General features: G+C 47.3%; 41 protein-coding genes, 3 tRNA genes, 2 pseudogenes and 1 riboswitch. Of the genes and pseudogenes, 19 read left to right on the top strand and 27 right to left on the bottom strand.

Annotation, left to right across the window (positions count from 1 at the left end):
- Positions 1 to 228 precede the first annotated feature (228 nt).
- The 4 genes and pseudogenes from D791_RS17490 to D791_RS17475 all read right to left on the bottom strand — a co-directional run bounded on the left by D791_RS17490 (position 229) and on the right by D791_RS17475 (position 5,682).
- Entirely contained in the window at positions 229 to 657 is a 429-nt protein-coding gene (locus tag D791_RS17490) for a universal stress protein (protein WP_036514414.1), read from the bottom strand.
- Between the two features lie 15 nt (positions 658 to 672).
- Positions 673 to 3,266: pseudogene (locus D791_RS17485) on the bottom strand (TRAP transporter permease).
- Positions 3,267 to 3,546: 280 nt separating this feature from the next.
- A complete protein-coding gene (locus tag D791_RS17480; RefSeq protein ID WP_036514411.1) occupies positions 3,547 to 4,530 on the bottom strand; it encodes a TAXI family TRAP transporter solute-binding subunit in 984 nt (327 codons plus the stop codon).
- A gap of 180 nt (positions 4,531 to 4,710) precedes the next feature.
- A complete protein-coding gene (locus D791_RS17475; RefSeq protein WP_051514660.1) occupies positions 4,711 to 5,682 on the bottom strand; it encodes a TAXI family TRAP transporter solute-binding subunit in 972 nt (323 codons plus the stop codon).
- Between the two features lie 112 nt (positions 5,683 to 5,794).
- Between D791_RS17475 and pfkA the strand changes: the two genes are divergently transcribed.
- The gene (pfkA, locus tag D791_RS17470) at positions 5,795 to 6,799 is read left to right on the top strand and encodes a 6-phosphofructokinase (protein ID WP_051514659.1); all 1,005 of its coding nucleotides are present in this window, start codon (positions 5,795 to 5,797) and stop codon (positions 6,797 to 6,799) included.
- Between the two features lie 4 nt (positions 6,800 to 6,803).
- Here pfkA and D791_RS17465 read toward each other — a convergent pair whose 3' ends face one another.
- Complete coding sequence (locus tag D791_RS17465; protein ID WP_036514408.1) at positions 6,804 to 7,445, bottom strand: MBL fold metallo-hydrolase; 642 nt, start codon at positions 7,443 to 7,445, stop codon at positions 6,804 to 6,806.
- Between the two features lie 5 nt (positions 7,446 to 7,450).
- Complete coding sequence (locus tag D791_RS17460) at positions 7,451 to 7,636, bottom strand: CPXCG motif-containing cysteine-rich protein (protein ID WP_036514403.1); 186 nt, start codon at positions 7,634 to 7,636, stop codon at positions 7,451 to 7,453.
- Positions 7,637 to 7,759: 123 nt separating this feature from the next.
- A riboswitch (TPP riboswitch) is annotated at positions 7,760 to 7,853 on the top strand.
- A 59-nt stretch (positions 7,854 to 7,912) separates the two neighbouring features.
- Here D791_RS17460 and thiD point away from each other — a divergent pair.
- Together thiD and thiC are read left to right on the top strand one after the other, a co-directional pair.
- A complete protein-coding gene (thiD, locus tag D791_RS17455) occupies positions 7,913 to 8,728 on the top strand; it encodes a bifunctional hydroxymethylpyrimidine kinase/phosphomethylpyrimidine kinase (RefSeq protein ID WP_036514400.1) in 816 nt (271 codons plus the stop codon).
- A gap of 57 nt (positions 8,729 to 8,785) precedes the next feature.
- Positions 8,786 to 10,666: a phosphomethylpyrimidine synthase ThiC gene (gene thiC / locus D791_RS17450; protein ID WP_036514398.1), complete on the top strand. Its 1,881-nt coding sequence runs from the start codon at positions 8,786 to 8,788 to the stop codon at positions 10,664 to 10,666.
- A gap of 33 nt (positions 10,667 to 10,699) precedes the next feature.
- Here thiC and D791_RS17445 read toward each other — a convergent pair whose 3' ends face one another.
- The 7 genes from D791_RS17445 to hisB form a co-directional block, all read right to left on the bottom strand.
- A complete protein-coding gene (locus D791_RS17445) occupies positions 10,700 to 11,125 on the bottom strand; it encodes a GGDEF domain-containing protein (protein ID WP_036514396.1) in 426 nt (141 codons plus the stop codon).
- Between the two features lie 8 nt (positions 11,126 to 11,133).
- On the bottom strand, positions 11,134 to 12,105 hold the full coding sequence (locus tag D791_RS17440) for a GGDEF domain-containing protein (RefSeq protein ID WP_157682422.1): 972 nt from the start codon (positions 12,103 to 12,105) through the stop codon (positions 11,134 to 11,136).
- 64 nt (positions 12,106 to 12,169) lie between these two features.
- On the bottom strand, positions 12,170 to 12,928 hold the full coding sequence (locus D791_RS17435) for a substrate-binding periplasmic protein (RefSeq protein ID WP_081763944.1): 759 nt from the start codon (positions 12,926 to 12,928) through the stop codon (positions 12,170 to 12,172).
- A 44-nt stretch (positions 12,929 to 12,972) separates the two neighbouring features.
- The gene (gene hisF / locus D791_RS17430) at positions 12,973 to 13,746 is read right to left on the bottom strand and encodes an imidazole glycerol phosphate synthase subunit HisF (RefSeq protein WP_036514393.1); all 774 of its coding nucleotides are present in this window, start codon (positions 13,744 to 13,746) and stop codon (positions 12,973 to 12,975) included.
- A 9-nt stretch (positions 13,747 to 13,755) separates the two neighbouring features.
- Positions 13,756 to 14,496, bottom strand: a complete 741-nt coding sequence (hisA, locus tag D791_RS17425; protein ID WP_036514392.1) for a 1-(5-phosphoribosyl)-5-[(5-phosphoribosylamino)methylideneamino]imidazole-4-carboxamide isomerase — start codon at positions 14,494 to 14,496, stop codon at positions 13,756 to 13,758.
- A 49-nt stretch (positions 14,497 to 14,545) separates the two neighbouring features.
- Complete coding sequence (hisH, locus tag D791_RS17420; protein WP_036514391.1) at positions 14,546 to 15,193, bottom strand: imidazole glycerol phosphate synthase subunit HisH; 648 nt, start codon at positions 15,191 to 15,193, stop codon at positions 14,546 to 14,548.
- 2 nt (positions 15,194 to 15,195) lie between these two features.
- Complete coding sequence (gene hisB, locus D791_RS17415) at positions 15,196 to 15,789, bottom strand: imidazoleglycerol-phosphate dehydratase HisB (protein WP_036514390.1); 594 nt, start codon at positions 15,787 to 15,789, stop codon at positions 15,196 to 15,198.
- Positions 15,790 to 15,928: 139 nt separating this feature from the next.
- Between hisB and D791_RS17410 the strand changes: the two genes are divergently transcribed.
- The 3 genes from D791_RS17410 to D791_RS17400 all read left to right on the top strand — a co-directional run bounded on the left by D791_RS17410 (position 15,929) and on the right by D791_RS17400 (position 19,499).
- On the top strand, positions 15,929 to 18,055 hold the full coding sequence (locus D791_RS17410) for an AsmA family protein (RefSeq protein ID WP_036514389.1): 2,127 nt from the start codon (positions 15,929 to 15,931) through the stop codon (positions 18,053 to 18,055).
- Positions 18,056 to 19,063, top strand: coding sequence for an A/G-specific adenine glycosylase (gene mutY / locus D791_RS17405; protein WP_036514386.1), 1,008 nt, complete (start codon positions 18,056 to 18,058; stop codon positions 19,061 to 19,063). It abuts the gene before it with no gap.
- Positions 19,064 to 19,208: 145 nt separating this feature from the next.
- Positions 19,209 to 19,499 carry an oxidative damage protection protein gene (locus D791_RS17400; RefSeq protein ID WP_036514383.1) on the top strand — a complete coding sequence of 97 codons (291 nt, stop codon included), beginning with the start codon at positions 19,209 to 19,211 and terminating at the stop codon, positions 19,497 to 19,499.
- A 70-nt stretch (positions 19,500 to 19,569) separates the two neighbouring features.
- On the opposite strand, the gene D791_RS17395 is transcribed toward D791_RS17400, so the two are convergent.
- From D791_RS17395 to D791_RS17370, 6 genes and pseudogenes are all read right to left on the bottom strand, one after another.
- Positions 19,570 to 20,397: an ABC transporter permease subunit gene (locus D791_RS17395; RefSeq protein WP_036514379.1), complete on the bottom strand. Its 828-nt coding sequence runs from the start codon at positions 20,395 to 20,397 to the stop codon at positions 19,570 to 19,572.
- On the bottom strand, positions 20,390 to 21,304 hold the full coding sequence (locus D791_RS17390; RefSeq protein ID WP_036514377.1) for an ABC transporter permease subunit: 915 nt from the start codon (positions 21,302 to 21,304) through the stop codon (positions 20,390 to 20,392). Before D791_RS17390 ends, D791_RS17395 begins: the two co-directional genes overlap by 8 nt.
- A gap of 18 nt (positions 21,305 to 21,322) precedes the next feature.
- Entirely contained in the window at positions 21,323 to 22,465 is a 1,143-nt protein-coding gene (potA, locus tag D791_RS17385; protein ID WP_081763943.1) for a polyamine ABC transporter ATP-binding protein, read from the bottom strand.
- A gap of 73 nt (positions 22,466 to 22,538) precedes the next feature.
- Complete coding sequence (locus D791_RS17380) at positions 22,539 to 23,642, bottom strand: polyamine ABC transporter substrate-binding protein (protein WP_036514374.1); 1,104 nt, start codon at positions 23,640 to 23,642, stop codon at positions 22,539 to 22,541.
- A gap of 115 nt (positions 23,643 to 23,757) precedes the next feature.
- Positions 23,758 to 24,881: pseudogene (locus D791_RS17375) on the bottom strand (glutamine synthetase family protein).
- A gap of 250 nt (positions 24,882 to 25,131) precedes the next feature.
- Positions 25,132 to 25,932, bottom strand: coding sequence for a gamma-glutamyl-gamma-aminobutyrate hydrolase family protein (locus D791_RS17370; protein ID WP_036514371.1), 801 nt, complete (start codon positions 25,930 to 25,932; stop codon positions 25,132 to 25,134).
- A gap of 283 nt (positions 25,933 to 26,215) precedes the next feature.
- Between D791_RS17370 and D791_RS17365 the strand changes: the two genes are divergently transcribed.
- Both D791_RS17365 and D791_RS17360 read left to right on the top strand, forming a co-directional pair.
- On the top strand, positions 26,216 to 27,580 hold the full coding sequence (locus tag D791_RS17365) for a glutamine synthetase family protein (RefSeq protein ID WP_036514368.1): 1,365 nt from the start codon (positions 26,216 to 26,218) through the stop codon (positions 27,578 to 27,580).
- 63 nt (positions 27,581 to 27,643) lie between these two features.
- Positions 27,644 to 28,939 carry an NAD(P)/FAD-dependent oxidoreductase gene (locus D791_RS17360; protein WP_036514365.1) on the top strand — a complete coding sequence of 432 codons (1,296 nt, stop codon included), beginning with the start codon at positions 27,644 to 27,646 and terminating at the stop codon, positions 28,937 to 28,939.
- Positions 28,940 to 28,987: 48 nt separating this feature from the next.
- Here the strand turns inward: D791_RS17360 and D791_RS17355 are convergent, their stop codons facing one another.
- On the bottom strand, positions 28,988 to 30,487 hold the full coding sequence (locus tag D791_RS17355; protein WP_036514362.1) for an aldehyde dehydrogenase: 1,500 nt from the start codon (positions 30,485 to 30,487) through the stop codon (positions 28,988 to 28,990).
- Positions 30,488 to 30,612: 125 nt separating this feature from the next.
- Here D791_RS17355 and D791_RS17350 point away from each other — a divergent pair, with 125 nt between their 5' ends.
- From D791_RS17350 to D791_RS17335, 4 genes are all read left to right on the top strand, one after another.
- Entirely contained in the window at positions 30,613 to 31,896 is a 1,284-nt protein-coding gene (locus D791_RS17350) for an NAD(P)/FAD-dependent oxidoreductase (protein ID WP_036514359.1), read from the top strand.
- A 15-nt stretch (positions 31,897 to 31,911) separates the two neighbouring features.
- A complete protein-coding gene (gene aguB, locus D791_RS17345; protein ID WP_036514356.1) occupies positions 31,912 to 32,784 on the top strand; it encodes an N-carbamoylputrescine amidase in 873 nt (290 codons plus the stop codon).
- Complete coding sequence (gene aguA, locus D791_RS17340) at positions 32,784 to 33,890, top strand: agmatine deiminase (RefSeq protein ID WP_036514353.1); 1,107 nt, start codon at positions 32,784 to 32,786, stop codon at positions 33,888 to 33,890. Before aguB ends, aguA begins: the two co-directional genes overlap by 1 nt.
- Before the next feature lie 102 nt (positions 33,891 to 33,992).
- Positions 33,993 to 34,068 (top strand) — tRNA-Phe (locus D791_RS17335).
- Between the two features lie 201 nt (positions 34,069 to 34,269).
- On the opposite strand, the gene D791_RS17330 is transcribed toward D791_RS17335, so the two are convergent.
- A complete protein-coding gene (locus D791_RS17330) occupies positions 34,270 to 35,322 on the bottom strand; it encodes a GGDEF domain-containing protein (protein WP_051514657.1) in 1,053 nt (350 codons plus the stop codon).
- Between the two features lie 186 nt (positions 35,323 to 35,508).
- Here D791_RS17330 and D791_RS17325 point away from each other — a divergent pair, with 186 nt between their 5' ends.
- The 4 genes from D791_RS17325 to D791_RS17310 all read left to right on the top strand — a co-directional run bounded on the left by D791_RS17325 (position 35,509) and on the right by D791_RS17310 (position 39,368).
- On the top strand, positions 35,509 to 36,168 hold the full coding sequence (locus D791_RS17325; RefSeq protein WP_036514350.1) for an alpha/beta hydrolase: 660 nt from the start codon (positions 35,509 to 35,511) through the stop codon (positions 36,166 to 36,168).
- Positions 36,169 to 36,393: 225 nt separating this feature from the next.
- Positions 36,394 to 37,416, top strand: a complete 1,023-nt coding sequence (locus tag D791_RS17320; protein WP_051514656.1) for a sugar ABC transporter substrate-binding protein — start codon at positions 36,394 to 36,396, stop codon at positions 37,414 to 37,416.
- A gap of 66 nt (positions 37,417 to 37,482) precedes the next feature.
- Positions 37,483 to 38,562: an ABC transporter permease gene (locus tag D791_RS17315; protein WP_036514347.1), complete on the top strand. Its 1,080-nt coding sequence runs from the start codon at positions 37,483 to 37,485 to the stop codon at positions 38,560 to 38,562.
- A 2-nt stretch (positions 38,563 to 38,564) separates the two neighbouring features.
- On the top strand, positions 38,565 to 39,368 hold the full coding sequence (locus D791_RS17310) for an ATP-binding cassette domain-containing protein (RefSeq protein WP_036514344.1): 804 nt from the start codon (positions 38,565 to 38,567) through the stop codon (positions 39,366 to 39,368).
- A gap of 47 nt (positions 39,369 to 39,415) precedes the next feature.
- On the opposite strand, the gene D791_RS17305 is transcribed toward D791_RS17310, so the two are convergent.
- The 3 genes from D791_RS17305 to D791_RS17295 are packed head-to-tail and all read right to left on the bottom strand — an operon-like array spanning position 39,416 to position 43,753.
- The gene (locus D791_RS17305) at positions 39,416 to 40,372 is read right to left on the bottom strand and encodes a substrate-binding domain-containing protein (protein WP_036514341.1); all 957 of its coding nucleotides are present in this window, start codon (positions 40,370 to 40,372) and stop codon (positions 39,416 to 39,418) included.
- On the bottom strand, positions 40,353 to 43,022 hold the full coding sequence (locus D791_RS17300; protein WP_051514654.1) for a PAS-domain containing protein: 2,670 nt from the start codon (positions 43,020 to 43,022) through the stop codon (positions 40,353 to 40,355). The genes D791_RS17305 and D791_RS17300 overlap by 20 nt, the downstream gene beginning before the upstream one ends.
- Positions 43,016 to 43,753: a response regulator gene (locus D791_RS17295; protein WP_036514338.1), complete on the bottom strand. Its 738-nt coding sequence runs from the start codon at positions 43,751 to 43,753 to the stop codon at positions 43,016 to 43,018. The genes D791_RS17300 and D791_RS17295 overlap by 7 nt, the downstream gene beginning before the upstream one ends.
- 207 nt (positions 43,754 to 43,960) lie before the next feature.
- On the opposite strand from D791_RS17295, the gene D791_RS17290 reads away from it, so the two are divergent.
- The 3 genes from D791_RS17290 to trmL all read left to right on the top strand — a co-directional run bounded on the left by D791_RS17290 (position 43,961) and on the right by trmL (position 48,404).
- Positions 43,961 to 44,935: a carbohydrate kinase family protein gene (locus tag D791_RS17290; protein WP_036514335.1), complete on the top strand. Its 975-nt coding sequence runs from the start codon at positions 43,961 to 43,963 to the stop codon at positions 44,933 to 44,935.
- 262 nt (positions 44,936 to 45,197) lie between these two features.
- Entirely contained in the window at positions 45,198 to 47,936 is a 2,739-nt protein-coding gene (locus D791_RS19325) for an EAL domain-containing protein (RefSeq protein ID WP_051514653.1), read from the top strand.
- Positions 47,937 to 47,939: 3 nt separating this feature from the next.
- Positions 47,940 to 48,404 carry a tRNA (uridine(34)/cytosine(34)/5-carboxymethylaminomethyluridine(34)-2'-O)-methyltransferase TrmL gene (gene trmL, locus D791_RS17280; RefSeq protein WP_036514332.1) on the top strand — a complete coding sequence of 155 codons (465 nt, stop codon included), beginning with the start codon at positions 47,940 to 47,942 and terminating at the stop codon, positions 48,402 to 48,404.
- A 41-nt stretch (positions 48,405 to 48,445) separates the two neighbouring features.
- On the opposite strand, the gene D791_RS17275 is transcribed toward trmL, so the two are convergent.
- The 3 genes from D791_RS17275 to D791_RS17265 all read right to left on the bottom strand — a co-directional run.
- Positions 48,446 to 48,532 (bottom strand) — tRNA-Leu (locus tag D791_RS17275).
- Positions 48,533 to 48,573: 41 nt separating this feature from the next.
- Positions 48,574 to 48,660: transfer RNA gene (locus D791_RS17270), tRNA-Leu, on the bottom strand.
- An 80-nt stretch (positions 48,661 to 48,740) separates the two neighbouring features.
- Positions 48,741 to 49,311, bottom strand: a 571-nt coding sequence (locus D791_RS17265; RefSeq protein WP_036514329.1) for a metal ABC transporter solute-binding protein, Zn/Mn family, incomplete at its 5' end; no start/stop codon positions are given.

Below are 49,311 nucleotides of genomic sequence, written 5' to 3'. Positions count from 1 at the left end.
TTCCCCCGGAAGGGCTTGTCTCTCAAGCGAGGCGCGAATATTAAAGAGGTTTTTGGGAGAGGTCAACTACTTTTTTAAATAATTTAAAAAATGACCTTCAATACCCACATAGAGAGTCACTGGACGACAACTCTGTTGTTGCGTCAATCCCCAAGCGCATACGACACTCAGGAAAATCTGACTGCATTCAACATTGCCGCCCACCTTAATCATGATAGCGGCGACAGCTCACCTAACAACCATGACTGACTTATGACTATGCCTCACCACATGTGATGAGTTAGGGCCTAGCACGTAATCCACCAAATTTCGTTTATTATGGGCCGCCATTACAATTAAATCAGCATCAACGTCTTTACTGATCCGAATAATTGTCTCCCATGGTGAGCCATCTGCTACGATTCTTTGGACGTGAATACCTTCTGGAATATGCTCAGCAACAAATTTTTTTAACTGCTCTTTTAATGCTTGATGTGCTTTAGTACTGAAATCTTTCGGAAAGAAAGACCCAACCATAGGCATACTAACCTCAGGCAGAACCGTTAAAATATGCAAAGAGGCTCCATAGGTACGACACAAGTCAATCGCAACAGGTAATGCTTTTCGCCATGAGCACTCTTCATTCAATACCACTGGCAATAATATTTTTGTGTACATCGTGAATACCTCTTTTTATGCCTTAGCGAATTGATCATCAGATGCGCGTCGACGATATTGAAGAAGATATATCATTAAAAACAGCGCGAAACCCGGTATCCATATCCACTCTTTAGCCCAGCGATCAACAGGCGCACTGATTTCGAGAATTTCTTGGTCAAAATCGAAGCAATATCAGCCGCCAGGCTACCAAAATCAACCAAATCAACAATCGCTCTTTCTCCTTCAATCATCAGCTGGAGCCCTAGATTACTCATTCGCTCTTCAGCCGTTGCTCCAGAAGGCACAGGCACTAAATAATAGGTAATGAGGGGATCACCAAAATCATTTTCACCTTCAACCCGAACCCTCAAACTACTTCCTGACTCAACGCTCATCAACGCTTGTTCAAACTGAGCGGGGGGGACTTGCTGATAGGGATCATGTATTTTGTCCATCCAGTAACCGGGCCTGAATAAAGTGAAGGCAACCAGTAATAGCAGAACCGTCTCATACCAACGATTACGCGTTAACATATAGCCTTGGGTTGCTGCCGCAAAAATCAGCATTGCGATCGTTGAAACGATAAAGATAAAAATCCCTTGCATAAACGTCACATCAATCAACAACAGATCGGTGTTAAATATAAACAAGAAGGGTAAGGCGGCTGTTCGCATGCTGTAGTAAAAGGCTTGAAAACCCGTTCTTAACGGATCGCCTCCGGAAACAGCGGCTGCGGCAAAGGAAGCAAGCCCAACAGGGGGCGTAACATCCGCCATTATCCCAAAGTAAAACACAAAGAGATGCACAGCAATTAAAGGGACGATTAGACCATTTTGCTGACCAAGCAATACAACAACAGGGGCCATTAATGCAGATACAACGATATAGTTCGCGGTTGTAGGCAATCCCATACCTAAGATTAAGCTTAGCAATGCTGTCAACACTAGGATCAACATCAGATTACCCATCGCCAGCAGCTCAACAACATCAGCCAAAACCAAGCCTACACCGGTTTGTGATACGGCGCCCACTATGATTCCAGCGGCGGCTGTCGCAATCCCGATACCAATCATGTTTCTGGCACCTGCAACAAGACCAATCCAGAGATCGTTCACACCTTCTTTTAAGTCGGCCGAAAGCTGACTGCGCTGTCTGAAGATTGCAATTAAAGGACGCTGGGTGAGCATGATAAAAATCATAAACACTGTCGCCCAAAAGGCTGACAAACCTGGGGAGAGGCGCTCAACCATCAAGCACCAGACAAGAACAATCACGGGAAGTATATAATGCAATCCTACCATCACCGTCGGACGTGTTTGCGGCAGCTTAACCACATCAGAATTGGGATCATCCAACTCTAGTTCAGGATATCCTGCACCGATTTTCAGCAATAAAACATAAACAACCGCCAGAACGACCGAAACAACCCAAGGCGTTGTATCACCTAATATCGGTTTGAGCCAACCAAGCCCGTAGTAAACACCAAAAGAGAGTATCATTAACAAGATCAATCCTGTCATGAACCCTAATACTTTATTTAACAAGGGACGGACAGGGTTACTTGAAGGTAAACCCTTCATATTGGCTTTCAAAGCCTCTAAATGCACAATGTAAATTAAGGCGATGTAGGAGATAACGGCAGGTAAGAAGGCATGTTTGATCACTTCAACATACGAAATACCAACATACTCCACCATTAAAAATGCTGCAGCACCCATCACAGGCGGCATAATTTGTCCATTGACAGACGATGAGACTTCAACAGCACCCGCTTTTTCGGAACTGAAACCTACCCGTTTCATCATGGGTATTGTGAAGGTTCCTGTCGTCACCGTGTTGGCGATCGACGATCCAGAGATCAATCCAGTCATTCCAGAGGCTACAACTGCAGCTTTTGCAGGCCCTCCGCGATAGTGGCCTAACAGCGAGAAGGCAACTTTAATGAAGTAATTGCCCGCACCCGCTTTATCAAGCAGCGCTCCAAAAAGCACAAAAAGAAACACAAAGCTTGTCGATACGCCTAAAGCAATACCAAACACACCTTGCGCAGTTAACCATTGATGATTGATTAATCCATTTAGACTGACGCCTCGATGAGCGAGGATGCCCGGCATATGGGGTCCGAAGAGGCTGTATAGGATAAAACATAATGCCACAATCACAAGCGGTGGCCCTAACGCTCGACGCGTCGCCTCTAGCAGCAGACACAACCCCATAACACCTATCACGACATCTTGTAAAATAGGCGCACCTGGACGTCCAGACAGCTCATTATAAAATAAGAATATATAGCCAGCACCAAAAGCGGCTATACCACCTACGATCCAATCCAACGCTGGAATACGATTACGAGGTGAATTTTTAAACGCAGGATAAGCCATAAAAGCAAGCAATAATGCAAAGGCCAAATGTATGGAGCGAGCCTCCGTTGCATTAAAAACACCAAACCCAACCATAAAAGGTAAGGGTGATGCAATCCAAAGCTGAAATAGTGACCATGCCGCCGCTAAACTAACTAATAGTTTTCCTGGAAGACCATCAGGTGATCTTGAACCTGTGTCAGTTGAGGCAACGAGCTCATCTAGATCAACTGTTTCAGCCGATGAATGTTTTTTATCATGTGTCATAGACGTATCCTGATGTCATTATGCTGAACACTGAATGTGCCGTATAAGTACTCTGTAAACTTACGAACCATGCACCCTTGAAACCCTGCCGACAGGACAGCTGCTCTTCTTTAGACTAGCGGCTTACGCCGTAAATACAAATTCACCGCCACATCTACCTGTCACGTCACACGAAAGCTTACAGCTGATTCGTGGGGCACGATTTCTTAGGTTCTCGCTAAACAAAAAATGCGCGACATCAGCGCGCATTTTTATTAACGTCAAGTTTAACTAGGCTTGATTACTCTTGAATCCAGCCACGCTCCACGTAATAACGCTTAGCACCATCATGCAAGGGTGCTGTCAAACCGTCGGAGACCATGCTTTCTTCATTCAAATTAGCAAATGCCGGATGTAAACGCTTGAAACGGTCAAAGTTTTCAAACACGGCTTTAACGGTTTGATAAACAACCTCATCATCTACACCCGCATGGCTCACAAAGGTTGCAGCCACACCGAACGTTTCTACATCGTTATCATTACCGCGATACAAACCACCTGGAATCACAGAGCGCGTATAGTAAGGGAACTCTTCAATCAGACCGTCAATTTCCGCTCCAGTGACTGGAATCAAACGAGCGTCAACAGTGGTCGTTGCTTCTTGTATTGATCCATTTGGATGTCCAACAACATAGATCATTGCATCGATGTTGTTATCTGATAATGCAGAAGCCTGTTCGGCTGCATCCAATTGTGATGCCAATGCGAAGTCACTCACTGTCCATCCCATACGGCCCATCACTAAGTCCATAGTGTTACGTTGTCCTGAACCTGGGTTACCAATGTTCACTCGCTTGCCTTTGAGGTCTGCAAACTCGCTAATACCGGAATCAGCACGTGCAATCACCGTCAATGGCTCACCATGCATGGTGAACACAGAACGCATTTCACCCCATGCACCACCTTCTTCAAAGTTTGCTTCACCGTTATAGGCTCTGTAGTGAACATCAGACTGAACAACGCCCATATCAAGCTCACCACTTTTCATGCCATTTACGTTAGCAACGGAACCACCAGTAGAAGGTGCATTACAACGCACACCATGCTCATCACTATTGCGGTTAACCATTCGACATACGGACTGACCAACGACGTAATAAACGCCTGTTTGTCCGCCGGTACCAATGGTAATGAACTTCTGATCCGCAACCACTTGTGTTGAGAAAGTCGTTGCAGCCAGAACGGCCCCTGTCAACGCAGCGGCTGAAAATGTAAGACGCTTCATACATACACCCCTTAAGGATTATAGTTTTTATTACTAACCTAAGACATTTAGTTGTTAATAAACAACTCTATACATTTTAAAACAGAGCAACAAAAACAACCAAACATACTTAATCTTTACACTAAAGTTTAACCTTAACCGATTCAGCGCTAGATGAGAAGCTTGATGATAAGTCAGAACTTATTCTATCAGCCCCACTTCTTTATAGTAGCGTTCCGCTCCCGAGTGGAAGGGGGCGCTTAAAGCTTCATTTACCATAGCCTCTTTTGTCAAAATCGCAAATGCCGGATGCAAGCGCCGAAATGCAGTAAGACTCTCAAAAACGGATTTAACCATTGCATAAATCACGTCATCACTGACGTTGGTTGTGGTCACTAGCGTGGCAGCCACACCAAAACTGACTACATCCAGACCATTTCCTCGATAGAGTCCACCGGGAATGTATGCCTGCCTGTAATACGAATGACGACTTACTAAATCATCAACATCGGCATCTTTAACATCAACCAATTTTGCATCACAAATGATTGTCGCCTCTTGTACAGAACCACTTGGGTGTCCCACTACATAAATCATTGCATCAATTTTTCCATCACACAGTGCACTTGCTTGTTCAGCAGCACCCAACTCAAACACCTCCGCAAAACTAGTCGTATCCCAGCCCTTAAGTAACATCAGCCGTTCCATCGTTGCTCGTTGACCCGACCCTTTGTTGCCAATGTTGACACGTTTACCCACTAGATCATTTAAAGAGCTGATTTGAGCATCGTCACGAACGAGAAGCGTAAAGAGTTCAGGATGCAAAGAGAAAACAGACCTCAGCTCATGATGCGGACCTGCCGCAGAAAACACATCGCTTCCCTCGAACGCATGATATTGCCAATCAGACTGCACAATCGCTAAATCAAACTCGCCGGTTCTAAGCCCCGACAGGTTATAAACCGATCCACCCGTTGTTCGCACGGCACAACGAATGCCATGATCCACTCGATCGCGATTCACCAAACGACAAATTGCACCTCCTGCAGGATAGTACACCCCCGTTACTCCACCCGTCGCAATGGTGACAAACGACTCTGCCAATACGGTTAGTGAAAGCCCCCAGCACAGTGCTAGCACACCTATGCATCTACACAGAACACGATACACCATTCACTTCACCTCAATCATTTTAAAATCAAAGCCTTCACCTGCGGATTCTCTCAGCATCTGCTAGACTTCAGGTTAGTTATAGTCATAACTCGATGATAAATACAGGTGCTTTATGTATGATTTACCCACGCTTGAACCCATTCGCCGTTATAAATCCATTGCAGTTCTAACAAGTGGTGGTGACGCTCCCGGTATGAACCCAGCGATTCGAGGTGTTGTAAGAACAGCCTTACATCACGGTATCAAGGTATACGGTGTGCAGCGTGGCTATAGCGGCCTGATTAACGGAGACATTCACGTCCTTTCTAGCAAGGGCGTCTCCAATATTGTTCAAAAAGGCGGCACCTTTTTGAAAAGTGCGCGTTGTTCTGAATTTCATCAAGCCACGATCCGCGCCAACGCAGCGAGCCAACTTCGTAAACTGGGTATCGAAGCACTGATTGTTATTGGCGGCGATGGTTCGCTGACAGGAGCACACTTGTTTGAAGAGGAGACAGGGTTACCCGTCATTGGAATACCTGGGACGATTGATAACGATATTTTTGGAACAGATGATACCATCGGCTTTGACACGGCTGTTAATACTGCACTCAATGCGATTGACAAAATACGCGACACAGCTGACTCCCATGAGCGTTATTTCTTAGTCGAAGTTATGGGACGAAGCTCAGGGTTTCTTGCCGTACATGTTGGCATCGCAGCAGGTGCGGAGATGATTGCTGTCCCTGAGTTTGCCGTCGATGTAGAGGCAATTTCATTGCAATTGGCAACCTCTAAACGGAAAGGCTTAGGATCCAGTGGCATCATTGTGGTTGCTGAAGGCAACGCCCCAGGACTAACCAATCGTATTGCTGAACAAATGGCCCATCACGGGCATACACCTTACGTTTCGATACTGGGCCATATACAAAGAGGAGGACACCCAAGTGGCCATGACCGAGTACTGGCCTCATGCTTAGGCGCCAAAGCCGTAGAATATCTACTGGCCGGTTATAGCGATATGATGGTCGGTGTTAATCAAGGTCAAGTCGTTGATGTTCCTCTCGATAACTTGACTCGATATCGTAAAGGCCTAGATCCTGAACTTTTGAAAATAGCTTTACAGTTACACAAGTAACTCCTTAACCTCGATGATCGGCCACAAAGGGATTATGTTTCCTTTCTGCACCCAGCGTTGACATGGGGCCATGGCCTGGAATAAACCTGATATCATCTCCAAGCACGAACAGTTTTTCCTTAATGGAGCGAATTAGATCTTGATGGTTTCCTCGCGGGAAGTCTGTTCGTCCAATCGAACCTTGAAAAATAACATCACCCACTTGCGCCAATTTCTCGTCCGCATTGTAAAAAATTACGTGACCTGGTGTGTGCCCCGGGCAGTGCAACACTTCCAGTACAACTTCGCCAAAACGTATCTGATCTCCATCATTTAACCATCGATTAGGCACGAAATTGCTTACTTTGGGAAAACCAAACATGGCAGACTGCTGATCCAATCCTTCAATCCAAAACTGATCGTCTTTGTGAGGCCCTTCAATGGGTACATTTTTTAGGATGGCCAATTCAGCCGTACCACCGGCATGGTCAATATGTGCATGAGTTAAAAGTATTTTTTCAAGAATCAGCTTCTCAGTCTCGAGTAGATTCACAATTTTATGCACATCTCCACCAGGGTCTACCACAACTGCTTTAAGCGTTTTTTCACACCACATAACCGTACAGTTTTGCTGAAAGGGAGTAACTGGAACAATTTTATATTTCATCACCGCTAACCATTCTCGCGCTCTGCTCTAAAGGTCAGATTATTGCCGATCGAGACATTGATTAAAACAGGGCTACAGCAAACAGGACAATCTTCTGTGTATTCTTGCTCGTTTTCGGAGCAATCCACAGTAAAACTAATCGACTCACTGCAATAGGGACATAAAAGATCAATCGTTTCTAACGGATTCATAGGGGACCTCGCTAATCATCGCAATCCTATTAATAGACTAGCGTATTTTTATATTTTTGCTCCATTTGCAACACACGTTTAGCGCTTGCATTCAGACTGAGAATAAGCGTAGACTAAAAATGATCATCTTGGTCGGGGTGCCCTTTGTGGGCTGAGATTACACCCGTTGAACCTGATCCGGCTTATACCGGCGTAGGAATATCGAGACATGCTTATTACAGCACCTATTGTATTCACGGCACCCCTGTCAGGCTTTTATCCTACAGGAGCGCTAGATTGACAATTCAAACATTTCCCATTGCACTCACCATTGCGGGATCAGACAGTGGCGGGGGAGCAGGCATCCAAGCAGACCTTAAAACCTTTTCAGCTTTAGGGGTCTATGGTTCATCCGTCATTACAGCCATTACTGCACAGAACACCTGTGAGGTGCGCTCTATCCATTCAGTGCCCATCGACATCATTGAAGATCAAATTCGGTGTGTGCTTGAAGACTTATCCATCGCTGCCATTAAAATAGGCATGATGGGTAATGAAGCCACCATAACGGCTATCGCACAGTGCTTGTCGAACACCACACATATTCCGATCGTTCTTGATCCTGTCATGGTCTCGAAGACTGGGAAAATGCTACTGGCATCAGACGCAACTCAAGCACTCATGCATCAACTCATACCCCAAACAACGTTAATCACTCCCAATCTACCCGAGGCCGCTGTCCTCTGCCAAAAAAGTGAAGCTCAATCACTTGATGATATGTATACGACACTGGATCAGTTAATGGGCTTAGGCTCTCAAGCCGTGTTACTGAAAGGTGGTCACCTCGCATCTTCTGATCGCTGTTTCGACCTTCTAGGCACACCATCCGGTATACATCGCTTTGAGTCTACTCGCATTAAAACGCAAAACACTCACGGAACGGGCTGTTCAATGGCATCCGCCATCACAGCCAACCTTGCAAAGGGCTTCCCTCTTGAGCAGGCCGTAGAGAGTGCTAAAAACTGGTTAACCCAGGCAATCGAGCAGGCTAACCGATTAAATGTTGGACGAGGTTTTGGGCCCGTTCATCATTTTCATAATCTCTGGTTGTAATGAGTTGCTCCAACCCAGCCATTCACGCATATACTAACAAGGATAAGGACTTTTTCTATGCTTAACCCAAATGCTCGCCTTAATCAAACAGCGCAAGTTGATACGCAGTCTGTTCAACCCTTTCCGAACTCACGTAAGGTCTATATCAAAGGGGAGCGTCCCGATATTTTGGTGCCCATGCGTGAAATTACGTTAGCGGATACACCAACAGAGCAGGGGGTCGAAAAAAATCCGCCCTTGTACGTCTATGACACCTCTGGACCTTATACCGATCCTGAAGTCACCATCGATGTGCGCAAGGGGTTAGCGCCACTGCGCGATGCTTGGATTCAAGAACGAGAGGATACAGAGCAGCTTTCTCAACTCAGCTCTGAATATGGCCGCACACGTGAAGCCGACTTGCGTTTGGACGAGCTCAGATTCGAACTAAAAAGAAAACCTAGGCGCGCCAAAGCTGGCAAGAATGTTACCCAGTTGCACTATGCTCGCAAAGGCATCATCACTCCTGAAATGGAGTTCATTGCCATACGTGAAAATATGCGGGTTGCTAAAGCACATGCCGAAGAGCCCTTGTTATCGTTACAACACCCTGGCCATAGTTTTGGCGCTAAACTCCCAGAAAACATTACACCCGAATTTGTACGGCAAGAAGTAGCAGCAGGGCGGGCTATTATCCCCTGTAACATCAACCACCCTGAGTTAGAACCCATGATCATTGGTCGCAACTTTTTGGTGAAGATCAATGGCAATATAGGCAACTCCGCCCTTAGCTCTTCTATTGAAGAGGAAGTTGAGAAAATGACGTGGGGAACACGTTGGGGGGCCGATACAATTATGGACTTATCCACAGGTAAAAACATACACGAGACGCGTGAGTGGATCATTCGTAACTCACCTGTTCCAATCGGCACAGTCCCGATTTATCAAGCTCTGGAAAAAGTAAACGGTATTGCGGAAGATTTAAACTGGGACGTATTTAAAGACACGCTGATTGAACAAGCAGAACAAGGTGTCGACTACTTTACCATTCATGCAGGTGTATTATTACGGTACGTTCCTCTCACCGCTAAGCGCATGACAGGTATCGTGTCTAGAGGCGGCTCCATCATGGCAAAATGGTGTCTTGCTCATCACGAAGAAAACTTCTTATACACGCATTTCGAAGAAATATGTGAAATCTGTAAAGCCTATGATGTTGCCTTTTCCTTAGGTGATGGCCTTCGCCCTGGCTCTGTGTATGATGCCAATGATGCGGCACAATTTGCAGAATTGGAAACCTTAGGAGAACTCACCAAAATTGCGTGGAAGCACGATGTTCAGGTCATGATCGAAGGCCCAGGTCATGTTCCTATGCACATGATTAAAGAAAATATGGATAAACAGTTGGAAAGCTGCCACGAAGCCCCTTTTTATACACTAGGGCCTTTAACAACCGATATTGCTCCTGGATATGATCATATTACCTCAGGCATAGGGGCCGCTATGATTGGTTGGTACGGCTGTGCAATGCTCTGCTACGTCACACCGAAGGAGCACTTAGGCCTTCCGAATAAAGACGACGTCAAAACCGGTATTATTACCTATAAGATTGCCGCTCATGCAGCGGACTTAGCGAAAGGTCATCCCTGTGCCCAAATCAGAGACAACGCCATGTCAAAGGCGCGCTTTGAGTTCCGCTGGGAAGATCAATTTAATATCGGATTGGATCCCGACACAGCCCGAGCCTTCCATGATGAAACCTTACCCAAGGAATCTGCGAAAGTGGCTCATTTTTGTTCGATGTGTGGACCCAAGTTTTGCTCTATGAAAATCTCGCAAGAGATTCGAGCCTTAGACGATCAGCAAGTCGCCATGATGCAAGACTCGGTCAAACAGGGTATGCAAGAAAAGTCAGAGGAATTCAAAGAAACAGGCTCACAGCTGTACCATAAGGCCTAATTAAGACGAAGGTTAGGGTGCTCGCCTGAGCCTCTAGCCTTCGCAAACACAATTGCGTCCAGCCGCTTTGGCTTGATACAGTGCTTGATCCGCTGTCTTCAACAAAATGTCGGCAGCATCGTTAGCATCAACAATTTGATACACAAAACCGATGCTGACCGTCATTTGAATTGAAACACTCGCATCATTTTCCAAGTAAATAACCCTTTGGCTGCATTCTTCTCGTATCGCCTCAGCAATTCTCCACACATCAGAGTGAGTAATCTCCGGTAGGATCAAGGTAAACTCCTCACCACCGAACCTCGCAGCTAACTCACCTGTGCGCTGGCTATAGCCCTTTATCACCTGAGCAATGACTTTCAAACAATGATCACCAACTTGATGTCCATATTGATCATTTAAACGTTTGAAATGATCAATATCGATCATCAACAACGCAATTGCGTGCTGGTGTCGCATAGCTCTATTCATTTCCTCTTGCAAGCTTCATCTAAATACCGACGATTCGCCAAACCTGTCAGCCCATCTATACGCGATAAATTTTCCAACTCTTGGTTGGTCTTTTGCATACGGAAGACCAAGCCCGAGTAATCCTCAATCGATTCTCGAATCGTATCCAACTCTTTAAAAAAAAGCGGCTTTAATATAATGGTTTGATTGCCTTGCTGCTCAATTGCTTTCAAGCCAGCAACCAAGGACTGTATCGGTCTAAGCAACGTATTCTTGAAAATAAAAAATAAAAATAAGAATAAAAGAACAACAATACTCATGAAAACAATCGAATATTGCGTAATACGCTCTATGTCTTTGCCAATATCTGTCGCCAAGGTTTGCGCTTTCAACGCGGCATCTGAGTTTAAATAGGTAGACACACGCTCCAATCTGGCTTTTGTATCAATCAACATCCAGTCCAACTGTCGATTTAGATCCGAAATAAATAAAATACGTTGTTCAATCTCTTCGAAGGATGAAAGAGATGTTAACTCGTCAAAGGCACTGGGCATTTGACCTTCACGAATCTCTCGCTGAGGCAGAGCTGATAGTAGCCCACGAACCTTAATAACCGTTGGCTCATGATATGCGCTTAAGACTTGTATCGCTTCATTCTGCAACGTGCGTTGTAATTGACGAATACTCGCGATTTCACGAATATCATGGAGGATATTACTGGCTTCTGACGCCAAAAATGGATCGTTCTCAAATAAAAAACTATGAATCAATACTTGAGACTCTAAACGATAGTTACGTTCTAGGTTTCCATTTTGTACCCAATAAATTAAATCGATGTAAGAGCGGATTTGTTCAATTTTTAGTAAATTATTATGAGTATGCACTAGCTCAGGTAAAAGCTCTTGGCTGGTTTCTTGAGTCTTAGCCGTGATACCTCGTAACAATCCCAAGGAAAAACCGACACTCACCAAGAATATTACGACAAACACCAACGAAGCAACCAAAACGGTTACAGATAATTTGGGTCGAATAGCTGGCCGCTTAAGAGGCATATCAGTAAATACTGAAGGGTATGTACTTGCGATTTATTTGATCGTATTGACCAGTGAATCGAATTTTTTTCAGCCCCTCATTAACTGCTAAAAGCAGTTCTGGATGATTTTTGCGTACAGCTATATGCGCATAATCCACGAGTAGCTCATTGACTAGGGGTTCTGAAATAAAGTCAAAATTCTCACCATCGGCCGACTGTAAGAAGTGAAGCTGACTAATACTGTTCGACAATACGAGATCAACCTCTCCCTTGATTAGGGCATCAATGGCCTCGTCATGACTATTCAAAAGGTGAATATTTTCATGAGGGTAGTTAGCGACTAAGTACTGCGATTGCAGAGTGTCTTTCCCTGTGGCAATTCGCAGATGCTTTAAGTCATCATAATGCTTCTTCGAATGCAGTTTTGGATCACCGACAAAAACCGAATGGGCTCTATAATAGTAGTCTGAAAAATCAGCGGACTTCTCGCGTTCGGGTGTCTTGCCCATACTGGCTATGATTAATTCATAATCACCTGCAACCAAGCCTGTGAGTATTTCAGACCACTCGACCAACACCATTTCACACTCAACCCCCATGGCCGCACACAGCGCATGCGTGATGTCTATGTCGAAGCCAACCACTTGGCCTGAGTCATCCACGTAACTGAACGGTGGGTAGTTTCCTTCAATCGCCACTCTTAGGGGGGCTGCAACAAGTGACACAGATATAAATAACAACATCCACATGAATAGGATTTTTCTTTTTATTCTTCTCATGTATGCCGCACCTCTATGCGCTCTATTGTCTCAATCCAAGAGTATCATAAACGCATTTCAATGCCACGCGCTTGCATGTACCGCTTCGCTTCAGGAATTGTGTATTCATTAAAGTGAAATATAGAGGCCGCCAATACAGCATCCGCTTTCCCAATCAAGACACCATCGACTAAATGGTCTAAGTTGCCGACCCCACCCGAGGCAATCACCGGCACATGAACAGCCTCACTGATCGCACGCGTGACGCCTAGATCAAACCCAGACTTCATGCCGTCTTGATCCATGGAGGTGAGTAATATTTCACCCGCACCCAAGTTGACCATGTTTTGCGCCCAAGCTACCGCATCTAACCCTGTTGGCTTGCGTCCACCATGGGTGAAAATCTCCCAACGATCCTCTTCGCCCGGCAACGAGACTTTTTTGGCATCAATCGCGACCACTATACACTGTGAACCAAACCGTGATGCGGCCTCGGCAACAAACTCAGGGTTGAAAACGGCGGCCGTATTAATCGATACTTTATCGGCACCCGCATTGAGCATACGACGGATATCTTCACAGGTCCGAATGCCGCCACCAACCGTTAAGGGGATAAACACTTCCGATGCCATACGCTCAACGGTGTGCACGGTTGTTTCACGTCCCTCGTGGCTCGCGGTGATATCAAGAAAGGTGATTTCATCAGCGCCTTGCTGTTCGTAACGCCTCGCGATTTCCACTGGATCGCCCGCATCACGGATGTCTAGAAACTTAACGCCCTTAACAACACGCCCATTTTCAACATCTAAACACGGGATGATTCGCTTTGCCAGACCCATATCTGCTCCTTAAGCACCACAGAGTTGATCACTAAGCGCTTGTGCCTGCGCCACATCCAACGTACCTTCGTAGATGGCGCGCCCCGTAATCGCACCCAGAATCCCTTGATCTGCTACGGCCGCTAAACGACGTATGTCTTCAATATCTGTGACACCACCTGATGCAATCACAGGAATGCCAGCATACTGCGCCAGAGCAACCGTTGCCTCGACGTTCACGCCTTGCATCATGCCATCACGACTGATATCGGTATACACAATCGAAGATACGCCGTCATCTTTAAACTGTTTAGCTAAATCCGTGGCCTTAACCGACGATATTTCGGCCCAACCATCGGTTGCGACAAAGCCGTCTTGAGCATCGAGTCCAACAATGATGTGGCCAGGGAAGGCTTTACACATGTCTGTGACAAAGCTCGGCTCCTTCACTGCCTTGGTTCCAATAATGACATAGCTGACACCTGCCTTCAGGTAGGACTCGATAATCTCCGCATTGCGAATCCCCCCGCCAATCTGAATCGGTAAATCAGGAAAAGCTCGAGCGATTTCATTCACGATCTCGCCATTGATAGGCTCCCCTGCAAATGCGCCATTCAGATCAACCAAATGAAGACGGCGACATCCGGCTTCAACCCACTTTGCAGCCATTTCTACCGGGTTATCCGAAAACACTGTCGAGTCATCCATACGCCCTTGACGCAAGCGCACACATTTTCCGTCTTTTAGATCAATCGCAGGTATTATTAACATGTCGTTATCCAATAAAAGCTAAGAGTAAGGGTCAAAGAGCCTAGAGGCTTTAGGGTTGCCCTTGCCAATTTAAAAAGTTCTTCAGTAACTGCAAACCCGCATGTTGACTTTTTTCGGGATGGAACTGCACCGCAAAGACATTTTTATGCGCCAGCGCGACATCAAACGGAACACCGTATTCGCAGGTTGCCGCCACACGCTCAGCTTGTGCCAACTTCACATAATAACTGTGCACAAAGTAAAAGCGGCTATGATCATCAATTCCCTGCCACAGTGGATGGTCAATTGTTTGAGTAACTTGGTTCCAGCCCATATGAGGCACTTTGAGCGGTGTGTTATCTTGATCTAACAGCGTATCACCAAAGAAATTCACACGTCCTGGAAACTCACCCAAGCAGTCCACTCCGCCATTTTCTTCAGAAAAGTCCATCAATGCTTGGAAACCAACACAAATCCCTAAAAAGGGTTTGCCCGATTTGATTGCTTCCGCCACTTCGGCATCAACACCTAAGCGACGAATTTCAGCCATGCAGTCACGAATCGCGCCGACACCAGGAAGCAGTACTCGGTCGGCGTCTCTGACTTGCTGAGGATCAGCGGTTACTCGGACTTCAACACCCGGCTGTACATGCTCTAGGGCTTTGGCAACCGAGTGCAAATTGCCCATGCCATAATCTATGACCGCGATACTGCTCATCTTTACAAACACCCTTTGGTTGATGGCATCATACCAATCGCCCTTGGATCTTCTTCCAGTGCCATTCGCAGTGCACGACCAAAGGCTTTGAAAATCGTTTCTGCCTGATGGTGGCTATTTTTACCTTTGAGGTTATCAATATGCAGCGTGACTTGAGCATGATTGACAAACCCATGGAAAAACTCACTGAACAGATCGACATCCAAGCTACCAATACGTCCGCGTGTGAATTCAACGTTCATGTCCAATCCAGGGCGTCCAGAAAAGTCGATGACGACACGTGATAAGGCTTCATCAAGAGGAACATACGCATGACCATAACGACGAATGCCAGTTTTATCACCGACGGCCTGCTTGAATGCTTGCCCCAGTGTAATGCCGATATCTTCGACGGTATGGTGATCGTCAATATGTAAATCGCCAACCGCATGTATATTGAGGTCGATCAATCCATGACGCGCGATTTGATCCATCATATGATCGAGAAAGGGAACGCCTGTATCCGACTCGAATTTACCGGTACCGTCCAGGTTGATACTGACCGTAATCTGGGTTTCCAGTGTATTACGTGTGACACTGGCTGTACGCTGCGCCATGAGTTTCTCCGCAAACTATTTAACATTTCCTGCTATTATACAGGCATCTGAGTAACAACGGCAGATCATCTGGTCGATAGTCGTTGAGTAATCGCCTACAGAAGGTCACGAAACCTTAACAAACGGTCAGGGAATTTCAATGAGACGTATTTCTAAAATTGTGCTTGGTGTATTAGCGCTCCTCATCACACTGATGGCACTTGCGCTTTTTTACGTGACATCCGTATTTAATCCAAACGATTTTAAATCAGACATCCAACAATGGGTGTTTGATAAAGCCGGGATTGAGCTCAGGATCGAGCAGGACATTGAATGGTCCTTATACCCTTGGTTAGGCATAAAACTGAGCGCACTCACCGTTAAGTATCCCGATAAGCCAACTCTGGCCTCTATCGATAACGCACAGGCCTCCCTCGACTTAATCGCATTATTATCTAAACGGATTGAAGTGGATGCTATTTTACTAGATGGCCTGCGCATATCCTTACACACGGACACAGATGGTATCTCCAACTGGCATGCCGCCAGCCCTGATGCCGACACACCTCGAACGGTGGACGCACACGCATCAAATCCATCAGATAGTGAACTGAACCCGTTTACAATTCAAACTTTTACACTGAAGAATGCGGATATACGCTACGAAAATGCTCTCGACAACACCCTAATTGAGCTTTCACATATTCAACTCAAAACCGGTGTGATTGCACATAACACTCCGACCAACATCGATTTCGAAACGGGCATTCAATACTTTAAAGAGCGCCAACGTCTTTTTAAAGGTCAAAGCCAATTGAGTGGGCAGGTTCGCCTTTCACCCACCTTCAATGAAATTACCATTCTTCCTTTTTCCATGTTTCTTGAGGCGCACGACCAACCGAACCGATCCACCCCTCTTCGTCTAGACCTAACAGGAGAGTTCAAGCTGAATCGTGAGGTGGAGCAATTACAGCTTAAGAATCTAATCGCAAATATCGAAAACCTATCCCTCCGTGCCGAGCTGGATATTACCAATTTCAGCGAGTTTGACGTCGTTGGAAATGTCGCGTCTGACCCTTTTGACCTAAAACACTTTCTAAATACCATCGGTATTGATGCCCCTCAAACGGCCAATCCTCAAGCGTTACGCACTGTGCAATTTGATGCTCAATTAAAAGGCACACCGGCGCACTGGCATCTATCGCCCCTGAATATTGGTATCGATACTCATACATGGACTGGCTTGGCGTCCTTTGAAACAGCAACGGCGCAGCCTCACCTGGAGCTATCAACGCCGAGGCTAAATCTGAATGACTACTTGCCGGCACCAACTGATCAGAGCACTCAGCCGAGCACAGCAAGCACCGAAACTCACGAACCCTCTGAGATCTTTAACCCAGATGATCTACGCGCGCTGAATCTGAGTGCCAATATTGGGATAACGGAGCTGAAATACGATCAATATTTACTGCACAACCTGCGTTTCAATATGCAAGCGCAAAACGGCAATATTGACGTTAAACAGCTCGATGTTGATGTTTTTGGTGGGCGTATTCGCAATCAGGTGAGCCTTAATGTTAACCAAACGCCTGCAACCATCGCACTCAAAAATAGCGTTTCGGAGCTTAACTTAGAAACAGTGCTCCTAACACTGGCCGATACCAACACGTTAACCGGAGCCTTAAGTGCTTCTGCAAACCTCACAGCACGCGGTCATACGACACAACAGTGGCTGAACACCTTATCGGGCAAAGCGGATGTTCGCTTAGTGGATGGTGTCATTCAAGGCATCGATATGGCGCAAACCCTGTGCCAAGGTATTCAATCAGCCCTTGCCCTTGGTATAAATCCCGTTCAGGTGGATCGATCGACGCCATTTGCGAACATGGGCGGAACATTTGATCTAAACCAAGGCGTTGTTTCGAATAATGACCTACGCGCGTCTATGGATGCGATGCAACTCACAGGGTCGGGCACTGTTAACTTACCTCAGCAAGCGCTGGACTATCGATTGGGTTTTAAAGTAACCGAAAATTTGTTTAAGCAAACCTGCTCAGTTAACAATCGTTTGGAGGGTCTTGAGTTGCCTATTCTGTGTTCAGGTCGTTTCGACACCCCACCAGCCGATATGTGCAAGCCCGACACGCGCGTTTTCACGCAACTCTTGCGACAGGAGTTGCAACGTAAAGTTGAAGAAAAGCTGGGAGGCCAAGTCGAAGAGAAGCTGATTGAACGCTTGGGTGGGGATGAAGGAACACGTAATTTAATACGAGGATTAATCCGTTAAATGTTATCGTCTGAAGCCTTTAGCCAAGCCGTGCTCAACTGGTTTGATGAACACGGCCGCCATGATTTGCCCTGGCAAACGAACAAGTCACCCTATTATACTTGGGTGTCTGAAATCATGTTGCAGCAAACGCAAGTGAGCACAGTCATTCCTTACTTTCTTCGCTTTACCGACACTTTTCCGGACGTACATGCATTGGCCAAGGCGCCTCTGGATCAGGTTTTACATCTGTGGACAGGGTTAGGCTATTACGCTCGAGCCCGAAATCTGCACAAAACAGCACAGATCCTGAGCCAAGAGCGCGACGGCGTTTTTCCTAGCACGCTGGATGAAATGGAAGCACTGCCCGGCATTGGACGCTCGACAGCTGGCGCGATTCTTTCAATATCCATGGGTGTACGTGCCCCAATTTTAGATGGGAATGTCAAACGTGTGCTAGCACGCTTCTATGCGATTGATGAATGGCCAGGCACCCCAAACGTTCAGGCCGCGCTTTGGAAATATGCCGACCATAACACGCCTGAACATCGTGTTGGTGACTACACCCAAGCGATGATGGATCTGGGTGCAACCCTATGCCGACGGTCAAAACCAGCCTGTCTTCTGTGTCCCATCCAATCCCATTGCCAAGCCTATGCCTTAGGTCGTACACATGAATTGCCTAAAGCTCGGCCCAAAAAGCATAAACCGCTTAAAACCACCATTATGCTTATACACATGAATGAACCGGGCGAAGTATGGTTGGAGCAACGTCCCGCCAAAGGTATTTGGGGTGGACTCTGGAGTTTGCCTGAGTCAGAGGAGTTACCCAATACGCTACTTAAATGTTTACCCGTCATTAAACATAGTTTTAGTCATTATGATTTGGAAATTACGCCAGCGCTTGTCAAAACACCAGAATGCTTTCGTGTTGAAGAAGCTAAGGGCCTTTGGTACAACTTAGATCAGCCTCAGCAGTCACTTGGTTTGGCCGCTCCCGTGAAAAAGCTACTGGCTAGCCTTAGATAGCGAGCCCAGCACTTTTGCCTAGAGAGTACTTTAACCTGAATCATGCTTGAACCTAGAGAGCAGGTTAAACTGGCGAGTATTTAAAACCTGTATACTCGCTGTTTGCTTCTGTACTATACGCCCATCATTCGAGTTGGAGAGCACTATGAGTCGCCAGATTTTTTGTTGTAAGTATCAAAAGGAAATGGAAGGACTGGATCGCGCACCTTTTCCAGGTCCCGTAGGTCAGCGCATTTTTGACAGTGTATCCAAGCAGGCATGGCAAGAGTGGACCGCGCATCAAACCATGTTGATTAATGAAAAGCACTTAAACATGATGGATGCGCAAAACCGTAAGTACCTGCAGGAACAGATGGATAAGTTCTTAACCGGAGATGATTACGAGAAAGCAGAAGGCTACGTCCCGCCTAGTGAAGCATCGTCTGACAAAGACTAGCGTGACATGTAATCGCTAGAGTTAGATTCGCGCTGTCATGCGTTACCTTAACAGCGCGAATCAAAACCGATTATTCCTGAACCGGTTGGCGACGTTTTTCTTCCGCCCGACGCATCCAGAACCACGCCAAGAACGCCACGATTGAAACAGCTAAAATAATCAAGGTTGCCAAGGCATTGATCTTGGGCGATACACCTAAGCGAACCGATGAAAACACCACCATGGGCAATGTGGTCGCACCTGGCCCTGACACAAAGCTCGCAATCACCAAATCATCCAGTGACAAGGTGAACGCCAACAGCCAACCAGAGATGAGGGCAGGGGCAATCATCGGTAAGGTGATCAGGAAAAAGGTTTTGAAGGGAGTTGCGCCCAAGTCCATGGCCGCCTCTTCAATTGACAAATCCAACTCCCGTAAGCGGGATGATACGACAACGGCAACGTAGGCACTGCAGAAGGTCGTATGTGCAATCCAAATCGTCGCCATACCTCGATCTGCAGGCCATCCAACCACCTGCGCCATATGCACAAAGAGCAACAAGAGCGATAGCCCTGTGATCACTTCAGGCATAACCAAAGGTGCCGTTATCATACTCGACAGCATTGTACGCCCACGAAAGCGGCTGAAGCGCGTCATCACAAAGGCAGCAAGCGTCCCTAAGCATACGGCCATAGACGCGGAGTAAAATGCGATACGCAAACTCATCCACACTGCTGAAAGGAGTTGTTGGTCGCGAAACAGCTCAGCATACCAATGGGTCGAAAATCCAGCCCAAACCGTTACCAGCCGTGATGAGTTAAATGAATAAATCACCAAAATGATCATCGGCACGTATAAAAATAACAAGCCAAGAATCAGCATGAGCGTCGAAAACCGAATTTTTAGGAGCTTAGCCATTCTTTTCCAACTCCTTTGACTGATAGCGGTGGAACAGCGTAATGGGGATGATCAATAGAAGTAACATCACAATCGCTAAAGCCGATGCCACTGGCCAGTCACGGTTATTGAAAAACTCCTCCCACAGGACTTTACCAATCATAAGTGTATCTGGACCGCCCAACAGCTCGGGGATCACAAATTCGCCGACGGCTGGGATAAACACCAACATAGAGCCTGCAATAATGCCGCCCTTCGACAGGGGGAGGGTAATTTTCCAGAAGGTGTTTACTGTTCGCGAGCCTAAATCTGAAGCCGCCTCAAGCAAACTGGTATCGAGCTTTACCAAATTTGCATACAAAGGCAAAATCATGAAGGGCAGGTAGGCATAGACAATGCCGAGGACAACTGCAAAATTGGTATTCATCATCCGCAAGGGTTCTTTAATGACGCCGAGCCAAAGTAAAAAGTTGTTCAGTAAACCCTGATTGCCCAAAATACCCATCCAAGCATACACACGAATGAGAAAAGAGGTCCAAGACGGCAGCATAATCAGCAACAGCAATACCAGCTGCAACTGCAGAGGTGCTCTGGCAATGGCATAGGCCATCGGATAGCCAATCAATAGACACACTAGAGTTGATATAAACGCAATTTTCACTGAGCCCCAATACGCCGCGACATATAAGCTATCGGATGCTAAAAACAGGTAGTTCCCAAAATTTAAAACAATATTTAAGGTTTCATTGATATAACTAAAAACAGGTTGATAAGGCGGTACTGCAATGAGCGCAGACGAAAAACTGATCTTAAGCACCAGTGCAAAAGGCAATAAGAAAAAAAGTAACAGCCAAATAAATGGGATACCAAAGACCACCGTTCTTCCGCTGGGAAGCCTAGACCGCAGCTTACGTAATACTTCAGGCATACATCCTCCGCAGAATCATCAATGCCATAGCACCATAGGACTATCGGCTTCCCAGTACACATAGACCGGATCATCCCAAGTTGGGCGCTCACCGCGTCTTTCGGTATTCGCCATACTGGCCTGCACCAACTTGCCTGAAGGCAGTTTCACGTAGTACACCGAGATTCCGCCAAGATATGCGATATCGTGAACAGTACCCTGAGCACAGTTCTTCGACGTATCCTCTGGCGCGTCTGCACTCACAAGTGTTTTTTCAGGGCGCAAGGCCACCAGTGCTTGCATGGTTTCAGCAGGGGTCGTCACACCGCGATCAATAAACACGGGGGCCGCAAAGTCTGGGCACGAAAGCGTCAAACTGTCAGATTCATCCTCAAGTATCGAGCCTTCAAAAATATTCACACTGCCAATAAACTCGGCAATCATGCGACTGTTCGGGCTCTCGTAAATATCCACAGGCGAGCCCACCTGTGCAATCCAACCCTCGGACATAATGGCAATACGATTGGCCATGGTCATGGCTTCTTCTTGATCATGAGTAACAAGAACACAGGTCACGCCGACCTTCTCAAGAATATCCACAACCTCTAACTGCATTTCCGTACGCAGTTTTTTATCCAGGGCTCCCATCGGCTCGTCTAACAGCAACAGCTTCGGACGCTTTGCCAAGGATCTCGCCAAAGCAACTCGCTGGCGTTGACCACCCGACAGCTGGGCAGGCTTTCGCCGTGCATATTTTTCCATTTTCACAAGCTTCAGCATTTCATTGACACGCTGCTGAATCTCGCTTTTGGGCATTTTGTCTTGTTTCAAACCAAACGCTATGTTTTGTTCCACCGTCATATGCGGAAACAAAGCATAGGACTGAAACATCATATTAATCGGACGCTCGTAGGGAGGTAGATGTGTAATATCACGACCGTCCAGTATTAATTTGCCGTCACTCGGTTTTTCAAAACCCGCCAACATCCTTAACAAGGTTGACTTACCCGATCCAGACCCACCCAACAGTGCAAAAATTTCGCCTTTTTTAATGTCAATGCTGACATTGTCTACGGCCAACACATCATCAAAATACTTACTGATGCCTTGAATCTGCAGCAGTACTTCAGACTCCGTATTTTCCGCCATGGTTTTTTTTAAGGCTCCCACTGCTCCTGGCATTGGACGCTACTCCCTAATCAGAGAAAAACAGAAAACGTCCGCTGGAGGGTATCCACCAGCGGACGTCAGTTGATTAACGACCAGATTTAACTCGATTCCAGCTACGTGTAATCACACGCTGTGTATCCAGTGGACGCTCTTTGGCAATAAACAATTTTTTCATGACGTCATCAGATGGATAGATGGAGTCATCTCCAAGAACCTCTGGGTCAACAAACTCATCCGCTGCTTTGTTTGGGTTGGCGTACATCACATAATTGGTGATGTCGGCAACGATTTCTGGCTCTAAGATGAAGTTAATAAAGGCATGCGCATTGTCGTAGTTTGGTGCACCTTTTGGAATCACCATCATGTCAAACCACAATGCGGCACCTTCTTTAGGGATGCTGTACTCAATCACCACACCGTTATCGGCTTCATCAGCACGATCTGCGGCCTGCAAAATATCACCCGAGTAACCCGCCGCCACACAGATATCACCATTGGCAAGATCAGAAATGTAACGAGACGAGTGGAAGTAAGTGATGTGAGACTGCACAGCACTGATCACGTCCGCACCTTTATTGATGTCGGCCGCATCGTTGCTGGTTGGATCGAGCCCCAAATACGCCATGGCGGCTGAAATCATCTCATCACCCGAGTCCAACATGGTAATGCCGCAACCACCAGCGGCCAACTTCGCCGTCACTTCTGGATCAAACAGCAATGCCCAAGAATCAGTGGGCGCATCTTCCCCTAAAATCGCTTCGATACGGTCAACATTGTACCCAAAGCCATTGGTGCCCCACATATACGGGATTGAGTAAGTGCTGCCAGGGTCAACCGCCTCTAGCTGTGCCATCAAATCTGGATTCAGATTGTCTTTATTCGTTAGTTTCGAATGATCAATCGCCTGAATGGCTTCTGCTTTTATATACTTAGTGACGTAATGGTTAGACGGCATCGCCAAATCGTAACCGGACCGACCCGATAACAACTTACTCTCTAACACCTCGTTGCTATCATAGACATCATAAATAACCTTAATGCCCGTTGCGGCTTCAAACTTTTCGATGGTGTCTTCGGCGATATAATCTGACCAGTTATACACACGAACTTCTTTAGCCTGAACGGCGGTTGCACCCATGGCAACGGCTACGGATGCTGCTAACACACTGAGTTTATACTGTTTAATCATGTCTTAACCTCAAATTCGAAAGTGGCGGCGAAAATGGCGGGGCATTTTCATCACTTTTATGTGTTTTTAAAATAGCTTTTTACATCTTTTTCAAAAAAACGTCGTTACTCACAGACTAAACGCTTAACAACAAAAACTCACGCTCCCAGGAGCTAATGACTTGTTTGAAGTTTTCATGCTCAACGCGTTTCACCGCGATGTAGCCCTGCACAAAATGACTGCCTAAATACTCTTCTACAATTTTGCAGTTTTCCATACGCTCTAGTGCAGCCTCTATGGTGATAGGAAGGCGTAGGTTTCTGCGCTCGTAGGCTCTTCCTTGCACAGGTGCTGACGGGTTGGTTTTCTTAACCATACCCAAATACCCGCAAAGCAAGCTGGCCGCAATCGCCAAATAGGCATTAGCATCCGCGCCAGGCAAGCGATTTTCCACTCGACGATTTTGTGCATCCGAATCCGGAACACGAAGCCCACAGGTTCGATTTTCTAAACCCCATTCAACGTTCACAGGTGCCGATGTATCCGGTAAGAATCGACGAAAAGAGTTCACATTCGGAGCTAACAGGGGCAGAACTTCTGGTATGTACTTTTGCAAACCACCGATATGATGCAAAAACAACTGACTCATGGTGCCATCTTCATTGGAGAATACGGATTTACCCGTCTTTAAGTCCACGACACTTTGGTGCAAATGCATAGCACTGCCCGGTTCATTTGAAATAGCTTCGCCATGAAGGTAGCAGCAACGTTATGCTTTAAAGCCGCTTCACGCATCGTGCGCTTGAAAACAAAGACATGATCAGCAATGGCTAAGGGGTCACCGTGACGGAAATTAATTTCCATTTGCGCGGTTCCTTCTTCATGGATCAGTGTATCAATTTCAAGCCCCTGCGCCTCGCACCAGTCGTACATATCCTCGAATAAAGGATCAAATTCGTTGGCAGCATCAATCGAAAAAGACTGACGACCCGTTTCCTGTCGACCAGAGCGTCCAATTGGCGGTTGTAAGGGTAAATCGGGATCTTCACAACGCTTCGTTAAATAAAATTCCATTTCGGGCGACACGATCGGCTTCCAACCCTGCTCTTCATACAACCGGAGTACGCGCTTTAATAGGTTGCGAGGTGAAAGGTCTATCGGATTACCAACACGGTCATAACAATCATGAATGACCTGTGCCGTAGGCTCCTGCGCCCAGGGAATCAAAAAAATCGCGTCTGGATCAGGATGACAGATCATATCGATATCGGCGGGATCCAAAAGCGAGTAATACACATCATCATCAACAAAATCGCCTGTTACGGTTTGCAACAGGATACTTTCGGGCAAACGCATACCCTTTTCCGCAATAAACTTGGAAACGGGCGCAATTTTACCTCTAGCAATACCATTAATATCGCTGACAACACATTCAATTTCAGTAATATTGTGTTCTTTTAGCCAGCTTTCTAGGTCTTTCATAACGAACCTGTGTTATTGAGTTAATGTCTCAGTTTGTACGGGATACTTGGCGAGCTCGGCAGGCATCACCAAATGCTTTAAATATAGCGCGATAGAACGGAAAGTCACCCACTTGATCTTTTTCTGGATGCCATTGCCATTCTGGATGCCACTGTACCGCTAACGCAAAGGCTTTTGCATGATCAACCGAAAATGCTTCAACTAAACCATCCTCAGCTTTCGCTTCAATACTCAGCCCTGGCGCCAACTGGTCAACACCTTGACCGTGCAAGGAGTTGACTCGAACCTGACTAGACTCAGGCCAAATCGAGGCCAGTAAACCACCTTTTACGATTTCAATCGAGTGGGCTAAGGCGTTGTATTGTTGATCAATGCTGGCCTGTTTATCTTCACGATGATCAATATACTCTTCAAGATCATGCACTTTTTGATGAAGTGTGCCGCCCAACGCGACATTCATCTCCTGAAAACCACGGCAAATCCCCAATACAGGCACGCCAGCATCAATGGCTGCACGGATCAAGGGTAAAGTTGTGGCATCACGCTTAGGATCATGCTCCGAATCGGCGGCACTGGGCGCTCCTTGATAATGGTGCGGCTCTATATTCGACGGTGAACCCGTTAATAAAAGGCCGTCCAATAACGCGACGATCTGCTCGATAGGTAAGTCATCCCCTAGAGCGGGAATGACCATAGGCATTCCACCCGCACCTTGAGCAACCGATTGCACATATTTTTCACCGACAATAAAAAAGGGATGTTTTCCAGGCAACCATTGGCTACAGGCATTCACCCCTATCAACGGGCGTTTCGCGATACTCGTGCTCATTTTAAACAACCTGACTTTTCAGCTATATGACACATCATAAATGACTTACCTAATTATCTTACGTTTTAACGTTCCTGTGAGCGCTTATCAAGCCTTTAGGCAGGTTATACGCAAGTTTTTTAACACTTGCCTTAACAAGGGGCAAGAAAAGTACGCAAGCCCTAAAAGCGGGCATTTCAACGACTTATTGACAGATGTCTCATTATAGAATTTACTCCATATGAACTCTGTTAGGTCATCCATTCATACCAGAGAAAAAACAACAGCAAAAAAGGTTACCCTTATGGGCTCAGATTTAGAAAACGCCAAAGCCTTTGTGCAGGCGCATCCTGAACTTCAATTTGTCGATTTGCTGATTGCCGATATGAACGGCATTGTTCGTGGCAAACGCGTTGATCCCAGTGCTATTGAAAAAGTATTCGAGAAAGGCGTCGCACTGCCTGCCTCAATTTTCGCACTCAACATTCAAGGCACCACCGTAGAAGAAACCGGCTTAGGACTGGAAATAGGGGAGGCTGACCGTATTTGCTTACCCATTCCAGACACGCTCAGCATGGAACCTTGGCAGAAGCGCCCAACCGCGCAGCTGTTAATGACCATGTATGAGCTGGATAGGCAGACACCCTTCTTTGCCGACCCACGCGTGGTTCTGCAACGCGTGGTTAAGCGCTTTGAGGAGTTAGAGCTGACGCCTGTCACTGCCTTCGAATTAGAGTTCTACTTAATTGATCAGGAAAACCTGTCAGGCCGACCACAGCCCCCGAAATCACCCACATCCGGTAAGCGTCCTGCCAGTGTGCAAGTCTATTCAATTGATGATTTAGATGAGTATGCTGACTTTCTCGCCGATGTCTTAGATGCCGCACATGAACAATCCATTCCGGCTGATGCACTTGTCGCCGAATCCGCTCCAGGGCAATTCGAAGTCAATCTGCATCACGTCGATGATCCCGTTAAAGCGTGCGATCACGCAACACTGCTGAAGCGCTTAGTAAAGAACATGGCCTACGACCATGAAATGGACACCACCTTCATGGCCAAGCCATATCATGACCAATCCGGCAGTGGCATGCATGTGCATGTCAGCTTGGTTGATAAGGATGGAAAAAATATTTTTGCAGGTGATCCTGAACAACCCAATGATATGTTGCGCTGGGCGATTGGTGGCCTACTGGCAACCATGAATGATGCCATGGCTGTTCTCTGCCCAAATATCAATTCGTATCGTCGCTTCAGCCCGGAATATTACGTGGCCAGCGCACCGACTTGGGGCGTGGATAACCGGACAGCTGCATTACGCTTGCCAGGAGGCGATCCAGAGGCATTGCGTATCGAGCACCGAATCGCAGGAGCTGATGCCAATCCCTACTTGCTGATGGCCGCTGTTTTATCTGGGATACATTTTGGCATTACCCATAAAATCGAGCCACCGCCTATGACCGTTGGCAATGCGCATGAACAACATGAGCCTTCCTTGGTCAACAATCTACGTGATGCGTTGCGTGAGTTTGAAGACTCTCCGGTTATGCTTGAGTATCTTGGCTATAAGTTCATGCAAATCTTTGTTGCCTGCAAAGAAAATGAACTCACCGAGTTCGAACACACCATCTCTGATCTCGAATACCTTTGGTATTTACACACAGTTTAATCCGCAAAAAGGGTTTAAGCTCAGGTACACTTGGGCTTAAACCTGATAATCTTGGGAAGTTTTATGTCCAACTTTCAAGAACACACCGCCTCATGGTACGCCGCGTCTCGCAAACATCATCAAACTTGGCCGAAGCTTGAAGGTCACCACGACACCCAAATTTGCGTTATGGGTGGCGGTTATACGGGGATCAATACAGCAATCGAGTTAGCTGAACGTGGCTTTAAGGTCATATTGCTAGAGGCCAACCGCCTAGGTTGGGGAGCGTCTGGTCGTAATGGCGGTGAACTGATTCGTGGCATCGGCCATTCTCTTGACCAGTTCACCAACTGTATTGGACAAGAGGGCGTCTTAGCCCTAAAGAAAATGGGGTTCGAGGCTCTGGAAATTGTCAAAAACCGGATTAGCCAGTACCAAATTGAGTGTGATTTACACCTAGGCTATGCCGATCTAGCCACCCATCATCGACATTTACCGGATCTTGATAATGAGCTAGAGGAGTTAACGCAACTCGGCTACCCTCATTCTATCAAGCGCCTTGATGTTCACGAACTCAAACGCGAAGTCGTTAACTCTTCCTTTTACACGGGCGCACTGCTTGATGAAGGCAGCGGACATCTGCACCCACTCAATTTACTGCTGGGTGAAGCCGTCATTGCAGAGCAACTGGGTGTGCAGATATATGAGCAATCCGAAGTCCTGCGAATTGAAAAGGGTGATCGTCCTCGCGTTATGACCCGTGAGGGCGTTGTCATCTGCGATCAACTCATATTAGGTGCGAACGCCTACCTCAACCCAGAGCTTGATCACTGGCTTGGCGGCAAAATACTGCCCGCAGGAAGTTATTTAATCGCAACTAAGCCGCTTGATCCCGCCTTATGCGAATCCCTGATGCCCAAGCGCCGTGCTGTCGCCGATATGCGCACAGCCTTGGACTACTATCGCATCAGTGCCGATCACCGCCTCATTTTTGGTGGACTCTGTACCTATACGGGTAAAGATCCAAAAAATATTGCTGAAGCCCTCAAGCCCAATATCCAACGCGTATTTCCTCAGCTTGAGCCACTCACAATTGCTTACCAATGGGGAGGGATGATCGGTATTGGAGCGAACCGTCTGCCGCAAATCGGCCAACTTCCCGACTGCTCGTCGATTTTTTATGCACAAGCCTATGCGGGCCATGGCGTCAATGCGACACATCTAGCCGCAAAACTTTTAGCGGAGAAAATATCAGGACAAAGCGAGCGTTTTGATTGGTTTGCGAAGGTGCCGCATATGACGTTTCCCGGTGGGCGCCGACTGAGAGCCCCCTTACTGGCCGCTGGCATGCTCTGGCATAAATTGAAAGATGCCTTTTAAAACCGATGAAGAGGGGCTCAGATGAGCCCCTAATCGTTGCTCGTGCGTTTACGCCAGCTCAATCCACGTCGCTTTTAACTCCGTGTACTTATCAAAGGCATGTAAGGATTTATCCCGGCCATTACCGGACTGCTTAAAACCACCAAAGGGCGCTGTCATGTCGCCACCGTCATAGTGATTGATCCAGACACTGCCCGCCCGAAGGGCTTTAGCCGTTTTGTGGGCTTTATTAATATCGGATGTCCATACGGCAGCCGCAAGCCCAAAAATCGTATCATTGGCAATGCGCACCGCTTCTTCCGGGGTATTAAAGCTAATAACAGATAACACGGGACCAAATATTTCTTCAGCAGCGATTTTCATCTCATTGTGGACATTATCAAACACCGTGGGTTCTACATAAAATCCACCAGTTTCTGGCAGCACCTGCTTGCCACCTTGAGCAAGCGTCGCCCCCTCTTGCTGCCCAGAGTCAATGTAGGACAATATACGCTGTAACTGATCGTGATCCACAATTGCACCACAACGGGTTTGCGGATCAAGCGGGTGACCTGGCTGCCAACGCTTTAACGCAGCGATAACTCGGCTGACAAACTCATCTTTAATACTGGCCTCAACCAATAGACGCGAGCCCGCTGTGCAAACCTCACCTTGGTTATAGGCGATCGCGGACGCCGCTTCAGCTGCCGCCTTATCTAAATCAGGAGCATCGGCAAAAACAATATTTGGACTTTTACCGCCAGCCTCTAACCATACGCGTTTCATGTTTGATTGACCGGCATAAACCATCAATTGCTTTGCAACACCTGTTGAGCCAGTAAAGACTAAACAATCCACATCCATGTGCAGCGCCAACGCCTTACCCACAGTGTGACCATAACCTGGCAAAACATTGAAGACCCCTTCAGGAATCCCTGCTTCAGTGGCCAAAGCGGCCAAACGTAGGGCGCTTAAGGGGGATTTTTCTGAAGGCTTTAATATAACGGAATTGCCCGTTGCCAAGGCGGGTGCGAGTTTCCACGCAGCCATAATTAATGGGAAGTTCCAGGGTACGATCGCCGCAACAACCCCTATCGGCTCCCGGGTAATCATACCAATTTGATTGTGTGCCGTGGGTGCTAGCTCGTCATACACCTTGTCGATGGCCTCAGCTGTCCAGCTAATTGCACGCGCCGTCGCTGGGATATCGCCTCGCAGTGCATGGTTAATTGGCTTACCCATATCCAAGGTTTCCAAAAGCGCCAGCTCATTGCGATGTTCAAGCACCAGCTCGGCAAATTTAAGCAACACTTGCTTGCGTTTAGCCGGCGCCATCCGACTCCAAACACCTGACTCAAAGGCCTGACGAGCCACACTCACCGCCAAATCCGCATCATCTTGATCGCAGCTAGCGACTTGAGCGAGTAAACGCCCATCTATAGGACTAAAACAGTCAAATGTCTTACCACTCACCGCAGGCTGATAGCGGCCTTGAATAAATGCCTGGCCTTGAATCGTGAGTGTCAGTGCCATTTCTTGCCATTGTTCACGCGTTTCAGGAGTTGACATAGGTACCTCAATTATCCTCAATCGTTGATTCGGATCACCAAAGCAAGAAAGGATAAAAAATTCGGCTTTCTTGTTTGATTTCTCTGACATAGACTTAAGAATACGTTTATCAAAGTGAGAAAGCTATGACTCAGTTTGTACCTGCACAATCCTATTATGCGGCATCTGCAAACCCTGCTCCAGAACGCCCAGCGCTTGAAGGCCTACACGAAACAGACGTCTGTATCGTTGGTGGCGGCTACACTGGGTTATCCACAGCACTTTTTCTAGCGGAAGCGGGATTTAACGTCATTGTATTGGAAGCCATGACGGTTGGTTTTGGTGCTTCTGGACGCAATGGCGGTCAAATCGTCAACAGCTATAGCCGTGACCTCGACTCTATTGAGAAACAAACCTCGGCGCCGCACCTTAAACACCTCGCGGAAATGGCATTTGAAGGCGCACAGATTATCCGCCAGCGAGTGAAGGCCTACGACATCCAATGTGATTTAAAAGACGGTGGAGTGTTTGCGGCCATTACGGCTAAGCAACTCAAACACTTAGAAAGCCAACAACAACTCTGGCGACGCTTTGGCTACGATCAACTCGAGTTACTCGATACTCAACAAATCAAAGAGGTCGTCAATACCGATCGTTATGTTGGCGGTGCGCTTGATCACACCGGTGGCCACATTCATCCCTTAAATCTTGCCTTGGGCGAAGCCGCCGCCTTTGAACAGTTAGGTGGCAAGATCTTTGAACACTCGATTGTTACCTCGTTCAATCAAGGTGAGACCGCGGAAGTCCTTACTGCAAAAGGCATTGTCAAAGCTAAATTTGTGGTGATCGCGGGCAATGCCTATCTTGGCAATCTCTTACCGCAATTAGCGGCTAAGTCCATGCCCTGTGGAACACAAGTCATCGCAACAGAGCCCCTTGATGAAGCTCTGGCACAGAGCTTAATTCCGAAAGACCACTGTATCGAAGATTGCAATTATCTACTGGATTATTTCCGTCTGTCTGGTGATAAACGCATGCTATATGGCGGCGGGGTCATTTATGGCGCACGAGACCCTGCAGACATTGAAAATATTATTCGTCCAAAAATGCTAAAAACCTTTCCACAACTGGCCAATGTGAAAATTGAGTATACCTGGACAGGCAATTTCTTACTCACTCTGTCTAGACTGCCACAAATGGGGCGTATTGGTCATAATATCTATTACTCCCAAGGCTGTTCCGGTCATGGCGTCACCTTCACTCACGTCGCGGGCAAAGCCTTGGCAATAGCGATTCAAGGCCAAGCTGAACGTTTCGATGCCTTTGCCAGCCTGCCACACTATCCATTCCCAGGGGGACGCTCTTTCCGTATTCCTTTTACGGCGATGGGCGCAGCTTACTATACTTTACGAGACAAACTGGGCATTTAAGAGAGGGAAACGAACATGCGAAATGTGACCGTTGCTGCCACACAAATGGGTTGTGATTGGCACGTACAAGACAACATCAATCAAGCCGAGCAACTGGTTCGTGCCGCGCATGCCAAAGGGGCGCAGATCATTTTGCTGCAAGAACTGTTTGAACGCTGTTATTTTTGTCAAAAACAGCGCTATGACTATTTAACCTTTGCCACGCCACTAGAGGACAACCCTGCCGTCAAACACTTTCAAGCCTTAGCCGCAGAGCTGAAGGTGGTGTTACCTGTCAGTTTTTACGAGCGCCACAATAATGCTTTTTACAATAGCATTGCGATCATTGACGCCGATGGACGCAACTTAGGCCTATATCGAAAAAGCCACATACCTGATGGACCGGGCTATTCAGAGAAATTCTACTTCACTCCAGGTGACACTGGCTTCAAAGTATGGAAGACCGCCTATGCCACCATCGGCGTGGGTATTTGCTGGGATCAATGGTACCCCGAATGTGCACGTGCCATGGCATTAATGGGTGCCGAATTGCTCTTGTATCCGACGGCCATCGGAAGCGAACCCCAAGACAGCGGTTTGGATTCACGCGATCATTGGCAACGTGTGCAATGCGGGCATGCCGGTGCCAACCTAACACCGCTCATCGCCAGCAACCGCGTTGGCCGTGAGACAGAGGGGGATTCAGCGATTACCTTCTATGGCTCATCGTTTATTGCCGATGAAACGGGCGCCAAAGTCGCTGAACTGGATCGGACGGAAACAGGTATTATCACCCATACATTTGATCTCGATGCGATCGCACATAAACGTCACTCTTGGGGTATTTTCCGTGATAGACGGATAGATTTATTTTCACCAATTCTGACCAAAGATGGAGTCACACGTTGATGGGTACCCTCACTTTGTTAAAGACACCCAAGCAAGATGGTTTCTGTATGCCAGCGGAATGGACACCTCACGAGCAGACCTGGCTCATCTGGCCGGAAAGACCCGATAATTGGCGCGAGCAGGCTCAACCTGCACAAACCGCATTCGTCACGCTGGTGAAAAGTATCGCAGAGTTTGAGCCTGTCTCTTTAGGTGTCAGCGCCAAGTCTTACGAACACGTCTACTCACTGTTCGAGAATGAAACCAATGTTCGAATCATCGAACTCTCCAGTGACGATGCATGGGTTAGGGACACGGGTCCTACGTTTATTCGTAACTCCGCTGGCGAGGTCAGAGGCATAGACTGGATCTTTAACGCTTGGGGAGGGCTGAATGGCGGGCTTTACGACTCATGGGCACTGGATGATCAGGTTGCCCAAAAAATCCTGCAAATCGAAAAACTAGCGCGTTATCGTGCGGATTTCATTTTGGAGGGTGGTGCCATTCATGTCGACGGTGAAGGTACCCTGTTAACCACAGAGACCTGCTTACTGAACCCCAATCGTAACCCTCACCTCAGCCGCAGCGACATAGAAGACAAGTTACGTGAGTATCTTGGCATCGAAAAAGTGCTTTGGATTCCGAAAGGGATTGTTGAAGATGAAACCGATGAACACGTCGATAATATGGCCTGCTTTATTGCACCCGCAGAAGTGCTCCTCGCATGGACAGACGATCAACAAGACCCTCAATACGCCGCCTCTATGGCCGCATTTGAGTATCTAAGTCAGCAAACAGACGCAAAGGGCCGAGCACTGAAGATTCATAAGATCCCCGTGCCCGGACCTCTGTACATGACCGATGAAGAAGCGGCAGGTGTGATGGTTCAAGCGGGCTCTCAGCCTCGGCAAGGGGGAAATCGTTTAGCCGCCAGTTACGTCAATTTTTTATTCTGCAATGGTGGTATCGTTATGCCTGCGTTTGACGACCCAATGGATAAGATTGCAGCCGATCTACTCAGCAAACTCTGCCCTGAACATAAAATTGTTCAAATTCCTGGCCGGGAATTATTGCTGGGTGGGGGGAATATCCATTGCTTGACCCAACAGCAACCGATTAAAAAATAACCAATTTTGCCTATAAATCACTTTTTTTACATTTTTTTCATCTTTTTTAAAAAAAGGTGTTGACGGAGGCCGTCAAATTTTATTTAATACGCGCCTCGGTTAGCCCGGATAGCTCAGTCGGTAGAGCAGAGGATTGAAAATCCTCGTGTCGGTGGTTCGATTCCGCCTCCGGGCACCATTTTCAAACAGAGTGTTGAAGATGGTGCAAACCCTAACCAACCGCTTTACATCTCCTAGAAACTCTTCTTTAGAAAAAATACTCTGATCGTTTATAAATCCGAACTAAGATAGCATTCTGGATAAGACCGTCTCAATTTAACTGAGTTTTTGCTGCCATATACATCACACCATAACTCAGATTGCCTATACACTTCTGAGATTAACGAACACAGTTGCGTCCTGCCTGTTTCGCTTCATACATTTTCAAATCTGCAACCTTTATAGCCTCGTCCAGGCCATTCGACACTTTACACAAACTGACACCAAAACTCGCCGTCAAAGGGATCGGCTGCCCTTGATAGCTAAACTCTGTCTCGACTAAGGCGGCTCTGATTTTTTCAGCAACGTGCAGCGCATCCATCACGCCACATAACGGCAATAAGAATAAAAACTCTTCACCCCCACTGCGGCAGGCAATATCTTGTTGTCGTAAATGATCCAAAAACAACTGAGCCACATGCTTTAACGCTAAGTCACCACACTCATGCCCATAGCTATCGTTCAATTTTTTGAAATGATCGAGGTCGCACATGATGACCGCTAGAGGTAAAAAGTTCTCGGGGTTTTGATTAAGGTATTTTGGAAGACTCACGGTAATAAACCGACGATTGACCAAGCGTGTTAGAACATCTGTGTTCGCCTGCTTTTCTCGACTCTGCTGAACTTGAGACATCGCCATATGGCTACGCTCTCTAAAGAAATCATTAATCAAGCTAACGATGATGACCAACGATAGAGACACCAAAAAACGACTTTTCTCTGCATCTGCATACTGTGCTTCGATAAATCCAGGCACATACAGCATGACCGATAACAGTATGAGCAGGATTATGTTCATGACTAGGGCTTTGCGAACCCCAAGCAACCCAAACAAAATGGCAGGAAATGGAAATACCCAATACAGCGCTGTGTTTTCATGGCCGCCTTGATACACCAAAGCCAACACAAATGTTCCGACTAAAATACTTTCAAACTCACACGCCTCATTTAAACGACGTGTAAGATGATAAAAAAGCACATTTCCATAAAAAACCGCACTACACCCAAATAAAATTAACAGAAGCAGGTGATTGTGATTAAAAAGATGCAAAATGCCATACACCAGCATAACGCTGCCAGTAATATAGCTAACGAATAACAAAATAGAGCGCTTGCGAGCGTCATCTATGGAGTTAGCGAGCTTGTGGCTTTCGACTTCGAATTCTTTTCGCAAACGTTGGCACCCTGCCTACTATTTTTATTTGTAGATTATCCATTTAAGATCCTCTTGTCAGCGCTTCATTCCAAGAGGGCAGTCACGATTTCAGCGATTATAAACGCATTTCCAATAAATTCAGATATTTTTTAACAAGCGTTTGATTTTAAGCCCACACAACCGATAGCATTAGGATACACAACCATGAGTGATTTAGACTACCTAGAAATCGAACCCGTCATGCCTGCACGCTATTGTGTTATATGGCTGCACGGATTAGGTGCCAACGGACATGATTTTGAACCCATACTGCCAGAGCTGGGCTTGCCCAGCAATCATAGTGTCCGCTTTATCTTCCCCCATGCGCCGACGATCCCTGTGACCATCAACGGTGGAATGATCATGCCTGCATGGTACGATATTCTCGATATTAATATTGAACGCAAGGTCGACATTCAGCAACTGAAAGATTCTGCCCAAGCCATCGAGAGGCTAATCGAGCGAGAGATTCAACGAGGCATCCCAAGCCAAAACATTATTCTGGCGGGCTTTTCGCAAGGCGGAGCCGTTGTGTATCACACAGCCTTAAATACCCACTATCCTCTAGCGGGTCTCCTAGCGCTCTCAACCTACTTTGCAACACCAAAACACACCGACTTTACCCGCCAAAATCACGCTTTACCAATCTTAATTCAACACGGTCTTTACGATGATGTTGTCCCTGAAGCACTAGGACAACAAGCCAAAACCCTTCTCACAGATCAAGGCTTTACTGTCGAGTATGAAACCTTTCCTATGGAGCACTCACTGTGTTTGGAGCAGGTTAAGCGGATTGGACAATGGTTAACCTCACGTTTAACCTAACCCTTAACTGGGTGGCTCCCTCTATGTGAGAGGGGGCAACGCTTATTACCTCCCACAAACACCTCAACAATGCTCAGTCGTATTTCAAATATTACAAAAAAACGTTTCCGGTAACATTTTCTATTCACTTTAGTCCTTTTTAATCGCTCCTAAGAGCCGATCTTTTCAAAGGATCGCTCCCAATAACGTGATTCATTTGAAAAAAATAAGAATAGGAGCGTTACCATGAACCTTAAATCCGGGCTATTAGCACTGGCTGCTTCAACCGCATTACTCTCACCGCTGGCCTTTGCGGATAAAGCCCCAATCGTTGGCTTAATTACCAAAACCAACACCAACCCTTTCTTTGTCAAAATGCGTGAAGGCGCTCAACAGCGAGCTGATGAAACGGGCGTTGAACTGCGTACCTTCTCGGGGCGTTTTGATGGCGATAACGAATCTCAAGTTCAAGCCATTGAGAACCTGATCGCTGCGGGTGCTAAAGGCATCTTAATTGCTCCAAGTGACCCTGTCGCGGTTGTTCCAGCCATTGATCGTGCTCGGGCAGCAGGCCTGTTGGTCATTGCATTGGACACACCGCTGAGTCCTGCTGACGCCGCCGATGCAACCTTCGCAACCGATAATTACAAAGCCGGTGTATTGATAGGGCAGTGGGCGGCTCAAACACTGGGTGATAAAGCCGCTGATGCGCGGATTGCGATGCTAAACCTGAATAGCAGCATGATTACGGTTGATGTCGCGCGCAATCAAGGCTTTATGGAAGGCTTTGGCATAGATGTCAATGATCCTAACCGCATCGGTGACGAGAAAGATCCACGCATTGCTGGTCAAGATGTCACCAGTGGTGCGGAAGAAGGCGGACGTCGTGCCATGGAAAACTTACTCCAGCGTGACCCAAGCATTAATGTGGTTTACACCATCAATGAACCCGCTGCAGCGGGTGCCTATGAAGCCTTGCGGGCCGTAGGCCGTGAGAAGGATGTTTTAATCGTGTCGGTTGATGGTGGCTGCCCAGGCGTGGAAAACGTGCGTGATAACGTCATCGGTGCCACCTCGATGCAATTTCCTTTGCAAATGGCGTCAATGGGTGTTGATGCCGTTATTGAGTTTGCCAAGACCGGACAAAAGCCACAAGCCTCTGAAGGGCTGGACTTCGTGAACACAGGGGTGGAGTTGATTACCGACCAGCCACAAGAAGGGCTGGATTCGAAACGCTCTGCTGAAGGCCTTGAGCTTTGCTGGGGCTAAACCAAGCCTGTATCAGGGTAGAGCGCGATGCGCCTCTACCCCTCGTAAGTGTCAGTGGAGTCCGTCATGTCAGAAAGTCAAATACTCTCAACGCAACAACCTGCCGAGCATGAGCGCATTGCCGATGCGGCATCCGGTGCTGTTGCAGAATTTAATCTACCGCAACCAACCCTAGCTGAAAAAGCGCATCGTTTCTTTCACAGCAACCCAACGGCGGCACCGTCTATTGTGCTACTTCTGGCCATAGGTGCCTTTACTCTAATTGTAGGAGAACGATTTTTACAGCCGTTTAATATGTCCTTGATCCTACAACAGGTCACTATCATTGGTATTTTGGGTATTGCTCAAACCTTGATCATACTGACGGCAGGCATCGACTTATCCGTGGGTGCCATTATGGTGTTAACCTCCGTGGTCATGGGTCGCATGGCCGTGGAAGTTGGCCTACCGCCCTCTGTAGCTTTAGGTTTAGGGCTGTTAACGGGAGCTCTGTGTGGATTTATTAACGGGCAATTGGTCACGCGCTTTAAGCTGCCCCCTTTCATCGTGACCCTTGGAACTTGGAATATCTTCTTTGCCTTGAACCTTTGGTACTCCAAAAGTGAAACCATTCGCGCACAGGCCATTGATAATGCGGCACCGTTGCTCCACTGGACAGGGCGGACGCTGGAATTTTTTGGAGCCAAACTCACCTACGGCTCGCTATTGATGTTAGCGCTGTTTTTCATCATTTGGTATGCCCTCAATTGGACGGCTTGGGGCAAACATGTCTACGCCACTGGCGATGATCCAGCGGCAGCGCGTTTAGCTGGCATTCGCACAGATCGTGTGCTTCTGTCTGTGTACGTGGTCGCTGGCGTTATTTGCGCAATCGGTGCTTGGGCTCTGATCGGACGCATAGGTTCGGTCAGCCCACAAGCGGGCATGACGGCCAACCTCGACAGCATTACGGCGGTGGTGATTGGCGGCTGCAGCTTGTTTGGGGGTCGAGGTGCTATTTTCGGAACTCTCATTGGTGCGCTAATCGTCGGGGTGTTTAGAAATGGCTTAGCCTTAGCCGGTGTCGATGTGCTCTGGCAAGAATTCACCATCGGCTTATTGATCATAGTTGCCGTCGGCATGGATCAATGGATCAGGAAGGTATAAGTATGTCAAATCTCAGCGCTCAACAACCCGTATTGCAAGCAACTCAACTCATCAAGCGTTATGGCCACGTTACCGCCCTAGACGGCGCTGATTTTGATCTCTATCCCGGCGAAATTCTGGCCGTGATCGGTGACAACGGTGCTGGTAAATCATCCTTGATCAAAGCCCTATCGGGTGCTTTGGTTCCGGATGCTGGTGAAATCCGTCTTGATGGAGAAAGAGTCGAGTTTAAAAGCCCGATGGATGCCCGCAACGCGGGTATTGAAACGGTGTATCAAAACCTGGCAGTTTCGCCCTCGCTCAACATTGCCGACAACCTGTTCCTTGGACGAGAAAAACGTCGTCCCGGTATTCTGGGAAGCGTTTTCCGTATGTTGGATCGAAAGGCCATGCATAACGAAGCGCGGACGAAGCTGAGTGAGCTGGGGCTACTGACCATACAAAACATTAATCAAGCGGTGGAAACCCTGTCGGGCGGGCAGCGCCAAGGCGTCGCCGTCGCGCGCTCAGCCGCATTTGCTCGCCATGTAGTGATTATGGATGAGCCTACCGCCGCTTTGGGGGTCAAAGAGTCTCGCAAAGTGCTCAATCTGATTAAAGAAGTGAGAGACCGTGGTCTATCGGTGGTTTTGATTAGCCACAACATGCCGCATGTATTTGAAGTGGCCGATCGCATCCATATTCATCGCCTTGGCAAACGCATCGCGGTTATTAAGCCTAACACCCACAGTATGTCCGATGCCGTGGCGATCATGACCGGAGCGCTCAACCCCGAAGACCATCCCTCTTGTACCGCCAATGCATAAGCTGTTTTTGTGAAGTGATCGCCGTACTCACTTGAGCGCGACGATCACTACCAAACCTCAGCGGCATCGAGATTAGCAGCATTCACCCAACGTGCGGGAATTAACACTTCCCGCAGGTTAAGGGCTTTTCCTTGAAGTAAATCATAGCCCATTTGCACCGCAAGCTCTGCCATCTTGGCCGGGGATTGCGTCGCTGTTCCTAACAATAAACTGTCATCTGCCTGTAAGCGGCTGATAAAGCTGGGCGCACCGTCGACACTGGCAATCACAAAATTACGTTTGCCCGCTTGCTGGCCTGCCATTTCGGCGCCAAGGGCGGCTGGATCATTAATGCTGAAGACCCCTTGAATGTCAGGATATCGGGTCAGAACATGGGTCATGGTTTCCAATCCGCCTTCACGACTGCCGCCCGTGTTTAAGTCAGATGAAATCAGGCGAATGGCTGGGTACTGCGCTAAAGCCTGCTGACACCCCTCGACACGTTCTATAATCGACGAAACGGGTGGGCCGTTGAGTATCACCACGTCTCCTTGAAAGTTGAGATGCTGCGCTAACTGATCACAGGCAAGATGCCCTGCTTGATAATTGTGTGTCGTCACCGTCGCGTCCGCCCCCAAGGCTTTAACATCGACGGCAAGTACCGGGATACCTCGCGACTGCGCGCGATCGATAACCGCTTCAAACGCGTCAAACACAGCGGCGGACACTAAAATCATATCAACAGACTGCTCAATAAAGGACTCTATTTGCTGTGTCTGACGCTCAACATCATACGCACTGGAATAGAGCAGTGTTTCAACCTGATCGCTCTCAACCAATGCCTGTGCTTGCCGCTTTGCGCCTTGAGCCAATGCAGCAAAGTAGGGATTACCCAGATCTGACACCGAAATGCCCAAACGTAGGTACGCCAGTCTATCCAATGTTTCTGCCTGTACCCAAGAAGTCATAGACAGCAGGAATATACTCAGGATAAAAGGGCAGTGCCTAGTTTTCAGTCGGCTCATGATGCTCCTTAGGGTCACAGAAAATAAGTTGTGTGATGGCAGCCGCTAAGGCTTCTCGAGAATATGGCTTTGCGATAAACGCAACCTCCTCGGTTAAACCATAGCGTTGCTGTAATAAAAATGGGTGTAAGCCCGACGTCAGTAACACTGGAAGCTCTGGATAGAGCTGGGCTAAGTGTTGCTGCAAGGCAAGGCCATGCCATTGGCTACCCAAATTGATATCCGAAAAAACCAATGCCACGCTCTGATCAGATTGGAGTACAGATAGGGCCTGCTCAGCGCCTGTAACAGGCACAACACCATAGCCCAAACCTTCCAGCAGATCTTGCGACATTTGACCTACCTGCGGATCATCTTCAACCAAGAGTATTCTCTGACCTTGCCCCAACATTAACGGGCTCACCGTCTCTGGCTCCGTGGATGGATTGGGCAGCGCCATTTCGCAAGGCAGCAGAACATCCACCTCTGTCCCTTGCCCTACGTGGCTGCGAATCTGGATATCGCCCTGAGACTGCTTCACAAAGCCATAGACCATGCTTAACCCTAAGCCACTGCCTTCACCTATCTCCTTGGTGGTAAAAAAGGGCTCAAAGACGCGTCGAATCAAGGCGTCAGGAATACCACACCCCGTATCACGAACACAAATGCGGATGACCGCCTGTCGCTCGCCATTCAGCATGGCCAGCGGCTCATAGGTGGTTTCAAAGCAGAGCTGCCCACTCCCTTGCATGGCCGCACTGCTGTTAATCGACAAATTAAGCAAGGCATTTTCGAGCTGGCTAGGATCAACGGACACAAGAGCGGGATCAGCCTCCAATGCTAACTGCAAAGTAATGCCATCACCAACACTGTACTCTATTAGATCGAGCATACCCTCAATCAGGGCATTCACATCAACCACTTCTGGCTGTAGGTACTGCTTACGAGAAAAAGCTAAGAGTCGCTGGGTCAAATGACGCCCGCGATCTGCGGCCGCTAAGGCTCGGTGCGCATAAACAGCTGCAGGGCTGTCTGCAGCCAAGTGGTCGCCTAATAACTGGAGATTACCAAACATGGCGGCAAGTAGATTGTTAAAGTCATGCGCAACACCTCCTGTCAGTTGGCCAAGAACCTCCATTTTTTGAGATTGGCGTAACTGGGCCTCGATGGCTTTGCGCTCAGTTAGATCGGAGTAGAGTGTCACAAACCCACCTTCGGGCATGGGATTGCTTCTAAATTCAACCACCCGCCCACCTGGGAAATTGCGCTCAAAACGCTGGGTACTTTGTTGACGCAATTGATTCACTTCGTCTCGATTCAGCATGATTCCATTCAGCGCCCAACCTTCTTGAGCTTCGACAGATAAACGCGCATAAACCTCTTCAATTGACATGCCTTTATGCAACTCTTCTTCTGACAAGTCTAGCATGGCAGCGTATTGAGGATTCCAAGCAATTAAGCGGTTTTGCTGATCAAAGACGCTCAAGCCATCATTGATATGGTTGAAAATTGTTTCCAGCAGGTGTGACTGTTCCTGGAGATCTTGGCGCATGCTATCGATGGCGACTGCATTTTCCCGAAACACAGCAAAAGCACGCGCCAACTCACCCATTTCATCGCGACGTTCAATGGCTGGCGTCGGCAACAGAGTGTCACCCTTCGCAAGGCGCGACATAACCGCAGTCACACGCCCTAAACTCTCAGTGAGCTCACGCACAATCCAAATACCAGCCAACGCTGCGGTAAAACACAGCAAAGCAATCATTAAAATCCCTGTTTTACCTGAGTTCACCGCCAATCCCATGCGTTGACTTTGGTGCGTAATCTGCTGCTGAACTTGATCGACAAAGTCTTTCACTTCAAGACTTAACTGATTGGAAATCGCTCGGGTTGACGCCAGCAAAAAGGCACGACGCTGTTGCAACTCGACCTGTTCAATGCGTTGTCTGAACAAATTTGAGTCAGCGATCCCTAAGGTTTTCAAATCAGAGACTAGGGTAGAGAGGGGACGGTGCACATCGTCGTGTTTAAACGAAAAAAACTGCGCTGAAAAGGTCGTCTCTAACTCTTCAATTGCTTCAATATCATCAAGATAGAGTGCTTGGTTCAGTTGGTCAAACAGCACGAATAATGTGAGAGACAAAGGCTCAATTGACGCGGACTGACTCAACACTTTCAGTTCGTCACGTAGCTGATTCAAACTGTACTCGTATTGGCGCACATCCTCACGCAAGAGTAAGTGTGCTCGGGTTAGACCCATTAATTCCGTGATGGTCAACTCAAGCTGATTTAACAAGGGCTGTAAATTGGGTGCCGCTTCCTCTAACTGAGGAATCTGTACAGATAAGTCCAACACTTGGTTAATTTTTTCTTCGAGCGAACGATTGAGCTCACTGAGCATAGAAGGGCTACTGGTATTGGCCACATAGGGCGCGACAGCGGCCAAATTTGCAGTGCGTTCGGCCAAGGCCAAAGACTGAAGAATCGTTGGCAGTGCCTGCTGTTCAAACTCTTTGAAGGCCGTGTCTGTATTACTTAGCCCCGTCCAACCCACCAATGCCAGCAAGGTCGATGAGCTCGCTAAAATCACAAACGCAATCATCAGCCGAGAGCGCACGCCTAAACCTTGAAAGGGAGACGCTCGTCGCCAAGATGCCAGCGACATTAGCATTGTGTCACACTGGCGCAAAACATATAGCCGACACCTCGCTCTGTCTTAATGTAAGACGGCTGTCTTGGATTGGGCTCGATTTTTCGTCGTAGACGCAGGATGAGTACATCGATTGTTCGATCAAACACATCACTGTTAAAACCGCGTGTCGCCTCCAACAGCTGGTCGCGACTGAATGCTCGCTGGGGTGCGCGTACAAAAACCTCCAATAACGCGTATTCCCCTTGTGTCAGGAGCTCTTGCTGACCGTCAGGTCGATAGAGCTGTCGACTGGTCAGATCCAACACCCAATGCTCAAAACATACACGCTCATGACTGTGTAAATCGTCTCGACGCGCAATGGGTGCACTCAGCTCGAGCGTGCGACGCAGCATCGCGCGCACTCGAGCGATGAGTTCACGATTATTAAAGGGCTTCATCAAAAAATCATCTGCGGCTAGCTCTAGACCCAGAATACGATCTGTTTCATCGCCCTTGCCTGTTAGCATCATGATGGGAATACTCGATTTGGATCGAACCTCTTTAGCCAATTGAATACCGTCTTCACCGCGCAAACGCAGATCAAGAATGATAAGAGAGCAGGGGTTGTCCACTAAAGCTTGTCGCATTTCAGGGCCATTGGCCGCTTGCAGCACGCTGTAGCCATTCTCTTCGAGCAGGGATTGCAACAATTCACGCATTGGGGCTTCGTCATCTACGACTAAGATTCGCTGTCGTAATGGATCACTCATGTGTGTCCTCTTATTTTTATTTCTGTAATAGCACATTCAAGGCAAAAAAGTATTTCAATTGTTACAAACATCTGTGGTTAGATTCATTTTCTATTTATTTGAACCTGTTTTAATAGCCGATTATTTGTCCCAGATCCCAATCTGTGCAACACGCTGCCAACAGAGCGTCCTAATAATAATGAATGATCATACGCAGAGGAGCACTTAATGTTAAAAGTGATAGCGTTTGGAGAGGCTTTAATCGATATGCTCTCGACCAACACCGATTCCGGAAACTTCGCGGGCCATGAAGCCTTTATTAAATTTCCAGGTGGAGCACCCGCAAACGTTGCCGCCGCCGTGGCCAAACTCGGTGGTAACAGTTATTTTGCTGGGAAGGTGGGTCACGATATGTTCGGTGACTTTTTAGTCAAAACGCTAGCGGATTGTGGCGTTCACACCGATTACATGTTGCAAACACATGAGGCAAAGACCGCACTCGCGTTTGTATCTTTAGATGCTCAGGGCGAGCGAAGTTTTGAGTTCTATCGCTCCCCCTCTGCTGACTTGTTTTTTCAAGCAACCGATTTTGCCGACACATGGTTTACAGATGCGGGTATTTTCCATTTTTGCTCTAACACCTTGACCCATGCCAATATTCGCCAAGCCACGTATGCTGGCATACAAAAAGCGCAGCAAGCGGGCTACCTCGTCAGCTTTGATGTCAATCTGCGCCATAACCTGTGGCCTGAAGGTGAAGATACCCGTAGCGCCGTCATGCAGTGCTTAGCCAACACAGATGTTATCAAGCTCTGTGCGGAGGAATTACATTTTCTGCGTGGGCAGCAAAGTGAAACTCTGTTTATCAACGAGCTGTTAGCATCAGGTCCAAGCTTAGTACTCATCACCGATGGCGGGCACCCCCTTAAATTCTACTCAGCTACGGCTCAGGGAGAACTCGCTCCGCCTAAAGTGAGCATGGTCGACAGTACCGCCGCTGGCGATGCTTTTATGGGCGGTTTTTTATATTCACTCGCCAAAGCGAACATAGACCGCCGCGAGTTTTTAAAGCTGACAAAAACACCCACTGCATTCAGTCCCATGCTGAACTTTGCGAATGCGTGCGGAGCATTCACGGTTACCCAAAAAGGGGCCATTAACAGCCTGCCAACTCTGTCCAATCTTGACGCGTTATTGTCATAAATCCTATCTAAACTTCAAGACAGCGTTCAATCTACTGAAAGGTGTTTGAACGCTAGCACTACGACTTACGTATAAAACAAACTAACGACGTAGGAAGGGCTGTTAATTCTGCCAAAATGGGTTAATATCCTTAAAAAAGCAGGGTAAAGGAGTACTGATTCATTCATCACAATTGGTAAACCAACGTTTTGAACTTACTCCATCTAACTCGTTGTTCAGTTCTTTCTTCTCTCCGGCTTGTTTCAAACAAGAGGCTCTCTTTATGAGCCAACGTGGCACACCGATCAAACACGCAGATCACCCCTCAACAAATCATGACCTCAGATACTCAACCCGTTTAGTGTTAATTTTTGGTCTGATCAGTATTTTTGCGTTTGGTCTTTCTGCGGCGTTCTCATTTCGTACGGCAGAAAAGCAACTGGAACAAGAGGTTCAGAAAAGTCTTGAGCAGAAACATCGCTCAATCGCTAGCGCGTTAAACAACCGCTTAGATTTATTGAATGCTTACCTGAAGGGGACAACATCCAATTTAGCGATTCTGTCTGAAAGTGCGGATGCACACTCCTTCGAATCCATGATCGACAATATGGCTCATCTATTCCAAGATTCAGAAACAGGTAGTGTCTTGGATATTTTTTTTCTGGTCAGCACTGAGCAAGAGGTCTTACTCAACGCCAACCATCCAAAGTATCGCCTTGAAACCTTCATCGACCAACTCAAATCGCCGATTCACTATACCCACCAATGGCACTTAATTCCAAACGATGAATTTTCGGTCCTCATCAAAGCGGCACCTATTTTTGATCCATTGACCATCGATTTAAAAGGTTATATGTATGTAGGGTTGGCCTTGCATGCCAGTCATCCTCTTATGTTATACCTGCTCGAACAAACTCAGACAAAGTCTCTGAGTTTAAGTACTCAGCAACGCAATCTACTGAGCAACCCTGTGGATAAAGCCAATCGATTTTCAATCATTGAAACACGCAAAGAAAATCATCAAACAGGGACTGATAATACTTGCTATCTTTTTCACGACCAACTTCACTTAAAAAATGTAGACACTGACATTTGGCTTGATATAGCCGTCGATAAAAGCCACTTCCAAGTCGCGGATCGTGAGTACTGGGAGTCCTTCATGCTGCTGTCGGGTGGCTTTATTTTCTTGTTAACCATGACTGGCTGGCTCTTTCAAACCAACAATCAGCGTGCGATCAACTACCTTATTGCCTACATAGAACGTATCCAAAGAGGAGGTCACGGACTGACCTTCAAGTCCACGGGTATCTACGAGTACAATAAGATCGGCTCTGCCATTCGCAATATGTTTGCCGACCTTCACATCGCCGCAACCGTTTTTGAATCCTCAGAAGGGATGATCGTCACTGATCGACACAAAACAATTCTGAGAGTCAATCAGGCCTTTACACAGATCACCGGGTTTGAAGCGACTGATGTGATTGGTCAATCGATCGAAGTGATTTACCCTTATCATGTTTATAGCTCGGTTTATGATCAACTTATCGAAGCCATGAACGAAGGTAAAGCTTGGCAAGGCGAAATCTGGAGCACTCGCAAAGAGGGTGAAGAGTATTTACTCTGGATTAACGTCTCTGCGGTTGAAAACAAGTCTGATCAAAGCGTTTTAAATTTTGTGATCACCCTCAGTGATATCACTCAACGTAAGGAATCTGAAAATAGAATTAAACAGCTGGCATTCTACGACCAGCTTACCCACTTGCCCAATCGTCAGCTATTAATGGATCGAGTGAAACAGGCACTGCTTAACAGCCAACGAAAACACTGTATTGGTGCCTTACTCTATATTGATTTAGATGATTTCAAGACCTTAAATGACACTCGTGGACATCATGCCGGAGATCAATTATTAAAAATGGTGTCTGAGCGTTTAATTAACTGCGTACGCAAAACCGACACCGTTTCCCGCATTGGCGGCGATGAGTTTATTATTCTACTGGAAGAGTTGGGCAGTTGCAGAGATTCGGCTTCCAATATGGCTGACCTCGTTAGTCAGAAAATACTCAGTAAGTTGTCCCAGCCTTTCTGGTTTGATGGCATTGAACACTTTAATACGCTTAGCATTGGTATCACCTTGTTTGATCAAGAAAATGCTGGGATTGATGATGTCTTCGCACAGGCCGATTTAGCCATGTATCAGGCAAAAGCGGCAGGGCGTAACACCCATCGTTTCTTTAATCCCGATATGCAAGCACGTGTCCACGAGCACGCCAGTTTGGCCAACGACATTAGACAGGGGATTCAACGCGGTGAATTTACCCTCGCGTATCAAATTCAAGTTAATCATCTGGGAAAAATGCTCGGCGCCGAGGCCCTATTACGCTGGCATCATCCAGAACGCGGCAACGTATCCCCAGTAGACTTTATTCCTGTGGCAGAGAAAACAGGCCTTATTCTTCCCTTGGGAGAGTGGGTACTGCATACGGCTTGTCAACAACTCGCGGAATGGCAACTCAATCCCGCCACTCAACACCTCACCCTTGCTATCAATATCAGTGCCAAGCAACTCCACCAACCCGAGTTTGTCAGCCAAGTCATTGCTATTGTTGAACAATATCAGATTAACCCAACGCGTATGAAGCTTGAAATCACCGAGAGTATGCTCTTGGTCGATATTGAAGACACGGTGGATAAAATGGTTCAGCTGCAAGCTCTTGGCATTAGCTTTTCACTGGATGATTTTGGCACTGGCTATTCATCCCTCATGTATTTAAAACGCCTACCGATTGATCAACTCAAAATCGATAAGTCCTTCGTCAAGGACATGTTAACGAACCTACAAGACTCAGATATTGCCAGAACCGTGGTATCCTTAGCGAATAGCATGAGTCTATCGGTCATTGCTGAGGGGGTCGAAACCGACGATCAACGGTCACTGCTCGCCAGTTACGGTTGTCTAGCCTACCAAGGTTATTTATTTGGCAAACCTGTCAGCGCCGATCAATTAATCAAGAGCGCATAATGCATGATGAACATCGTTCTCTTTGAACCTGAAATTCCACCCAATACGGGTAATATTATTCGTTTGTGTGCCAACACTGGCTGCCAACTCCACTTAATTCAACCACTTGGCTTCTCGATGGACGAAAAATCCTTACGCCGAGCGGGTCTGGACTATCATGAATTTGCAAAGATACAACTGTGGGATAATTACGAGCATTTCATGAACGTTGCTCAGCCTAAACGCCTCTTTGCTTTATCCACAAAGGGCACACACAATTACACCGAGACACAATTTGAATCTGACGATTTTTTTATTTTCGGCCCAGAGACGCGAGGACTACCGGCGGAGATTTTAAATCAATTTACGCCCGAAAACCTTCTGCGTTTGCCAATGTTAGCGGGCAGCCGTAGTATGAATTTATCCAATTGCGTCGCGATTGTGGTATTCGAAGCTTGGAGACAACTTGGATTTGTTGGCGGAAGATAGGAAGATATTCGAAAAATAAGGAAAGGGTTATGTCTTCAAAATGGTGCAGATGGGGAGACTCGAACTCCCACGCCGGTGAAGGCACTAGCACCTGAAGCTAGCGTGTCTACCAATTCCACCACATCTGCAAGTATTTTGACTTTTGACCCGTGTTTGCACCCATTGTAGATGGTGCAGATGGGGAGACTCGAACTCCCACGCCGATGAAGGCACTAGCACCTGAAGCTAGCGTGTCTACCAATTCCACCACATCTGCGTCAAAAGTGGGGCGAATTATATCCGCCCGACCCCATCTTGGGAAGACCCGACTGGAGAATATTTATACACAGAGTCCGGCTATCCGCGTGCTAAACACTCATGAAACGCCCCAGCGAGGCCTCTTAAATACTCAACATACGCCGTTGCTGAGGGTGTGATGTCCCTTGCTAAAGGGTCCAGAACCGCATGACCCACATCAAGACCACGAGTGATTGAGGTTACCACTGCGCTGGTAAACTGAGGCTCACTAAACACACAAGCCACTTCTCCTTCCTGAAGTTGATTGCGAATGGCCGTTAAATGACGAGCTCCGGGCTGACGCGCTGGATCAACCGTGAAATAGCCCAATTGATTTAACTGATAGTGATGTACAAAATGCCCATAGGCATCATGAAAAACATAAAACCCTTTATCTTTAACAGGGGTTAGTGTCGCACTTAATTCGGCATCTAACTGGCGAACATCTGCAGAAAAGCGTTCTAGGTTCGCCTTTAAAGCCGCTTCGTGATCAGGCATGATCGGCACAAGAGCATTGACCATCGTTTGTGCTATTTTGATTGCGTTCACTGGATCTAACCAAATATGTGCATCGTGATCATGGTCATGATGTTCTTCATGCTTGGCATGATCATGGTCGTGGCCGTGATGC

This window comes from Nitrincola nitratireducens (assembly GCF_000585235.1).
Taxonomy (GTDB): domain Bacteria; phylum Pseudomonadota; class Gammaproteobacteria; order Pseudomonadales; family Balneatricaceae; genus Nitrincola; species Nitrincola alkalisediminis.
Note: the sequence above shows the minus strand (reverse complement) of the source record. Positions and strands in the feature narration are given on the sequence as shown.

Excerpts from the sequence above, each read along its gene's own strand:
- D791_RS17490 (WP_036514414.1), bottom strand. The coding sequence starts at position 657 with ATGTACACAAAAATATTATTGCCAGTGGTATTGAATGAAGAGTGCTCA.
- D791_RS17480 (WP_036514411.1), bottom strand. The coding sequence starts at position 4,530 with ATGAAGCGTCTTACATTTTCAGCCGCTGCGTTGACAGGGGCCGTTCTG.
- D791_RS17475 (WP_051514660.1), bottom strand. The coding sequence starts at position 5,682 with ATGGTGTATCGTGTTCTGTGTAGATGCATAGGTGTGCTAGCACTGTGC.
- pfkA (WP_051514659.1), top strand. The coding sequence starts at position 5,795 with ATGTATGATTTACCCACGCTTGAACCCATTCGCCGTTATAAATCCATT.
- D791_RS17465 (WP_036514408.1), bottom strand. The coding sequence starts at position 7,445 with ATGAAATATAAAATTGTTCCAGTTACTCCCTTTCAGCAAAACTGTACG.
- D791_RS17460 (WP_036514403.1), bottom strand. The coding sequence starts at position 7,636 with ATGAATCCGTTAGAAACGATTGATCTTTTATGTCCCTATTGCAGTGAG.
- thiC (WP_036514398.1), top strand. The coding sequence starts at position 8,786 with ATGCTTAACCCAAATGCTCGCCTTAATCAAACAGCGCAAGTTGATACG.
- D791_RS17445 (WP_036514396.1), bottom strand. The coding sequence starts at position 11,125 with ATGCGACACCAGCACGCAATTGCGTTGTTGATGATCGATATTGATCAT.
- D791_RS17435 (WP_081763944.1), bottom strand. The coding sequence starts at position 12,928 with ATGAGAAGAATAAAAAGAAAAATCCTATTCATGTGGATGTTGTTATTT.
- hisF (WP_036514393.1), bottom strand. The coding sequence starts at position 13,746 with ATGGGTCTGGCAAAGCGAATCATCCCGTGTTTAGATGTTGAAAATGGG.
- hisA (WP_036514392.1), bottom strand. The coding sequence starts at position 14,496 with ATGTTAATAATACCTGCGATTGATCTAAAAGACGGAAAATGTGTGCGC.
- hisH (WP_036514391.1), bottom strand. The coding sequence starts at position 15,193 with ATGAGCAGTATCGCGGTCATAGATTATGGCATGGGCAATTTGCACTCG.
- hisB (WP_036514390.1), bottom strand. The coding sequence starts at position 15,789 with ATGGCGCAGCGTACAGCCAGTGTCACACGTAATACACTGGAAACCCAG.
- D791_RS17410 (WP_036514389.1), top strand. The coding sequence starts at position 15,929 with ATGAGACGTATTTCTAAAATTGTGCTTGGTGTATTAGCGCTCCTCATC.
- mutY (WP_036514386.1), top strand. The coding sequence starts at position 18,056 with ATGTTATCGTCTGAAGCCTTTAGCCAAGCCGTGCTCAACTGGTTTGAT.
- D791_RS17400 (WP_036514383.1), top strand. The coding sequence starts at position 19,209 with ATGAGTCGCCAGATTTTTTGTTGTAAGTATCAAAAGGAAATGGAAGGA.
- D791_RS17395 (WP_036514379.1), bottom strand. The coding sequence starts at position 20,397 with ATGGCTAAGCTCCTAAAAATTCGGTTTTCGACGCTCATGCTGATTCTT.
- D791_RS17390 (WP_036514377.1), bottom strand. The coding sequence starts at position 21,304 with ATGCCTGAAGTATTACGTAAGCTGCGGTCTAGGCTTCCCAGCGGAAGA.
- potA (WP_081763943.1), bottom strand. The coding sequence starts at position 22,465 with ATGCCAGGAGCAGTGGGAGCCTTAAAAAAAACCATGGCGGAAAATACG.
- D791_RS17380 (WP_036514374.1), bottom strand. The coding sequence starts at position 23,642 with ATGATTAAACAGTATAAACTCAGTGTGTTAGCAGCATCCGTAGCCGTT.
- D791_RS17370 (WP_036514371.1), bottom strand. The coding sequence starts at position 25,932 with ATGAGCACGAGTATCGCGAAACGCCCGTTGATAGGGGTGAATGCCTGT.
- D791_RS17365 (WP_036514368.1), top strand. The coding sequence starts at position 26,216 with ATGGGCTCAGATTTAGAAAACGCCAAAGCCTTTGTGCAGGCGCATCCT.
- D791_RS17360 (WP_036514365.1), top strand. The coding sequence starts at position 27,644 with ATGTCCAACTTTCAAGAACACACCGCCTCATGGTACGCCGCGTCTCGC.
- D791_RS17355 (WP_036514362.1), bottom strand. The coding sequence starts at position 30,487 with ATGTCAACTCCTGAAACGCGTGAACAATGGCAAGAAATGGCACTGACA.
- D791_RS17350 (WP_036514359.1), top strand. The coding sequence starts at position 30,613 with ATGACTCAGTTTGTACCTGCACAATCCTATTATGCGGCATCTGCAAAC.
- aguB (WP_036514356.1), top strand. The coding sequence starts at position 31,912 with ATGCGAAATGTGACCGTTGCTGCCACACAAATGGGTTGTGATTGGCAC.
- aguA (WP_036514353.1), top strand. The coding sequence starts at position 32,784 with ATGGGTACCCTCACTTTGTTAAAGACACCCAAGCAAGATGGTTTCTGT.
- D791_RS17325 (WP_036514350.1), top strand. The coding sequence starts at position 35,509 with ATGAGTGATTTAGACTACCTAGAAATCGAACCCGTCATGCCTGCACGC.
- D791_RS17320 (WP_051514656.1), top strand. The coding sequence starts at position 36,394 with ATGAACCTTAAATCCGGGCTATTAGCACTGGCTGCTTCAACCGCATTA.
- D791_RS17315 (WP_036514347.1), top strand. The coding sequence starts at position 37,483 with ATGTCAGAAAGTCAAATACTCTCAACGCAACAACCTGCCGAGCATGAG.
- D791_RS17310 (WP_036514344.1), top strand. The coding sequence starts at position 38,565 with ATGTCAAATCTCAGCGCTCAACAACCCGTATTGCAAGCAACTCAACTC.
- D791_RS17305 (WP_036514341.1), bottom strand. The coding sequence starts at position 40,372 with ATGAGCCGACTGAAAACTAGGCACTGCCCTTTTATCCTGAGTATATTC.
- D791_RS17300 (WP_051514654.1), bottom strand. The coding sequence starts at position 43,022 with ATGCTAATGTCGCTGGCATCTTGGCGACGAGCGTCTCCCTTTCAAGGT.
- D791_RS17295 (WP_036514338.1), bottom strand. The coding sequence starts at position 43,753 with ATGAGTGATCCATTACGACAGCGAATCTTAGTCGTAGATGACGAAGCC.
- D791_RS17290 (WP_036514335.1), top strand. The coding sequence starts at position 43,961 with ATGTTAAAAGTGATAGCGTTTGGAGAGGCTTTAATCGATATGCTCTCG.
- D791_RS19325 (WP_051514653.1), top strand. The coding sequence starts at position 45,198 with ATGAGCCAACGTGGCACACCGATCAAACACGCAGATCACCCCTCAACA.
- trmL (WP_036514332.1), top strand. The coding sequence starts at position 47,940 with ATGATGAACATCGTTCTCTTTGAACCTGAAATTCCACCCAATACGGGT.